This is a genomic window from Legionella beliardensis (assembly GCF_900452395.1).
GTDB lineage: Bacteria > Pseudomonadota > Gammaproteobacteria > Legionellales > Legionellaceae > Legionella_C > Legionella_C beliardensis.
Window position 1 is genome coordinate 2,835,172 of sequence record NZ_UGNV01000001.1, and the last position, 57,671, is coordinate 2,892,842.

Consider the following 57,671-nt stretch of genomic DNA (forward strand, 5'->3'; position numbering starts at 1 on the left):
GAAATATTTAGCGTCGGATTTTCCAATTGGTTAGAGCGGTCTAACTGCGCAATAAACTCATCAAAAGAAAAAAGGAGAGAACTATAATCTGGCTTATTATGAAAATATAAATTGTAAGGTTTATAAAATTTTTTTCTCAGATCCTTTATTGCAGGAGACACTAACGTCTTCCCTGCTTTTACGCTAACTTCTTTTTCTACAGAAGAGATGGTATTTTCCCAGTTTACCTGCAGAAAAGTCGCTAAGTCTGCCATTTTTTTTGCAAACGATAATTTTTTACTAGTTTGACCCTCCAGACGAACCAATCGCGTCAGCAGAGATAGCGCATCTGTCGAAGAGAAACTATTAACTGAGAAAAGGCCATGAGGAGCAATCGTGGCTTTTTTTTGTGTTTGTACAGAGACTAAAAGAGTAGGATGATCTGACCAATCATTTCCAGGCAATTGCGCGATAGTTTTAGAAGGAATTTTTTTGCTGATTAAGGTTGTAGGATTAATAAAAATATAACCAGGTGCATTTTCAAAATAGGCCAATTCAGTTTCCACACCATTTAAGGTACCTGCCCTTAATGTTCTCGCTAGCAGAAAAGAATGGTCCGTATTTTCGTAAGCTTTCAGGGTAATATCTTCCGAAAAAGCCGCAGACATTAGTGTATTTAGAAAACCTCTAGATAAGCTTGAATCAATAGGCTCTTTCATAATGATTAATTTACCTTAACTCTGATCTTGGGGACAAATATGAAAAAATACGCTTGCAGGATATCCTTTCAAAATAATTCTTAGAACAACTTAGATTGCTCCAGCCGGTTTTATTTAAAAGCTGGAATTTTGCCTAATTATATTTTAATCATTTGAATTTTAAAACAAATTAGATAGAAAAAAATGATACTTAGGAAAGAAAATTAATTTAAATAAGTTTCTTTCCATAAAGCAATACTTTAGAAGTTAGGCTCTGGTATATTTTTATATCTTTTCTTAAATAGTGCGGTTAAATTTTCTTTAACTCGAGTCTGCAAATAAACATAAATAATTTTACGTGTAGGTTTTTGTACATATTCCCAAAGCACGTAAGACACTAAAAATAAAGCAATCGAATAAAATAAGAAAAGTATAGGATCAGAGAACAATGCTAAATTAGCCTTATGTTCAACAAGAAATAATATTAAAATATTATGAGTTAAATACAAAGCAAAGCTTAATTCTCCTAGAAAAACAAATAAATCCTTAGATAATATCTTTGTAATAATGCCTTTCTGAAACGCAAATACCATCATCAAAGCCATAAACATAGGTGCAGTCCCTGAGGTAACCGTATACATGACCAAGACTTCACTAATAGTATGTTTTGCAACCCAAGCAGAAAAATTTACAATATTTGCTGCATAATAATAAGCAATTATTACAGTAATTAACTCAATAATACTCCAAAGAATAATCCCCCCTGAAATATGTTTTTTATTTAAATTAATAAATATCTGTGCTGCTATCATACCACCTACAAATTCACCTAAACGGCTAAAAGGAATCACGCTTGTTATTCCCGTTAGATCAATATTACGGTTATGAATGTATACGTAAGTCATAAAGCAAAGGTAAAGTATTAAGAATAGAAGCATTAAACTAGATTTTAAAAGCCATTTTCTTGACCAGTTTGCACCTAAAAAAGGAAATATAATATAGAAAAATAACTCAACTGACATTGCCCAAGATACAGAATTATAAGAAAAAAATACCGTAGAATAAGGAACCCAGGCATGTAAAAGTGATGCATTTAATAGCGTCGTAGCAATATAATGTGGTTGGTGAAAGAGCGTCTTATCAAGCGGCAATAAAAAGAAAGCGAGTAGTAAAGTGGCAATATGTAAAGGCCAAGCTCTAGCAATACGAGCCGCGTAAAAATCAAATTTCTTTCCGCTTTTTTCTATGTCTTGGTAAACATACGTCAAGATAAAGCCTGAAAGTACAAAAAAGAAAGTTACACTAATTGCCATAGGAATGTCAGTCTTTAGTGGATCTGTAAAGGTAAAAAAGTGTCTAGTATGTTCGAAAATAACAGCAAGCGCTGCAAAAAAACGCAATGATGTAAGCACATTAATATTTTTTGGCATAAATACCATCCTAAGTAAATAAGCACCATCTTAAGTAGACGTTTGTAAGTAGATTTGAAAGGTAACCAAATTAACTGAGCTATTCTTCAATTGAATCAAGGGCATGTCAAGAATGTCAGCGTTAATAATTCTTTGCCAATTAGAGGGTACTTAATACCTATTTACCGAGGCTTGGGCTAAGCAACACGCTGCCCAAGGATTGTTTGTTGGACTGCACTTTGTTTAGCCTAACTTATATTTATTAAATATCACCTTGATATTACTAAACTTTAAATGTATTTATCCTAATATAGCAGCCATCGAAGCCCTTATTAATATTCACTCAATAACAATAATATGATAAAATTATATTCAATTTGAATAAACTGATATCACAAATTATATTATGGTATATAATGCATTTGCTGAACTTGGTTTGACTTCTTATGATGTAACGCTTGATGCAGTACAGGATAAATTTAATACTGTAATTGCACAATTAGAAGCAAAAAAAATCAACTGCAATTATCTAGGTTAGGAGAAGGCTTAGCGTTAAAAGACCCGCTGGATATGCTAGCAGAAGGTGCTAAAATTGACGCGCACATTGATATATTAAACAAAGAAATTGAACAATATACCAAAGCCTATAAGTATCTTAGCTCTGACGAGCTCATTCAACAACATAAACAAGCAATAATTAATGAAACCTTTAATTATGAACAAAGAAATGAATACCCGCACTATTTTAAGATACTAGGGCTGGATGTTAATCTTCCTGTAACTGATGAATTGATTCAACAAGCGTATCGAAGATTTGCCCTAAATTATCATCCTGACAAAAAGCATATATCATTAGAAAAAGAATTATATACTGCTGGATTTAATTTAATAAATGAAGCACGTCAAGCTTTACTTAATCCAACTACCCGAGAAAACTGTATAAATCTATTTAAAGAAAGGCGCCTGAGTGTGCCTAATTATACGGCAGAAGATAATGATAATTTAATACCAGAAAGTACATCTCATCCTCACAAAAAGGCAAAAACAACAAACACGTCAGCAGAGTTTAATGACAATCCCTCTGAAAGTGTAAATGAAGAGGCCAGAAGAGCTAGCGCAAATTTTTCTTCTGAAAAAAGACAAAAAAACCAAGGCAAAAGTCATTGTACTTTCTTCCCAGGGCAAAATGTTATAAGAACTCAAGAGCAAAAAGATATACTAGAACGCTACAATAAATTAAGTGATAGTGCTAAAATTTTACTGAAAATTTGTTTTGATTCACCTGGAGTTTCAGAAGCAAATTTTAAAGACATTTGCAAAACCACTTATTTTCTTTCTCGCTATTTTGATGGCTATAAACCTAAAAATATTAATGGTAATGGGCCTCATAATTTTCACAATGCTAGGGTGCAAAAAGATTTAGGATTATTAAAATCATTAGGCTTTATTAAGGTAGCTAGTAAAATTTCTTCTGATAACGATTATTATCAGACAACGGATAAAGCTGCTTTAGTGTATTCCTTACTACCAGCACAAGACACTAAAAAGTTAAAGCAATTAGCAGAAAAATCTCTACAAGAGCCGAGACAAAAAATAAAAGACTTCTTACGATCAAGAAGTGTAGACAGCAAAATTGACGAGCCAAAGCCAAACCTGCAACCGTAAGCGCAGCCCACCTGCCCTACTATTTACATACGAAAAATATGATCGACAGGTAGGGTAACGCGATTGATGCTAGAGTTTGCTCTATAATCGTGAAACTAGTCAACTATCCAAAAACATTTTTATTATCTATACTAATACAGTTCCTTCCTTGGGATTTGGCTTTGTACAATTCTATATCAGCTAAACTTAATAATTCTTCACTAGAAATGGTGGGCGCGGCGGTTGTCCAGTAAGACATGCCGCAACTGCATGTTAATTGTTTTTCAACCCTGCCATGTTTTTTGGCCTGCCGAAGTTCTTTGAGTATACGTTGGGCCATATTTAATGCATCTTGAATACTAATTCGTGAACTTATAGCGATGAATTCTTCACCTCCATAACGAAAGAAATAATCACTAGGGCGTAGAAGAGAACGGACTATACTAGCAAAAGATATTAATACTTCATCACCTGCGTCATGCCCAAATTCGTCGTTAATTTTTTTGAAAAAGTCGATGTCAAACATGAAGCAACAGATATTATAACCATGCCGCGTCGCATTACTTAATTCTGCATCTAAGTATTTATAAAGAAAACGTCTATTATAACAGCCTGTCAGTATGTCCACGAAACTGCTTTGTTCAAATTTTGCAGCGATGGTCATAAGCGTATTTTTTAGGTGAACTCTTTGAGTGACATCTTTAATTATTATTAATGCCAGGTTGTCATCATCATAAATGGGTAAAATATGAATTTCCTGCTGCATTTTATCTAATTCTCCGAAAGGGCCTTTAACTATTGGCACTGGAAAAAGGTATTCATTGAGCGTGGAGGATAAAATTTGTGGGTGACTGTAATTAAGCACTTGCTCTAAAGCCCAATTAAAACGAGAACTAAAATAATTCTCACCAAACATGGCTTTTAAAGTTTTTCCAATAGCTTGCTCCTCAGTAATCTGAGTGTTATTAACTAGCCACTTATTCCAAGATTTGATTGTAGAAGCTTTATCTACAATCATAAGGCCAAAAGGTAGGCTATTATAAATTTTTTCAAAAACAGCTTGGTTAATCATTTTCATTAATCAATTCTTTAATTGCCATTAATATGGTTTGAGTAGAATCATTGGTTAATATTAAAAATAAATTTCCTGAGATCGTATCTTTTTGCATATCTAAAATGGTAGATACAATAAGTACTTTCTCTAATGGATTAGGAAACGAAGCAGATAAATGCTTCAATAACGTGACGATATTATTTTCATCATAATGGGGTAGCGTTACGCCCACTTTTTTTGCCATTAAGTCTACTATCGTGGTAATACATGAACTAATAATAATATTGCCAATTTCTAAAAGCGCTTCTTGCTCACATGCCCGTGCTTCTTCTTGAGTAAGTTGAGGAATTTTGCCTAACACTGACATCGTTAACAGGTTTGTTTGTTCACGTTTTAATGCTAAAGCAACGTAGCCTTGTAAATCCTCTGAAAGCAGCTGGTAAACGAAAGAAAAGGTTTCATCTTTTTGTCCAAAATCACCAATTTCTTGTAATTTTACAAAAGAGATTTGAGGAATTGAAATTTTAATCGGTGATTGCAGTAATAAAGAAAGTTGTTTGGCTGCTTTACTTACGCCAATATTCCCTATCTCTTTAAGCGCATCTTCCTGACTTGCTGTTAGAATCATTTTAACCTTGCTAATAATGAATCAATACTTTCTAAAGAAACAGGCTTTTCAATAACATCTAAAAACCCTAAAGCTTTTGCTTCATCAACAACTGATTGCTGCGTATTAGCTGTTAAGAGAACAAATTGCCCTTTTACACCATTTTTTTTCATTATTTGGGCAGCTTCGCTCCCAGTAAGCTCTGGCATGTTATAATCTAGAACAATTAAATCCGGCTGATTCATTTTGGCCTTTTCCAGCGCTTCATCTATATGCTTTACTTCAATGATTTCATAATCTGGTTTATTGCGAAAACAGGCCTTAAATAAAGCACGCGCTGTAGCACTGTCATCCATGATTAAAATTTTCATTTCTCCTCCATTATTTACAAATTTTAGCTAAAAATTTGGAAATTTGCTCAAGATCAATGATTTTATTAATCGCTTGCATTTCCACAGCGGCACCCGGCATACCGAATACGACAGAAGTAGATTTCGATTGGGCAAAAGTATAGCAGCCAGATTTCTTCATTAAAAGTAAGCCTTCTGCCCCATCCCGACCCATACCGGTCAAAATACCGCCTATGGCTTTATTGGGATAACTTTCTGCAATGGATGTAAATAATACATTGGCAGAAGGCTTGAAATGGTTAATTGGCATACTATCTTCTAGTATAGCAATTGGCTCTACTAAACCTCTTGCAACAGTAAGATGAAAATCATCCGGGGCAAAATAGACATGCCCAGGTTTAAGTAGTTGACGGTGTTTAGCAATTTCTAATTTTAGTGGCGTTTGATGTTGTAACCAGCTGATTAATCCTTCCAAAAACCCTTTAGTAATATGCTGAGTTATAACAATAGGGAGATTAAAATCACTTGATAAACCTTGCAATATACAACTTAGGGCTGCAGGACCTCCTGTTGATGAGCCTAAAGCTAGAATTTTAAAATTTTGTTCAATGTTAGGTTCTGGAGGAGATGAGTCTAAGGGTTTAGTTCGTTTTCGAGTTACTACAGGTACACCGGCCAAAGCACGTATTGAATGGAGAATGAATTTTTTGGCTTCTGCAAAATCGTTTGCAGCAGGACCTTTAGGTTTTTCAATGATGGATAAAGCGCCGGCTTCTAATGCATTAAAGCTATTTTCAGCCATCGTTTTATTATATTGCGAGCTTATTATGATAATAGGGGTAGGACATTCTGCCATAATTGTTCTGGTAGCATCAATCCCATCCATATTTGGCATAAATATATCCATGGTGATTAGATCAGGCTTAAGTTGCTTGGTAAGTTGAATAGCCTCAATTCCATCTCTAGCTGTTGCAATCACTTGTATATCGCTTGCCTCTTCAAGTATGGCGGCAAGAAGTTGGGTAGAGACTTTTGAATCATCGGCAATGAGTACTTTAATAGGTTTATTCATAGTAATAAGCTCATTGTTTCAATCAATGAATGGGTATCAAACTCATTTTTGGCAAAAAATGCATTGGCTCCTGCGTCCAAGCCACGTTCCTTATCTTCCGTAGAATTTAACAATGAAATAATAATAACGGGAATTTGCGCGAGTTTTTTATTTTTTTTGATTAATCTAGTGAGTTCAAACCCATCAAGATTTGGCATAACTAGATCAGTAATCACACAGTCAAAAGAATGTTTTTGTAATAGTTCCCACGCTTTTTTGCCATCGACAGCAGTCATGGTACTAAATCCAGCAGCTTCTAATGAATTTGCACAGAGGCTACGGGTAGTAAAAGAGTCATCTACAATGAGCACTTTTTTGCGAGAGCCTTCTTTGGATTCTTGGATTTGATATAGTTTTTCTTTGTGAAGGCCTTCGGATAAAGCCATCTCGATAATTTTGTGGGGTTCTAAGGCTAAAACCAGGGTACTATCGCCCGTTAATGTTGTCCCAATGTATTGTGGCAATTGGGAGAAAGGCGATGGAAGCGGCTTAATGACACACTCATGCTCACTGACGATAGAATTAACCCATAAAATAAGATCAACTCCAGGGTAATCAATATATAAGCCGCAATAATCTTGTTCACTATCTAACGCTTCTTCTGCACGAGTTAAAAGATAATTTAAGCTCACTACAGGAACAGGTGTATGGTTAACGACATAAGTCAACTGATTATTAACCCACTTTAAGTCTTTAACTTTTATGTCATAAAGTGCTTTTAGAGATAAACTAGGGAGCATAAACGTTTGTTCGCTTAGTTTGAAAAATACACCTCGTGTTGTAGCCAACGTTAGTGGCAGCGTGAGAGTAAAACAAGTACCTTGACGTTCAACCGTCTTAACTTCAATACTTGCTTTTAATTTCTGTAAATCATTTTTAACGGCATCAAGGCCCACACCCCGCCCAGAAATTTCAGTTACCCCTTTATGTAGCGAAAAGCCAGACGCAAAAATACAATCTAAGATTTGCTCATCGCTTGCATGTAATAACTCATTTTCCGAATATAATCCCGTGTCTATCGCATGTTGCTTCACTTGCGAAATATTTATCCCTTTGCCGTCATCAATGATTTTTAAAATGATTTTTCCTGAACTTTGCGATACTTCCATACGCAATTTTGCAGGAATTGGTTTATTTGCTTTTTTACGCTCACGATCGTCTTCAATGCCATGATCAATGGCATTTCTTATTAAATGTTGTAATGAGTCTCTAACGGCATCTAAGATAGCTTTGTCTAATTCAATATTGCCACCATAGACTTCAAATTCAACTGATTTATTTAATTTTGTTGAGATATCACGAACAGTTCTACTTAAGGGGGTTAATAGCATTGAGGCAGGAATCATTCGCATCGTTTTCACTTCTTCTTGTAAACACTGTATCGCTCGTGAAAATTCACCTAGAAATTGTCCACTTTCTGCAGACATATTATTTAACGTTTTAATAGCAGGCAATAACGATAAGGATTTAAATTCCAGTGAATTATTCATCTCTTTAAGGCAAAATTCTAAAGTCTTAAACCAATTCATCAATTTCAGACGATAGATGATAAACTCATTGGCTTTGGCATTGGCCCTTTCAATGCGATGAAGAGGAATTTTTATAAAATCATCGAATTTGGCATTTTCAAAAGATGCACTCTCTTTTTCTCCTTTAAGGGGCGCTAGAAAATGATCTGTATCAATGGTTTCCCCTTTATCAAATTGATTCAAAGCCAATAACAGATTATCAGAGACTTGCAGACAGGCATCAATTTCATCTCGCACAGGGAAATGATTTTTTTCTCGCCATTCTTGAAATAAATCCTCTAACCCATGAGCTATCGTTGCAATAGCAGGAATAGATGCCGAAGCTGCAGCTCCTTTAATATTATGAGAATAGCGAAATAATTCTTTTAACGTGGCTTTTAATGCACCCTCTTTATTGATTTTTTCAATCGAAAGCAAGGCGTTTATAAGGGATTGATGAATCTCTTGTAATTGAACCTTAAAAGTCTCTAATAGAATTTTTTGAAGTTTTTCATCCATACATTATCTTTTACTTATTGCCACTCTTTAAGCCCATATTGACTTGCGGTTGTTTTTAATGAATCAGCAATTTTGCTTAAGTTAATCGTTGAATTTTTAGTTTGCTCTGTAGCAGAACTAAATAGATTGGTTACTTTATTGATCTCTTTAATGCTGACATCTACTTGCTCAATAGCAATCGCTTCTTCACGAACGGCTGAAACAATTTGCATAGATGCTATTGATGTTTCTTCAATGACGTTGCCCAAAGAATTGATTATTTCATCAGTTAGCTTAACCTGTTTAGAATTTTCCTCCACACTTTTGTTTCCTGCTTCAGTTACCATAACCGCATGTTCGGCAGTTTGGCGAATATCTTGTAGAATCTTTTGAACACGCTCCGTAGATTGTTGTGAGCGCTCTGCTAAATCCTTAACTTCGCCAGCAACTACTGCAAAACCTTTACCTGATTCTCCAGCTTTTGCTGCTTCTATAGATGCATTTAAGGCTAACATTTTAGATTGCTTGGCAATGTCTGCTACGGCTTCGGTAATTTCACTGATCTGCTGTGTTTTGTCATTCAAACTTAAAATTGTTGCTGAAATTTGCTGCATTTTATTTTGTAGTGTTTCAATAAACGTGGTCATGACCTTAATGGCTTGCCGACCTTTCTCGCTCACTGTGGTCGTGGTGTTGGCAGATTCGCCTAATTGCTTAGCTTTTTCCTTCGTTTGGCTGGTTGTGGCTTTTATCTGTTCGATAGTTGTACTGATTTGCGTGACGGCTGCCGCTTGCTGTGAAGCACTAGTCACTTGCTCGGAAACGGTAGATTCAAGTTGTTGTACACCTACAGAAATTTCACTGCTTTCTTCCATGATTTTTATACCGATTTCTCTAAGTTTCCTAGACACGTTTTCCAAATCGATACGTTGCTTTTTTTGTTCTGTAATGTCAGTGGCCACTTTAATGACTTTTATTGGTTTGCCTTGACGGTTAAAAATTGGGCTATATGACGATAATAGCCATACTTCTTTATTATTTTTGCCAATTCGTTTAAATTCTGCTTGAATATTTTCGCCTCGGTTTAATTTTGCCCAAAAAACTTGATACTCTTCAGAATTGATATATTTTTCATCAATAAAAATTTTGTGATGTTTGCCTTTAATTTCATCTAAGGTGTACCCTAAGGTTTTTAAGAATTTTTCATTCGCCGTAATAATGGTGCCGTCCATGTTGAGCTCAATGATGGCTTGCGATCTTGAAATAGCATCTAGTTTAGCATTTAATTCATCAAACAAGTCCTCATCAGACCGTCTAAGCCTATATAAGGAATAAATGAGCAATAAAGTCATAAAAATAGATAATGATAAAATGACCAAATTAGTAGACTTTAGTAACAGGTAGTCAAACTGAAAGGTAATACAACGAATAATAAAACTAATCACTAAAAAAATTGCAAGCACGATACTTAGTTTAAATGGGCCACTCTTATATTTTTCTTTCTGACTTTCCAACATGATTGCTTCCATTCATGAGTTTGCTGAAACGTTCTCCAATAAAATACTAAAAAATCATACAGATTCTAGCTAAGCAATTAATTTCCCTGTCTACATCAGATTACACTGAATTTTTTCACTACATTAAATATAGCTTCTATATCAATTATTGCTATGTCAGTTCGGTAAATTCCACGAATATAAGTATTTCCATCCATCACTTGTTCATTGGCAAAATGAGTGAGTTCCTCGGAATTTTGCATAGTCATTTGATCTAAAACTTCATGTACTGATAAGGCAAGCTGCTGCATGCCTTTTTTACATAAGATAAACGATGAAATAGACTCTTCATTTTGTATTTGAAAAAGTCGCGCGCAACTAATTACAGGCCATACTTCAGTATTATAATAAATTATCCCTAGAAAAATTGGAGCAGCCCCAGGCACGTAAGTGACTTGTTGAAAAGGTATGACACGTTCAATTTGTTGATAAGGAAGGGCATATTTTTGCAGACTATCTATTTTAAAAAGTAAAATAGAGCTCTCTTCTTGATAGGTAAAATCCAGTTTTTTCTCAGCAATAATTGCTTTTCGACTTGCTAAAATGGCTTTGGCTTTTTCACTTATTAATAATTGATCCTTCATAGCCTCATCTCTCATAATAGGAGATACTCGAGCAAATAGCATTGATAAAATTTTCTCGCGTATCTAAAGTATATAAAATGGAGCCCTCATTTAATTTTTCGGCAAATTGCAAGGCTTTCCTAAGCCACTTAGTCCCCTCCCCTTTATCCTCCTCTTGTAAATAAATTAAGCCAAGATAATAAGCTGCTTCGGGAAAATTATTTTTTATATATAACGCCTTTTTTAACGAAATCATTGCAGCCCTTGCGTCTTTTGTCTCAAGTTCGATTAAGCCTTTAAAGAAGAAACTAACCGGATTAAGAGGATCAAATTTAAGGGATTCTATTAAACACAAGTGGGCAGCGGATAGTTCATTCCGTTGTAATAAGCATTCTCCTTTATATCTTAATAAAAGACCTGTTTTAGGCCAGTTTATAAGGTACAGATTAATTTCTTCTAAGGCTTGAGTATAGTCCCTCTTTTGCAAATGAGATTCAATCGTTGCTAGCAACGAGTGACTAGTTAATTCCAATTCCTTTTTTTCTTCCTGCTTGATTACTGGCAGGGATAAATTTTTAATTTCTCCCTGTTTTTTAAGAAAACAAACATCATTTTCTAAGCAAATAGCCAATTTTGATGAATATTGGTGCGGGTATTCTGAATGGCCTAAAAACAAAATTCCATCTTCCATTAAGCTGTCATAAAAATACCTAAGTGAGCTATTAATTACTTCAGGCGTTAAATAAATAAAAACATTGCGACAAATAATTAAATCAAATTGACGCGTCATTTTTTGCGGATTGGCTAGATTATGATATTTAAATTGAACTAAGTCGCGAATGGTTGGAATTAAGGAATACATATTGTGATGCGTTGTAAAATAGGTATCTTTAAGCTTCGTTTCAGTTGCGCGTAAGTTTGTTTTTGTATAGGTAGCTTTTGTTGCGTCATTAAGTATATTTTTATTGATATCTGTGCCAAGCAAATTAAGAGTCCAGTGCTTTAAATCAGGCAAAAGCTCTACTAAAAGAATGGCAATGGAGTAAATTTCTTCCCCTCGTGCACAGCCTGCACTCCAAATAGTTATATTTAAATGGTGATTAAGTCTTTTTTTAAGAATTAGATTGGGTAAATAATGATTTTTTAAAAAAGCAAAAAGTACAGAATCTCGAAAAAAATAGCTTTCTGGTACCGTTAAAATATCAATTACAATTTGAGTTAATTCTGATTGGCCTGAGCTTAATTGTTCAAAAAACGTTTTTTCATCTAAATTTCTTATAGTTAATAAATGCTTTAGTTTATGCTGGACGGGCTCTAAGGTATGGTTGTGAATACAAAGGCCATAATGTTCTTTAGCCCATTTTTCAAGCTTAAGAAGAAACGGGTTCATGGCGGCGTTTAAGTTTAAGTTGGTGAAAATGCATTAATTCTTCTACATCAAGAAACCAAGCAGACGCTTTCTTGTCTTTTAATATGCCAGCTACATAAGAGCAAGGCGAGGATAATGTAGATTTTTGAATATTATCTATTGAGATAAAACATACTTCTATTACCTCAGAGACCAACATCCCTATTAGTCCTCCTTTTAAGGAACAAATAATGATTGGCGTATTTAAATCATAAACCGGTTTTGGTTCATCAATAAGGCTTGCCAGATGATAAACGGGAATAAATTGCGTGTGAAAATTGAGTAAACCCGCAATAGCCTCATCTTCATTAGGTAGGTTATCTAATTCTGGAATTGCTAAAACCACTTCAACTTGATTTAAATCAATAAGGATTTGCTCTTCATTTAGTCTTAATTTTAGGCAAGTAATAGACATATCTTCCATGATTATTGACCCTAGTATAAAATTAATTTTATTTTCAATAACTTAATTAAAAAGGGATTAAAATAATTCTTTAATAGATACTATAGCATAGTAAATTGAGCAAAAATGAAACAAGGGGTACGCATCTATTAAAATCTATAACTGAATGTTTAAATTAATAAGGTAAGCAGATTTATCAAGGTAGGCTGAACTAAACATCGCTCAGCCTACAGATTGTTTGTTAGTTGTACTTCATTTAGCCCAAATCTCGTTTACTACTAAAACGCAGGGGCGGGCGGTAACTCTTCATCATTTAGCATTTTATTCGCATCATTAAATTGATCGACTAAACGCTCTTCTGTTTTACATGCCCCTAATGTTGTGCTGAACGCATAGCGATTTGAGGAAACGTGCGCCCCATTATTGGCAGGTGCAGGTGCTTCTACGTTACTTTTAAATACACTAGTTATTGCTCGTATGAGCTTAGCATACCAAGGGCGCTTATTTTCAGAGATATCATGCAATTCATTGCGTTGTAGCGATTGAATTGTATTATTTAATGCTTCTCTATATGTTTGAGTGGCATTTTCTGAATGATTTTCAAAATAACTATCATTTATAGCTGAAAATTCACTATATATCTTTGCTAACTTAGACAGACGGGGATCAATCGCGCTACGCTGTGCTTCATATTGATTATCTCGTAAATGCTCTGAAGACTTTTTGTCTTTATTAGCATCTACAAATAAGGTCATCATGGGCCCTATTGTTGCCGCCTCTTCACCAGAGCTCTTAAGATAACGTTTATTTAAAATTCGACTATATTCTTGTTCAATAACTTTTAAAATTTTAACACAAGCTTTGTGTTCTTTACTTAAAAACTTATCCCTAACTTTCTGTTCATTTTCTAGAGCAGTATTAACTGCAGTTATTTTAAGGTTTATATCACTCAGTGCCTCAGAAAGGTCTTCCACTGAACTTTTCTGTTTGAATGTAGAAATAGCGCGCCCAAGCTCACTTGTAGAGGTATTAATTTCGTCTAATGAGTCTTTTAAATACTTGTTGTCCTGCAGCCTATCTAAATCCGCATATGCCTCCTCTTGAGCTGCCTGGACTTTCAGTATGCTCTGTTGAATTTGCTCTAGCTCAGCCTTTTTAGAGTCTTCTATTGCCCATTTGATCTGCTTAAACAGAAATTTTACATCTTCTAGTGTGGAAGCCATGCCTTTTGTAAAGCTATTTATGTGCATTCTCTTCGATTGTAATTCTTTAACGGCTACTTGAAGTCCATCTAGGGTTGATTGAAAGTTTTCTTTTTTCTCACCCTCATACAATTCTAAAAGGCTTTCAGCTTGACTAACCTCATTATTAAATTGTGCAACTAAAGTTTCTTTTTCTTCTTTCTCCTTGTCGTATAACGCTGTAAGCTCGAGGCTATACTTACTATCTTGCCTTTCATTTATAGCTTTAAATTCAGTCAAAATTTCATCTTGTTTCGATAAAATTTCTTGCTGTTGATTGACTATCTCATCATGTTTAAGAGTAGAGCTGTTTATAGACCATGTAGGTCGAGACTTAAAAATAGCATCGAGGTCTCTTCTTGCTAAGGATAGTAAATTTACATGTGAACGAGCTGCACGCACGCTAGGTTCTTTCGAATAATCCGGAAACCGACCAAGATTAACCTCTAAATCTTGCTTACTTTTATCCAGAGCTTGAGAAATTTCCCTGTATTTATCTGCTATTGCTTTATTATTTTCTTCGAATTGCTGTTTTGATATAGCACTTTGTAATAAAAAAGCCTCAGCAGTAAGGCTGGTTAAAGGTGCGTTTTGCCTACTGGTGCTATCTTTAGGTGTGTGCATATCTGGAGAGTTAGACATTAAAGTATCTTCTAAAGCAACAATTTTCTCTTGTTGCTGCTTAGCTGCTTGACTGTGTAATTCTTTAAGTTTTTCGGTTAAATCACTAAGTTTATTAGATATATTATCAGTTTCTGATAGTTTCTTTAATGCTGGTTTAAACCTATCCAAAACTTTTTTCTGCTCTAAAACTTTATCTTCAGTACTAATTTGTTGTTGCTTATATTTTTGATAAAATCGGTAACCGTCTTGTATTAGAGAATTAATTTTAGACAATTCTTTTACAAGTAGCCTTGCTTCTTTCACTGTTTCATCTTGTAGGCTTTCAGGAAATTGCCTAACTTGTGCGGCTAACTCTTTTAATTGCGATGCATATTGGTTTACCTCTTGATACTGCTTTTGTATTGATTGCTCTTGTAGTTCATATCGTTTATTGTTTACTTTCGCTCTGCGCTTTAATAAATCTTCTCCCAGCTGCGCTTCTAAAGCAGGTAAATTTACGAGTTTATCAGAAGCAAGAAATTCTTTAACTTTCTCATCAACTTCATGCATTATTAAATCTACAAATAGAGAAGTGTCATATAGTTCTTCTTCTACTGCCTCCAAAGTTTTACTTAATAGATCATCAATAGCTAGTTTATATCCTTCAACTAGCTCATTTTTTGCTTCTAAATATGCCTTTTTTATATTTTCAAAAGAAGCAGTTTTAGTTAAATTATTTCTTCTAACCTTCAATGCACTAAGTTTCTCTAATACTTCTTTCTGTAGTTGAACAATTTCTTTCAAAGAGCTTACAGAAGTAACTGAATTTTCCTTTCTAGCTAACTCTAACTCGCTCTTATAAGTCTGGTAAACTTCTTCCAACTCGCTCTTAATTTGAATTAACTGTTCCCTACGTTCAGATACTTGTCTCATAATAGCTACGTAATTGCTATTATTCGCTTGAGGGGCAAATAACTCACTAATTACTTCTAATCGGTGTAAACCAAAATTAAGCCTATCCATAAGACCATTAATTTCTCTTTCTATTCTAGGGTTTTGATCCACTAGGTCTGAATCTTTTGACTTTGAAAGTTCAAAATCTTCAAGGTACTCTGTAAGATCGTAAAGAGATTTGACGTGACGTGACAAAGCCTCAGTATCATCCGTAGGAAAATTGAGGACTAAATTAGATAAATTAAATGAAGTTCTTTGCCCAAAAGATAGTAGTGATGACATGTTAGACAGCATGCTCTCATTCTCTACTATACCAATTTTACTTAAAAGAGAGTGCCGTAAGGCCTTAACCTGTTCTTTATTAAAGGACGGCTCTTTAGATAATTTTTCAGTAAAATCTCTTATAAAATTTTCTGCGATATTTTTGACTACCTTATTATCTGAGTCTAGCTTTTCAATTTTTTCAAAGAAAATTTTTAAATTAGCTTTAAAATTCTCTATTGCATTGTCATGTTCTGCTTTAATTTGTTCAAGAGAACGAGGTGAATTAAGAAGATTTTCAGCGCGAGATATAATTTCAACCTTTGCCAATTTTATTTCATTATGTAATAGGTTGATTTTTTTATTAAAGTCAGCCAAAACTTCTAGTCGTTCATTATTAAGGCTATTAGACGTTTGATTAGAATTAAATTTTTTCCATTCGTTTAGGATTTTATCTGCATCCTTAATCAATTCATTAAATCTCTTAATTTCTTGTCTAATAGTTAAATCTGCTAATATTTTAGGAGACGTAAGTATATCATTATCAAATTCTTTAAGAGAACTGTGTAGCTCAAGAGCTTCTTCAAGCGTAGTAAGCTTGCTAAATTTTTGCTTAAGCTCAGCTTCCATATTTGTAGCTAAATGAGCTAAGTTTTGGTCAATTTCGTTAGTTGCTTCCGCTTTCTCGTTTGCTGTACTAGGTGCAGTAGTAACCTCATTCTTTCTCTTTGGGGGTTTTTTCTTTTCTACAGCTGCTACAAAGCCGTTACCCTTGTCATCGAATTTAATAATTCTTTTAACTCGAGATTCTTTTACTGGCTCATCACTTGTTGTCTTTGTCTTATCATTTATTTTTGGAAATAGGTCTTTTATTGCAGAATTAAAGCAATCAATCTGCTCTTTTAGAGAAGTCTTTCTAGTTGGTGCAACCCATGTGATAGATTGGCTAGCAGCAATTTGTTCAATCTCAAATTCAAGTCTTGCAAATAATGCGTCAAAGTTTGATAACACGATTTCATCGGGTATATCGGTATACTTATCTAATCGCTGTGCCCATGATGTGACCGTGAGAGCCAAATTTGCCAAATTTTCTGGAGAAGAAGGGCGATCAAGAGCACTCTTTTGCTTGGCTCTAACTAATTTAATTAACTCGGCGATATCTTCTTTAATATAATTAATAACTTCATATTGATACATGATTGAGCCACAAATAGTTTTCTTGTATAAAAATATAGCATTTAAAACTTAAGGAAAGATTAACTATTAACAAATATTGTTAAAAAATGCACATCAAATAAAGCCAATAAGCCGCCATAGCCTAGCAAGCGTAGCCTGGGAGAAGGGCACAGCCCGTATCCCAGGTTTACCTTTAACACCAGCTACTCACAAAACTCTTCGCATGGAAGCCTTGCCCAATTCTTATTTAATAACCAAATAGCAGTTTCTGACTTCAAAAAATTTATTGAAAACCTGGGATACGGGCTACGCCTTCCTCCCAGGCACGCTTACTTAAATAAGACTGGTAGTATGTTAAACAAATTATTATGTGATTTAAGAAAAGTGGGGATTTCATTAATTAAATTTAAATAATCATCTTCTCTGTTGAAGATATAAGGATTCTCATAGCCTTCTATTTTTGCAACTGCTTGAGCCCATTGTATCTCTATATCAGTAGGTGGGAATTGTTTATTCCAAGTTAAAAATAATGTACGTTGTTCTTCACTTAACCGAATATTATATTTATACGACATAAATAAATTTGCTCTTGCCACAATCCCTTTAGCATAATCAGCTGGCTCTACGCGCCTAGTAAACGAATCAATTGTAATAGGACACCCATAAAAAGTGGTATGAGTATCTAACATACTATAGCGATAATTTGAGCGAGCTTGGTTAACTAAGCCTACTGCAGGCCATAGGTTATAAAGCTCAGCTTCGGCTTGTCTAAACTTAGGATCAATACGCTCGCAGCAAGCCCGGCCTCTATAGAGTTTACCGTTTCGCTTCTTGCATAGTAGTTCACGCCAGCAATTAAACTGATGGCCGAAATTCTCGGCAGGCATCATATGTTCCCACTCAACTCGGTGCGCTCGCTTAAATTTAGCTGCTGATTGCATATTGCAGCTTTTTAAATCAACTTGCAGGCGCGCATCAAAACGACAATGGCAATAGAGTGTTTCCCGATGAAATGCAAAAAGTATTCGGGCAGCTTTTTTAGCTTGCCCAAAGTTTTTAAGCTGACTGACAACTACAGCTGAAATAAGTAAAAGACATATAATGCTACATATCTTTCGCAGTAATGTCATAGCAATATTTTTCAATCCTTTGAAATTTTAGTGTAGCAAGTCCTTGGTAATTATGCAGCTAAACAGAATAGAATTATGATTAATCTAAAGAATAGGCAGGACTACGGGTTAGTTTTTTAAATTAATGTGTTTTTATTGCACATAACTTCTAGATTAATTAGATTTTTAGTAATTTATTAGCCCGCGTAGCCTGGGAGAAGGGCTGCGCCCGTATCCCAGGTTTACCTTTAACACCAACTACTCACCAAACTCTCTTCCCATGGAGGCACTCCCAATTCTTATCTAATAACCCAAATAGCAATTCTTGACTTCAAAAAATCCATTGAAAACTTAGGATATGGGCTACGCCCTCCTACCAGGCTACTTACTGGTTCACTTAAAGGCCTAAGTCAAATCACATTACTTATCTAGAGAGAAAATAAACCGTTAGCTTATGATTTTTCGAGTGCAGGAAAACGCTCTAGCAAATGATCGACAAGACAGTAAATCTTTACTAAATTATATGTTAAGGGCTTTAAATCAATTTTGCTAAGTAAAGAGCTCAACAAATTTGATATAGAAGGACGCTCTTTCAACTCCTTAAATAAAAATAATATTGAATTCATGTTAATTAAGGAATAGCTATGACGCCAGAGCTAAAAACGATGATACTTTTTCAAAACCTAAAACCAGGTACGCCTGATTCTTCTTTAGTAAAGGACTTTAAAGAGGAGTGCATTGATAAAGAGGAAAAAGAAGATACAGTTGAGCAGCAAAGAGAGCAACTCCTTAATAACTTTCCACCTATTCTTGCTTTCCGTGGTCAAAAACAAGAAAAAGATTTTTATAAACGTAAGGCAGAAGAAATGTGTGACTTTTGTTGCGCCGGTGTTGCTGATGTAGGGGGTGAATTGTCACTTCAAGACAATTATAAACTTTCAATAGGCACAGGTACGCTCTATGAAGGTAGTGCAGACTCTATAAGAGAGCAAGTACAACAAGATATTCGCAAAGAGCCGTTTGGTAGTCTTAAGCAGGAACAAGGTCTTGAGAGTCTTAAAGAATTCAATAATCTTGTCAAACAAGTTGAACAACAAGGTTTAACAAGTGCCTCAACTCAAGAACGTAATACATCCATTCCTAATCCATTTGAGATTATACCTAAGCCGGAGAAAGATTAATCATCATATAGGAAATAACTTTTATAAATCTAGATTTCCACGTTCCTAATTTGTCCCTTTTTTGTTTCCTGCCGAGGAAAAAATTTAAAAGGGGACTCTAGCTTTTTTAATTAATAATTCAATACATTAGTTAATTCTTTTATTGCTTAGCCTGACGGCTATGGGCACTTCGCCCGATATTTCCTTTTTCTTCTTGCTCAAACAAATCAAAAAGGGTATATACCCTTTTCATATTGGGAGTTGTTTGTATGTATTCATTAAATTGGTCTTATGCTTATGGTAAGCCTGAGTCCACGGCTTTATTTAAATTTAAACCAGAAGATTTCCAAGTGACCGAAATTTATGCTGGAGAGTTTAGTGGTGAAGGTGAACATATTTTAATTAAAATTGAAAAGCATGGGTTAACAACTGAGGAAGTCGTTAAATCGTTAAGTCGCTTAATTAATAAACCAGTTAAAGCGATCAGCTACGCAGGCTTAAAAGATCGTCAAGCTGTTGCTATTCAATGGTTAAGTATTCATGCGCCTGGTGAAGTAATTTCTGGTATTGAAACGTTACAAGACTCTGGATGGAAAATATTAGCACTTACTCGCCATAACAAAAAGTTAAAGCCAGGATTTTTAGCAGGCAATCATTTTAAAATCAAACTAAGAAACCTAACTAATGAAACGCTGTTTAGGCAGCGTATTGAACAAATAAAATTAACAGGAGTGCCTAATTATTTTGGCGAGCAACGTTTTGGTCGTGATGGTGGAAATGTGGCTAAAGCGCATGCAATGTTAATTGAAGGACGTAAGGTTAAGGACAGATTCCTAAAGGGAATGTATTACTCAGCCGCACGTTCATGGCTTTATAATTTAATTCTTTCAAGGCGTGTTAGCCAAAACAATTGGAATGTACCTATTAATGGTGATGTGATGCAATTAAGTGGGTCAAACAGTATTTTTACTATCGAGAATGTAGAAGAAAATATTATTAAGCGCGTACAAGAAAAAGATCTCTCACCTGCTAGCCCCTTACCAGGTAAAACTAAAAACAAAGTTAAACATGATGCCCTAATACTAATAAATGACGTGTATAAAGAATGGCAGCCTTGGTTAACAAGCTTAGCAGAACATGGCCTAGAAGAGGCTTGGCGCGCTAATATTCTTAGCTTGCAAAACCTTGAATATAGCTTTCTAAATAATAGTGCTGAATTATCCTTTACTCTACCTGCAGGCTCTTATGCAACTGCCGTGTTGCGTGAATTAGTACAGTATTAATATCGAAATTAAGTCAGTCGGTGTAGCCTGGGAAAAGGGCTGCGCCTTCCTCCCAGGTTTACCTTTAACGCCAACTACTTAACAAACTCGTCTCATGGAAGCACCTCCCCAATTTTTATCTAATAACCTAAATAGCAGTTCTTGACTTCGAAAACTCATTGAAAACCTGGGATACAGGCTACGCCCTCCTCCCAGGCTACTTGCTGCGAAATAAAAATGGCTCGATTTAGAGGACGCACTAAAATAGAAGGATTTATTGATAATCAATGGGAAAGAGGAAATGCTTTTCAACTCATCACCCTTGCCCATCATTTTGCCAACCGCCATTTGCCATAAAGATTATAGTGTTCGCGCAGCAACAACCAGTTTCGCAATTTACGATGATCGTTTAGAACTATGGAATCCAGGCGGATTACTTCCTGAAATCAAAATAGAACAACTTAAAGAACCGCATAATTCATATCCACGCAATGAATTAATTGCAGATGTATTTTATAAAAGAGGCTGGATAGAAAAATGGGGCACAGGCACTACTCGAATGATAGAGTACTGCAGAAAAAATAATACTCCCGAACCTGAGTTTACTGATAGTTATCACGGTTTTTCAGTTATTTTCAGTTTTAAGGAAACAATGAATACAGGAATCTCTCTAGAACCAACGATGAATTTAACTCAACGTCAAATGGAAATTATCTCTCTTTTAAAGAATGCAGAAGAGATGTCTCTAAAAGAAATTAGGAAAAAGTTACCAGTGTTGCTTGCTGAAAGCACCATTCGTGAGAACTTAAATCACTTAAAGACAAAAGGGATAGTTACCACCCGAGGTCAAGCTAGATTAACAAGATGGTTATTAATCAATAAATAGGTTGCGATCGGTATCCAACAGTATCCGCCATGGTATATTGATCCAGTTATTCGATTCAATAATTTTAATATTCGCGTTTATTAGGATATTGCATATTCGGACTCAATGTGAAGCAATAGAAATTTGATATATAATAAAGCGCAATCCACCTCTCCTATTTTATGACATATTCTAGACTTAAGGCGACAATCATTATCCTTGCCCTATTACTCAACTGATAAAGGATCTTACACATGCAGCAGTTAATCCTTCCTAAAAAACTTAATCCTGGAGATAAAGTTGCTGTAATTAGTGCTTCCTGGGGTGGCCCAGGAGCTTATCCTTATCGGTATGAGGTGGGCAAGCAACGACTTGAATCTATTTTTGGGCTTAAAGTGATTGAAATGCCTCATGCCTTAAAGGATCCTGACTGGGTTTACCGTAATCCTAAAGCACGTGCCGAAGATTTAATGCAAGCCTTTTTAGACCCTGCGATTAAAGCAATCTTTTCAAGTATCGGTGGAGATGATGCAATACGATTATTACCTTACATTGATTTTGAAATTATTCGCAAAAATCCAAAAGTTGTTTTAGGTTATTCAGACAGTACTGTCTTGCATTTTATTTGTTTAAAAGCTGGTATTGCTAGTTTTTACGGCACGGCTGTAATGACAGGATTTGCTGAGAATGTAAAAATGCATGATTATACAATTAGCGCCATTAAGCAGAGTTTTTTTTCGACAGCTAAAATAGGCCGAATTCCTGAGCCCTCAGGGTGGACTAAGGAACACTTAAATTGGCAATATCCTTCAAATCAAGCTATTCAGAGAAAACTTGAGCCTGCAATTAAATGGGAATTTATTGGGTGCACTGACAAGATTGTTCAAGGCCGATTATTAGGAGGTTGCGTTGAGGTTCTACAGTTTATTAACGCCACTGATATCTGGCCTTCATTAAATATTTGGGAAGGATGTATTCTCTTTCTGGAAACCTCAGAAGAAGGCGTATCTTCTTTATTTTTGAAACGGTTTTTAAGAAATTTAGCTGCCCAAGGTGTGCTAGCTAAACTTGCAGGTATTTTATTTAGTAAACCAGGCGGTTCAACTATTCTGGCATCACAATTTAACGATTATGCTAACGTCATCTTAGAGGTTTTTAATGAATATGAATTACCACAAATTTCTGTAGTGGTTAATATGGATTTCGGGCATTCAGACCCTATGTGGGTTATGCCATACAGCTGCTTAGCTGAAATCAACCCTCTTGAGAAAACGGTAAGCCTGCTAGAGGGAATGGTTATTTAATGTGTTACTGCTAAATTATTTTTCAAGCCATATTTTGTTTTGAGAAAATATAAAAGCGTACTAAAAAAACTTATTAAAGTTAGTAAGGTTAACGATAAAATAATAACTTTGTTCCCAAAATTATTGAGCAAAGCACCAATCAAATAAAATGCAATGATCGATAGCGATGAAGTAGAACAATGGATTGAGAAAACTATTTTAAATAGTGAGAAAGATGCTTCCTAACATCTCCAATGTATTAAACGGCAGACTTCAAGTCTGCTTGATTTAAAACGAATTTAATAGTAGCCAAAGATAGAGTCGAACCACTGAAGAATGCTTTATTATGAAATTGCTATTAACCCGTCTAATCAGCTAGTACACTAATTATTATTTCTAACTAATAAACTTATGTCCCAATCAAAATCATTTTATAATTTAGAAACATTAGGTGGAATTTTACTTTTTATTGCTGCGGTCATAGCAATTTTAATTGCTAACTCACCACTTCAATCTATATATGAGCATGTATTGCAAGTTAAAGGGACCGTAAGTATAGGAACTTTCTTTATTAAAAAGCCTATGCTGTTATGGATTAATGATGGCTTAATGGCTATTTATTTTATGTTAATCGGCCTTGAGATTAAACGAGAAATTAGGCGAGGCGTGTTAAGTGATAAACGTAATCTCATTGTCCCTGTTATCACAGCATTAAGTGGATTATTACTACCTGCTGCTATCTTTGCTTACTTTAATGCACATAACCCGATCTTTTTAAATGGGTGGGCTATACCTACGGCCACGGATATTGCGTTCACTTTAGGGATCGTTTCTTTATTAGGCTCTCGTGTACCGCTTTCATTAAAAATTCTACTTACAGCCATTGCTATTTTTGATGATATTGCAGCAATTGTTATCATTGCTATTTTTTATACGAAAAAATTATCCTTATTATCACTATCTTTTGCTCTTTTCTTCACTTTAATTTTAGTAAGCCTAAATTATTTTAAAAACCGTCGTATCTCCTTATTTATGGTTGTTGGTGTTGCGCTATGGATTGCTGTTTTAAAATCAGGCGTTCATGCAACATTAGCAGGAATTATCATTGCCATGACAATTCCTGACGATGGAAAAAGATCTATGTTAACTCGTCTTGAGAATAGTCTGCATCCTTGGATTGTTTTCTTAATTTTGCCTTTATTTGCTTTTGCTAATGCAGGAATTAGCTTTATTGGTCTTGATAGGTCGATGTTTATGCATCCTATTGTTCTTGGGATAGCATTAGGCTTGTTTGTTGGTAAGCAAATCGGTATCTTTTTGTCATTAGGCTATTTTGTTAAATTTAAAAAGCTTCTTAAAAAAGATAATATTAACCTTAGGCAAGTCTATGGCATTGCGCTAATTTGTGGGGTAGGTTTCACTATGAGCTTATTTATTGGCTCATTAGCCTACCTAAATACTGATTTAGACCTAATGCCTATGGTAAAAATTGGTGTTGTACTTGGTTCTTTAATGGCAGGAAGCATAGGTTTTATTGTCTTAAAAAGCACAAAGCCTTCTTTATAACCTAGGTTGATTTTCTAAACTGTTCTAAATAATTAATTTAGCTTTATCTTTATAAAGTGCTGTAAGGGATTGATTGGGTCATTTCAGCGACGTGCTTATGGCTTTAGAAATGTTTAAAATTACAAAACCCGTGTTAAGGCCCACTGCGGATGATTAACAATGCCCTACGTAAATGAGGAAGCCCCAAAAAACACTAAAATTAAATAATCCAAATTGTTGAAATAACCCAGATTATTATTTTATTTATAAAAAGTGTACCTATAAGTGTACTTAAAAAGAAATTGTCGAATAAAAAAATTTAGATATTACTGTTTAATTTGCTAATTTTAAAAGGATTTTTTTGGTCGGGACGGAAGGATTTGAACCTTCGACCACTAGCACCCCATTCTAAAATTGGCCTGTTGCAAACAAGATCATTTAGTAGCAAATATTTCAATAACCCTTTGTATTTTAATCATTTTATTTCTTTACTATACGTCAAACAGTAGCAAATGATATCATGTCAGATCATGGCAAAGTACACCCAGAAGTACACCTAATTTTTGAGTAATAAAAATGGAAAGACATTTTACGGATGCTTATATCAAAGCACTAAAACCTCGTTCTGTACGTTACGAAGAATTTAAAGATGGCGGGTTTGGAATTCGAGTTACGCCTAAAGGACTTAAAATATGGATATATCGCTACAAAATAAATGGGCAACGGCATTTCATCACTCTAGGCTATTACCCGGCTATGAGCTTATCAGAGGCTAAGAAGCGCTTTATTGATTTAAGTGATATGCGCCATGGTGCTATTAACCCTAAAGACCATCTTGAAGAAGCAAAACAAAAAGAGCAGCAAACCATAAAAAATTTAATGCTAAACTGGTACAAGAGCTATATTGAAAAACATCGTGCTCAGCCCCAACAAATCTGGCAACTCATCAAAGCAGATATTATCCCTCTTCTTGGTGATAAAAAGCTTGAAACTTTAAAGACTAGAGAAATCACCCAAGCATTAGATAAAATTGTAGACCGTGGTGCACCTATTCATGCCAATAAAGTTTTAAGCACACTTAAGCAAGCCTTTAATTATGCCGTAAGTCGCGGCGAGATGATGAATAATCCTGCCATGAGCATTCGTTCACGAGACATTGGCGGATTAGAGAAAGCAAGAGAGCGGTATTTATCACTCGACGAAATTAAAACCCTATGGCAATTTTTAGAAAGTGAAGAGCACGATACTTCCATCCAAATTAGAAGCGCTCTAAAAATCATCCTGCTTACCGGCGTACGTACGGGTGAAATCAGAGTAGCTAAATGGTCAGAGTTTGATTTTGAAAATTCCTTATGGACTATTCCTGCTGAGCATACTAAAACTAATATCACAATGCGCATTCATTTAAGTGAAATGACCAAAAAGGTCTTATTAGAACTTCAAGAATACAGTGACTCAGATTATGTCATTACAGGTGTTGATGAGCGTAGTCCTTTATCAGATAAAGCCATGCCAAGAGCTGTAATTAGGATTCAATCTAGAGTAGGCATTCCTCACTGGACAGCACATGATCTTCGCCGCACCTTTGCAACTCAACTTGGCGAAGCCCTGCATATTGATCCAGTAGTTATAGAAAAATGCTTGGGTCATAAAATGCCTAAGATCATGGCCACCTACAATAAAAATGAAATGTTACCACAAAGAAAAGAGGCATTGGATCGCTGGGCCACGTTTATTGAAAGCATATTACAAGATAATATTATTCCTATTCATACCGGGAAATCAGGTAACAATTTATTATATGCTAATTAAACCTAAAGATAGATAAACAGCTTCTCCTGTGTTTGTACATTTCTTATAAATCAGACATAATCTCACCAGTTATAAATAAATGGTGAGGATTTGTCTGATTATGGCTAATAAAGATCCGGAGGCCGTTTTTCGGCAATACGGCGGACAACTTAGAATGAGCGACGCACTAAAAAACGGTATAACGCGTTATATGCTCTATTCTCTAAGAGATAAAGGAAAGATAGAGCAAATTAGCAGAGGCGTATACCGACTCACTAACCTTCCACCACTAAGTAACCAAGATCTGGCTACAGTAAGTCTTCGCTTTCCTAACGCAGTTATTTGCCTTACATCAGCTCTGTCTTATCACGATCTAACAACACAAATACCACATTTTATTTCTATAGCTGTACCTAGAGGAGCTTATCTTCCTAACCTCTCTTACCCTCCTATACAAAATCACCGTTTTTCCAAAAGCGCTTACCATGCAGGGATAGAAGAACATAATATTGATGAGGTCGTGGTGAAAATCTATTCTGCTGAAAAAACGATTGCTGACTGTTTTAAATATAGAAATAAAATCGGCATGGATATAGTACTAGAAGCACTAAAATTTTACCGCGCCCGAAAACAATTTAATCTACAGGCGCTCCTTAAATACGCCGAACTTTGTAGAGTTGAAAAGGTTATGGCGCCTTACCTGGAAACGATTATATGAAGCCACCACAAAATGTTGCTGCATCGATTCGACAACGCTTATTAAATTACTCTAAAGCTCATCAAAGACCATTTATTGAAATCCTACAATATTATGCAATGGAGCGATTCCTCTATCGTTTATCGCTATCTCCCTACAAAGATCAATTTATATTAAAAGGTGCCTTGATGCTAAGGATATGGAATGCACCCATATCAAGGCCAACGATGGATATTGATATGCTAGGGAAAACAAGTAATGAAGAAGCCAATATTTTTCAGCAAATGAAGGAAATACTTTCACTTGATGTGATAACCGATGGGCTAGTTTTTGATATAACATCACTTACAACTGAACGCATTAAAGAAGATGCCGACTATCAAGGTATCCGAGTGCTGTTTAAAGGTAATTTAGAAACGGCTAAGATTCATATGCAAATAGATATTGGTTTTGGCGATATCGTTTATCCCATTCCTGAAAAAGCAACAATGCCCACCCTTTTAGATCTCCCTGCGCCTAAACTTTTAACTTATAGCCGTGAAACAGCTATTGCTGAAAAGTTTGAAGCGATGATTAAGTTAGGTATCCTTAATAGTCGGATGAAAGATTTTTATGATATTTGGATGTTATCTCGGCAATTTAATTTTACAGGGACTGAGCTTGCTGAAGCTATTCGCCTAACGTTTAAAAATCGCGGTACTACTTTACCAACTAAAGATGAACTTTTTACAGAGCAATTTATCCAATCCAAGCAAATTCAATGGACAGCTTTTACAAAGCGACTTAACCAAGAACATATACCAACTCAATTTCATGAGATTGTAGCAGATATACAATCTTTTCTATCCCCAATTGCCGCTGCTCTCACTAGTCAAAACCCGACACCTAAGCTATGGAATAATTCGGATAAATGGACATCATAATATTACTAGGGTAATTAGTAGCATTTAATACTTTGCTAAAAGATGAGACCTCCGCAAAGCTCCCATAGAAACTTAACGGCTAGAGTTACGGCCAGAGTCGCGGCTAGAGTCAAATAAGTAGTTTCAGGTTCGACCATGCAATAACAAGAAACTAGATTGACAGTTTCTTATAACCTATTACAATGTTTAATTGAAGAATTTTGTAGATTATTCTGATTTAAGTGAAGAAACTTAGATAAGTTTAACAGTAATTATTCCATTTTTAAGCCTTTTCTATAACAAGGCTAACACCGTCCAAAACTAGGCCGACCCTAACCCGTCATCCAAACCCGACATAAAGCCGTCATACTAAGAAGTAGTCTAAATAACGCGTATAAAATCTCACCTTTCTAAAACTAGTCATAGGCCAAATGGCTTAGGCCGACCCACCTCATAACTCAATAATTATTTATATATATTTATATCAGAAATTAAAAAAATTTAGACAAGGTTATCCACAATACTGAAGCTAAATGCCTTAGTAGGAAGTTATTGCAAAGTTCGAATTATCAAGCACAAAAGCAAATTTAAAAATTATCTAAAATGTAACCTACAGTCCGTTACACTCTATCTTCTGTCATGGGTTTATTAACACGCATCTAATCTTTATTGACATAAACAAATAGAGCATTAAAATAAATTAATTTTAAAACAAATTGAATTATTAAATATCACTATTTGCTATTGTTTGATATCGTTTGCAACTGATTAATGCGTTAAGCGAGGAATAGAAAGTGGATTTTTTATTTATTAATAGAAGAGAATTGGACGCCTTAATAGAGTTACCTCTCATCCAACGCGTCGTTTATATAATGGGAATTCGGCCTTATATGGATAGGGCAACTTTTATTGTAGGCATTAAGCGTAGGATAAGTTACCAATCGCTAAGAGAAACCTGTTATGTCGCGCCTATTCCCGGTGTTAAAGCAGAATATCCTAGCTATCAACAGATGAAACGAGTAGTGAAATCATTAGCGAGAGTTGGGCTTTTAGAAATTCGATCGACGCCGAGGAATTTGATTGTGAGGTGTTTGCTTGCGGATACGAAAGCTTAGAAAAATAAGAAAATAATAGGTTCTATAGATCAGCCATCAACTATTAAACACCTAAATTACTAAGCTAGATTAAAACTCTAACCAAATTACTATTCTTTGAAGCTCTTAAGCTATCAAATAAATAGAGAAATTATTGCCCCTTTTTTAAAAAACTTTAATTTATAATTAAATAGGAATCTAAATAATTTATTATTTGTTGACTTAAGGAAAAGCGATGAATGATTCAACTACTAATTCTACAGAAATAAATGATGATAACTTACCAAAATATGATCTATCTAAATTAGAACACTTATTTAAATTAATACGCAATGAAGACAGCAATGTAATCAAGCATTATATTATTGAACATCTAAATAAGTTTCTAGGAAATAAAAAATATTTTTACCTTTTTTTATATAAGCCAGAGGAGTCAATAACTAACTTTGATTCTGATAGGATTTATTGGGCTACAGATAATAAAAAAACTCAAGATATTTTATTAATAATGCATAGCTTAGGTGGTCTAATTGAACCGGCATACTTTATATCTAAAATTTGTAAGGAGCAATCAAAGAAGAAATTTATAGTTGTAATTCCAAGTAGAGCTAAATCTGCTGCTACTTTAATAGCATTAGGAGCAGACGAAATTCATATGGGCTTATTAAGTGAACTCGGGCCGATAGATCCTCAAATTAATAAGAACCCTGCTTTAAGCCTGAGTAGTGCGTTAGAATGTATTTGTAATCTCACAGAAAAATTTCCCAATACTTCAAGTATGTTTGCAGAATATTTGGCTAAAACATTGCCCTTACAACAATTAGGTTACTTTGAGAGAATTTCAGATTCAGCTCAACATTACGCTGTACGGTTATTAGAAAGTAAAAAAGAAATTTTAAAAAATAGTCCACATGCTATTGCCCAAAGGCTAGTCTATGAATATAAAGATCACTCTTTTGTAATAGATAAAGATGAGGCCACCGAAATATTTGGCGAAAAAGTTATTAAATTGAATACTGATGAATATAAGGCTGGCTCAGAAGTTTATCATTTTCTTGAAAAAGTAAGCCTCATCTTAAAATATGAAAAGAAGCTAGATATAAATATTGTTGGTTCAGTTGATCAGATAAATTTTACAAATTGTTAATTTACCGCCAAAGCCAACAAAGTTACTAAAGAATTTCAATCCTTATAAAATTCTGGTTATTTTCGAATTCTTCTACTTTAATTTAAAAGCAAAGCTCCATTAAATTGCTATATTTTTCTTCTAACAAGTTATTTAAACTTAACTAAAGCAATAAGTATAACCCTGAATGAAGGATATTTCCTATAGCCAGTGTAGACTAAGTAAAGCGAAAATATATTAAGCTGAAAACTTGAATAGCAAAAAGCATCTACTAATAAAGATATTGCTCTAGCGGATGCTAAGCTGCTCGCTTAATTGAGCAGCTTAATCAATTTTAAATTTTGTATAAACGTCTACCATAAAATGTTAAATATTTAGAGCAGCCATAAATAGGTTGCTAACTTAATTCACCCTTTTTTTACCCTTAATGGATTACTACTACTATCATCAAGCTTTACCGAGTCTTTATGAAAATAACCTTTAGATTTATTATTTCCGTCAAACCAGATACATTCTATTTGCTCCTCTTTTCCTAAATATGAAATTGTCATTCTAGGGCCCCCAGATTTTAATTTAACCACATCTCCAACTTTAAGTTGTGTCTCCATTAGAACTCCTGTCAATTTTAATAATATAACTATAGACAATAATTTTAGTTATATGCGTCACTGCTTAAAGCAGTGACGCACATAACCAACTTTATTCCAACCCAATAAAATCAACGCTTTCAGCCATTTTGTCCTGTCGGACAAAATCCGATAGGACAAAATTTCTCTCTTAAACTGATTGTCTATAGAGCAACATTTTGCTAATTTCTAATTAAGCATAACTGATGAGCCTGGGCAGTTCAGGCGAAACCTTTTAGGTCTTATGCTAAGCCACCTTGTCCCTTAACCTAGTGGCTGGACGTTTAAGTTGGGAAACCCTTCATGGATACCTGCCGTTCGGCAGCGTAATTTTAGAAACTTACTGTCATTACAATTTTATGACCTAGTCAGGCGCTTAGAATAATTCTTTGCCTATCTATTAATCTATCTGAAAGTAAAAAGGAGAAAGTCACTAAAACCCGCTGTAGACCGGCCCATCGTTTGCCTTATAGCGTTTGATTTGCCCCTAACTTGAGCCTTGCGGATAAAACCGGGTATCGCCTTTGAGTGAGCCGCTCGACCAACACTAAACCAAAGCCAGGGCAAATAATTTATGATTCAAGAAAAATTTAATTTTAGCGATTTTAAACTATTTGAAAGTACACCCAGAAGTACACCTAGAGAAATTATTGACTTAAATGAGATTTAAATTTTATGATTCAACTTATTGATTTTAAATGGAATTAACTGGTCGGGACGGAAGGATTTGAACCTTCGACCACTAGCACCCCATGCTAGTGCGCTACCAGGCTGCGCTACGCCCCGACTTGGGTTTGAATAATAGCTTTTCTTGGCTGGAATAACAAGCTACTGTTTTGCTAGTGAGCGAATTAAAGTAGAAAATTTAACTTAAAGTCATTTTTTAAAAGGACTTTGCTGCATTTCAATATTATTGGCCACTTCATCGATGGCATGGTCTTCGCCGGTTACTTGGTAGCCAGGTATGCCGTTGTCTAAGGAATTGACCATGTCGGTGCCAAGGCTTTGCTTCTGAGTCATTTCATTGGTTGTACCAGAAAGTGCGAGTTCATTTCTTACCTTTTCTGCTAATTCAGCAGCACCTTCTACAGGTTTCAGTGAATCTTCAAGCATTTTTTTAAGCTCAAGACCTATCGACTTAAGTTTGCCTTCTTCTTGTTCTGGCGTATCTTTTCCGGGATTCTTACCCTTTACTTTCGTTTTAACTTTATCTTTATCTTTGTCTTTATCTTTAAATATTGCCATAGTACTTACCAATATAGGTTTCTCTTTTACATTATACCTGCTTTTGCGAGAAAATTGATCAATTTATGCTTAATTTATATTAAGCACTGCCTTTGTATAAACGTAGTATGTAGATGAAGTGAATGCAAGTGAGCCTATCGATACTTATGTTGGTTAATCTGATAGCTTAACTAACCGGATTAATTGCTTAATCCGGCTAAAGAAACCCTCAACCAAAAGCATTAATACCGGTAATATGGCGGCCTAAAACCAGAGTATGCACATTATCTGTGCCTTCGTAGGTGAAGACTGATTCTAAATTTAGCATGTGGCGAATCACCGGATACTCTAAACTGATGCCATTGCCACCTAACAGGTTGCGGCATTTGCGAGCAATGTTTAATGCTTCTCGGCAACCATTTCTTTTTGCTAAAGAAATCATGACTGGCGTTTCACGGCCTTCATCTTTTAAGCGCCCTATTTGTAAATTTAGACATTGGGCCTTAATAATTTCGCTATACATTTGTGCTAAATCGGCTTGCACTAGCTGAAAAGATGCCAATGGTTTATCAAATTGTTTACGTTCTAACAAATAATCACGCGTAATATCAAAGCACGCCATAGCAGCACCCATAGCGCCCCAAGCGATACCATAACGAGCCTGGCTTAAACAGCTCAACGCTGCCCCTAATCCCTTTACCGTACCGGCTAACAGATTTTCTTCAGGCACAAACACATCTTCAAAGACTAATTCACCCGTTATCGATGCGCGTAAAGACATTTTATGTTTGATTTCAGGGCGACTAAATCCTGCAAACTCTTTTTCAACAATAAAACCACGAATACCTTCTTCTGTTTTAGCCCATACGATAGCAATATCAGCAATAGGCGCATTTGTAATCCACATTTTAGCGCCATTTAATTTCCACCCACCAGGCACTTTTCTAGCTTGCGTGCGCATGCTGCCAGGATCGGAACCCGAATCAGGTTCAGTTAACCCAAAACACCCAATGATTTCTCCAGCAGCCATGCCCGGTAAAAAACGCTTTTTTTGTTCTTCATTACCGTAGCGAAAGATAGGGTACATGCATAATGAGCTTTGCACCGATACAAAACTACGCAAGCCACTGTCACCGCGCTCCAACTCCTGGCAAACTAAACCATAAGCAACATAAGACGCCTCCGCCCCACCATACTCTGCTGGCAAGGTTAGACCTAATAAACCTAAATCGGCTGACTTTTGAATTAATTCTCTTGGAAACTCTCCCTTTTCAAATGCATCTGCCATTAACGGCACTACATCGTTACTAACAAAGCGAGTAACACTTTCTCGAATTAATCGCTCATCATCTTGTAATTGCTCATCAAGAAACAACAAATCGTCCACGCTTTTTCTCCCCTTTAACAGAGTGTAATGCTAATGTCGCCGCAACAATAGAATCGCGACTTGGTAATAAATACTGCCAAGCATTGCCTAATGGAATAAAGCAATCCTCACCAGTTAGCCTTTTTATTTTTAAATCAGTTGCTGCTTGCTCAACTAACAGTGTCATTAATCCCTCGCTGACAGAAGCACTGCGCCGTCCTTCGTCAACGATTAAAACGCGACTTGCATTGGTTAATTCCCGTAAAATCGCTTCTGTCGGTAGCGGGCTTAACCACCGCAGATCCACAACTTTGACATCAATCTGATGCTTTTCTTTTAAAATTTTAGCGGCCTGCAGTGATAAATAAAAACCATTGGCATAAGTTAAAATCACCGTTTCGCCTTCACCAACAACGCCCACTTCTCCTAAGGCAATCGTTTGGTCTATAGATGGGTATTCAAACAGCCATTCATTATCACCGGGCGTGTGTAAATCTTTAGTCATATACAAAGCGATTGGCTCTAGAAACACAACAATTCGGCCCTGATCATGGGCTAATTTTAAACAAGTACGCAATAGCTTCGCAGCATCAGGGCCATTGGAAGGGCAAGCCACAATAACGCCTGGCAAGTCACGCAGTATGGCAATGGAATTATCATTATGGAAATGGCCGCCAAACCCTTTTTGATAAGCTAAGGAAGCAATACGAATGACCATAGGATTTTTATACTGGCCTGAAGAAAAGAAAGACAACGTTGCCGCCTCACCCCGCAATTGATCTTCGGCATTGTGTAAATAAGCTAAAAATTGAATTTCAGGAACAGGTAAAAAACCATTATGCGCAAAGCCAATGGCAGTTCCTAAAATAGTTGTTTCATCTAATAAGGTATCAAATACTCGACGCTGCCCAAAGCGCTTTTGTAAATCGGCAGTTACCCGATAAACACCGCCTTTTCTGCCAACATCCTCACCAAAAATTAGCATATGTGGGTATTGCAGCATTAAATCGGTTAAAGCGAAGTTAATGTGCTGTGATAAATTACGCTTTATAGTTAATTGATTATAAACACTACCAAATACGACTTCGCGCTTGCTTTCTGCGGGCAGTAGACAAACACTATTATTTTGTGCTTTTGGTATGATGGATGCCATAATTTCAGTGGCGCTACTTAATTTAGGCAACTGAATTACTTCCATCGCTTTGGCTTCAATTAAAGAGCGATTGGTTTGATAAAGTTCAATGATTGCTTCTAAGCTCATCCACCCTTCTTCATAAAGCATTCGTGCCGTATGTAGTAATGGGTCATTGGCCTCGGTGGCTTCGATTTCAACTTGTTTAAGATATTGTGATTCAATATCAGAACCCGCATGCCCAAGTAATCGTACGCATTTTACATGTAAAAAAACGGGTTGTTTTTTAAGGCGTGCTAGCTGTTGTGCTTGCATTGATTTTAAATAAACATCCGCAATATTTAAGCCATCACATGTTAAATAATGTAAGCCTGGGCGTGCCTTAACCGATGCCTCAATCCACGCGGCTGGTGTAGGAACAGAAATACCAATGCCATTGTCTTCACAAATAAAAACCAGGGGTAGCGGGTAATTTTGAGTAGCTAACCAAGAACAAGCATTAAAGGTCGTTTGTGCGGACGCATGATTGGTTGAAGCATCGCCAAAGGAACATAAAATGACCGAGTCGGTAGCTAATTTACTAGGAATATGCAACTCTTTTGCCCGCGTAATGGATACAGCAGTGCCCAGGGCTTTTGGCAAATGAGATGCTATGGTTGAAGTTTGTGGCGGAATAGTTAATGGCACACTCCCAAACACTTTATGGCGGCCACCTGAAATAGGATCATCTGCTGAGGCAACAAGAGATAATAAAATATCCCGCACGCCATCACAGCTAGGAACTTGCTTAGCTCGCTGCAAATAAAAAGCCCCGCTGCGGTAATGTAAGAAAGCCATGTCGGTGTGGCGAAAAACATAAGCAATAACCGCATTACCTTCATGGCCACTACTGCCAATGGTATAAAATGATAAGCCTTTTTCTTTTAACTCACGTGCAATTAAATCCAGCAAGCGCGATTTAATTTGCGAATCAAATAATTCAATGGCAGTTTTTTTATCTAAACCTGAAGCAGACAACGTTAGGGTATTTCTGGGATTAGGAAAGTGACCTTCCTTGACGCGTTTAATAAATTGCTCATTAACTACACTTGCTCTATCTAACATATTCACATCCTGAAATAGATCTCTTTCAAAACAATCATCACTTAAGCCTAGGTTATCTTGTGACACTTAGATTAAGTATTGTTTAAAATTAAAGCTTCAATTTTGAAAAAAATCTAGATTGACATCCTTAAGCTAATAGCACTAGCCATCTACTATTTTCTAACCACTTAGCAAGCTAATTTATTAGTCCTTAAAATTGCTTAGGCGTCAGTATAGTGAATGGGCTTAAGCCCTGACAAGCAAATTTATACTTTGCTGTAAAAACATCATTAAACTGGCTTAAAGTGACTACATAATCTACAATTTATACAAAAGATTGCCGGAGATCGACGATGAAATGGATAGCCTTATTTCCGATGATTTTCTTAACTGCTTGTGGCTATTACAACTCAGAAGTGGTTGATTACAGAGAAGTTGTTGTCACACCTCCACCCTATCACTCAGTGACTGTAGTCGATGAGGAGCCTGTTAATGTGACGACCACCGAGATTGACTATTATTAATAAGCTCTTTCGCAAGGTAAAACAATTAACTTAACAAATTTTAATTAATTTGTCACACATCTTTTATCAATTTTGCGCTCTAATTATCACTCAATTTGTGGCAATCATTTTTTGCCATTTCAATTTAAAAAATTTAATTTAAAGTATTGACATAATTGTCATGTGTGTTAAGTTGTTAATTACCAGATGTTATTGACTTAAGTGTCAAATAAATTTTGACATCCGGTGTTTGTTAATTAAATTTAAGGAGAATTATTATGACTGGAACAACACAAGGTGGTAAAAAAGCAGCTGCAACACGGGGACATGAGGCGTTAAGTGCAGCTGGTCGCAAAGGTGGGCAACATTCTGATCATCGCCAAACAGCTAAGAGCCGCAGTCATGAAAGCTCAACCTCAAGCAGTAAGAAAAGTAGCAGTAACAGTCGAAGTAGTAGGAACCATGATGAATAAAGGTGTTTTTTGTTTAGCTTTAGTAAAAAGCCTTTCCAATTTACGGGGAGGCTTTTTAGATATTGACTAATTAAGAGCCGGGCTATCTGTAGATTTTTCTACTACTGGATTATTTTTTAACTTATTAAGTAATTCTGTAAATAGCTCTTTGAAGATTTGTGCCAATCCAGCTTTATGCGCCTGCATACCACCCGCATTTTTTTGTTTTAACGAAGTCAAATGCCCTGTTTCAGCAACGTTAGTATTAAAGGGTGAAAAAATATAACCGCGGCTAAAAAATCGATTGACAGCAGCTGTTACTTTGAAACTACCCCCTTGATCTTGTGGTGAGACATTGGCGCTATATAATTTATGTTTATTGTAGGCCCTATCCACGGCTTTTTGGACTTTATTAATTGAGACATCATTTAAAACATAGCCTTTTAAGCTTTGTATTACCTGTTTTTGTTCAGGAGAAAGTTTATCATTAGTCTTTTCACTCATACTCTTTAATAAATTAACCCGGCCCGCAACCGATTGATAACGCTCGTTAGCACTCTTACAACCAGCTTCCGAGACAGGTTCAACAAAAACTGATAACGCTTGTACTAACAGGCCGAATTGCGAGTCATGATAATCATCACTAACCATCATTTTAAATAGAGCCTGCATAACTAAGGTTTCTAACGTCATATTATCCAATTTGGCTTCAGCAGCATCGCGAGCGATAGATTTCTTATCTGACTTTTTATCCTTAGATTTCTCATCTGATTTTTTATCAGCAGTAAACGGTCGGCAGATAGACTGTGCCCAGAATGCTTTCTTCTCTTCCAACTCTTTAATTAATCGCTCCCCTTGCCGGCTGTCTTTAAAATAGCCTAATTTGCCATCCTTTGATGTTGATAAGAAGTGTACATAACGTGCCTGCGCTCTTTCATAAAAACTTGCAATTTCCATGCTGATGGCTGGCGGAAAGAACGCACTGTGTTGATTAAACGTGGCTAGCAAGGCTAAATCTGTCATCAGTGCTGCTTCTGCCGTGGCGTCATCAAAACTATGGTAATCCAGCTCTTTAGTGTGTTGATTAACAGGCACATTCTGCACAAACACTAATTGCGAGGGCTTGCCTGCTTTGACTTGCGTCTGATTAAATTGGTGCGTACCTAAGAGTATATATTCCGCACTCGTACGCTGCTTATTTTTGCTTTCAAAAATTTCATAAAATTCGGTATGCAACGACGTTAATAGGTTATAAATGATGGGCGCATCTTGCGAGTGTTTAGACGCAAGTAATTGGTAACTATGTTGTAACTTATCCGCAACATCTTCTATTGCTGTTGTAGAGTCTTTTGCTGCAAATACCGCGATTGATGGTACACGAGCTTCTTGTGTTACGTTATGGTAAGGCGCTACTTGTTGTAAGGGGCCATTGGTCGTAAGGTGATTACGATTAATTAAACGCAGAGCCTGTTTATCGCGACCAATGCCTTTATCATGTGCCGTAAAGTCAGTTGCCGTGATTCTAACTACCGTTTCATTTTGCGTATCTGTGTGTAAATAATCAAGATTAGTTGCGGTGGTGCTAGTAAAATCATGTTTATTAAGAACATTGACCACCTTATCACAAAGTTCCTCTACTTCATTCTCGTTTAGCCCCTTACCTAATTGAGCAACCAAAATCTCTCTAGCTTCTTCTGCTAATGTTAGGCGCGCTTTATCTAAGGCAGTATTAAGGCTGCTAAAAAAATCCTCATTATTTGCATTGGGACTATCTTGATAAGCGGGCTTAGCTTCCTCAAAAGCTTTTTTGAATTTTTCTAAGACCTTAGCGTTTATAGTTACTATTGTGTCCTTTAAAGCTTCTTTATAATCAAGACTAAATGACAGCCCCTTTCCCTGTGCAGCCTTTTCTTGTTCAGCCTTTTCCAATGCACGACAACAAAGACTAACATGCATACTCATTTCTTCTTGTAAGGGGATAATGCAGCTGCGGCTATGGTTATTTGATGTCAAAAATTGGCATAGTGAATCTGTATTATTAACACCTAACTTGGCAAAAAATTGATCTCTTAATCTTTGATCATGCATGATATCTAAACTACAGAGCGTTTGGCTGGTAATTTTTGAGCCGCCTAGTAATTCGGAAAGCACTACGCTTAAATTTAAATCGGTAACTGAACTGAAATCTGTACGAGGAGCAATCCTGCGTAAAATTTTATGTAAGTCATGAAGTCCTAGATCAACGGTAATTAACACATGGCCTTGAGGATCAAAAATATTGTCATTCTTTCCCTTGGCTAACTCTAATCCTTTTTCAACTATATATTGTTGGTAAATGGCTTCCGCGCGATTATGCTGGTAATTTTTTTCATGCTGCTCTAAGTGGTACACGGCTTGTAAAGAGGATAGTTCCCGCTCAAACACATGCCCAAACTCTGAATACTTGGCTTGTTCTGGGTGCTTAAGAAATTCAGTTACTCGTTCATTAATCCAGTCAGTTTCACTGTTAATTTTTTCAGCTGGTAATGTACCCGTATCTAATAAAGCTTGCCGTCCATTTTCTGGAAATTTTTCATTATCGAGTGCATTGCTTGCTAGTTGATAAAGCTCCTTGATAAGCTCTTCGCTACGCGATTGATCGCTAAGCCACACGGAAAATAATTTCTTTCTATCGGTTAGTTGTAATTTTTCTTGTAAAAGCCTAACTGTTAAGCCTTGTTTAGCAATGCTCTCTTTAAGATCTCTAAAAAAATCTGCTTTATAATCGTCGGGAATTTTTCTTAAGTAATTATCAATTAAAATAAATGCTTTTCTTTTCTTATCATTTGCTAAAGCATCCCCCTGTAGAGAATCAATTTGCTCCAAAATAAAGTCTGTAAGCAATTGCTTATCGCTATTAGCTATTGGCTTCGTGCTATCACAATCATTATAAGCCTCTAAAGCATTTAGTAGATCTTCTTTTGGCCCCCCTAAATCTAAGCTTCCGCCTCCCCTTATAAGAACAGGCAAGCCTCTTAACTCTAAAATTGTTTCTCTATTAGGTTCCACCTGCTCTAAATTCGCTAATACAGCCTGCTGCATAGAATGAGACATGTGGAAAAAAATATAAGGTCTTTTTTGAACTAGCGCTGTTGAACATTCTACATTAGCACTTGTTAAGGGCTTTATAAATTGAGGATTAAAAATAGCAAATTGGGCAAGCTCTATACTCAAACTAGCTTTTTCTGCCTCGGGTACTATGGCGTATAAATTATCTATAAAGATGGGAAGATAACTGGGCGCCCGCTCATAAATTTTAGTTAAGCTCCTAATTAGATTGCGGGGATCATCATATATTGCCTGCGCTAATGAAATAGTAGGGTCAGTTGGCTTTGTAAAGCCAATAAAGTCTTTTAACTCCCGCTCAAGGCGTTCAATATTTTCAGGTAAAAACTTATTCGCTTTCCATTCATGATAAGCAAAATTTTTTAAAGCGTTTTGTAAATCCTCTGGTATATCTTGATGAACAATTCTTGTTAATAAATTATCGTCTAAAGGGACACCTAACTCAATATATAATTTTTTAACTAATTGCGCGGCTCTACTGTCTATCGAAGGGCCACGTGAGCGCCCCCGATAAAATAAATCAGCGAATTGGGAATGTTTAGCCGCTAATTGTTCGGTCAGCTTGGCTATTGTAAGATTTTCTTGGCTGCTTAAGTTCTGAATATCTTCAAAAAATGATTTTTTTCTTACATCAATTTCAGACGCACTTTTACTAGCAATATAGCCTTGAATTTCGCTTCCTAAAACTGCATTGGAATTTGCCATGATGAGTCACTTTTTAAAAGTCTATACTTATTATAGTAAAATAACTAAATTAGCTTAAGGAATTGTTAAATTTAGCTTAAAAAATTAATTTTTACTCTTTCTTTACACATTTAAGATTTTTTTAAGAAATGCTCTAATTTCTTTTAAAATAAGTTGCTTATCTTGTCTAATAGGCGAATGTCCTGCGTGAGGTAATTTAATGTCTTTAAGCTTAGGCAATAATGTTTTAACTTGCTCAACTTCAGCATCATTAACTAGGCTCCCACGTATGGTATTACCCCGAATTAAAAGGATAGGACACTTAATTTTGGGAAAGAGTTCTTCAATGCTGTATTGATGAAATGTCGCCTCAAAATCATTAATGATTGCATGCAACATATCAGGGTCACATTGACTTAAGCTTTCAGGTATAGCGCCATTATTAAACGAGGTGACATTTAAAAACTTACTAATTTTCAACCACTGGATTAACTGATTAGCAAAGGCTCCTTGCTCTTGGGCAAGTTTGCGCAAAGAAGCAGTTGTCAGAGGCGCATCAATAATAATTAGTGATGACACCAACTGCGGATATTTCGCTGCTGCCATAAGCCCAATCATGCCGCCTAAGGAATGGCCTAAAATAATTGTCGGCTGCTTTATGTACTCCATTATAAAGCATTGCGTATCCATTAAATAATCTTGTAATTTATAAGCGCCTGCCATGTGTTTAGATTTACCATGGCCGCGAAAATCAATGGCTAACACATGTAAATAGGCCATTAAATCATTGATTAACGGTGAAAATGACTGCCAATTTTTTGTAGCGCCATGGAGTAAAAGAATAGGCAAACCATTAGGTGGGCCTTCAATAAAATTAAGCTCAGCAGACTCGCAGTGAAACCTATTTTCTTTCATAGATATACCTATTAAATACCCTTTTAAAAAAGGAAAAATTACTGCCAACTTGGATCACTTTTTTATTTAAAAATATGAAATTTATAAATAAATATGGATAAATAAAAATGATGAATTATTAAACGAATATAAGTATAGTTTATATAAAAAATTTTTTATAAAAATTAGCTTTACTAAGCATTAGAATTCTGAAAATTTGAGCCTATTCTTAAGCACGCCACCTAGCTATTTAGCCATTTCCATTAGGATTGAGGCCATTGATTAATGGCTTTTATCAGTAACTATTGACACAGTAGGGGCAATTTACATACCATGCGTAAGCTTAAACTAAATGCTTACAGCTTCATGAATGGAAGTAAAATTAAGGAGTTATCAATGAAGTTTCAAAAATTAGCCTTTGCCCTGCCCTTTTTAATTTCTCAATCTGTTTTTGCCGTCTCCCCTGACCAACCTGATGCTTGCCCGCAACCAGAAGCTTTTGCTGCTGTAGGTGTAAACGAAGTTGAGTTCGATGAACTAAGCAGTATGTGGGCAGCTTACCGTACAAGCAGCAGCTTTGAAACAGCGCACCAATGGACATTAATTGTTGCACCAATAGATGCTGAAAATGCTAGTGATGCGCTAAACCAAGCCAATAAAGCGTTACCAGGCTTAACATTAAATTATGGCCCTGAAGGAGAAGACGGCATGTGGGCTTGTTTATACAGTAATGCTAACGAATCTTTAATGGCTATTGCCGTGACACCACCTGTTTTAGGTGACGTGAAGCGCTTAATTAATAAATTTAACTTAAAAGCTATTCATTAAACGTTCTATAAATGCTTTTCTGACAGGAAAGCTATCCTCTTTTAAATTCTATATCTCTACGTACCGCGCTTTATGCGCGGGTATCCAGTAGTAAGGTAGGTTGGGCTAAGCAGAGCGCAGCCCAACGATTAGTTAGTTGTTGGGCTGCACTTCGTTTAGCCCACCTACCTTACTAAAACTCGGGTTTCACTTAGGCTAACCTACGGCTTGATGACATCAAATAAATAGCCTAGAGATTATGGATACCGTGGTCAAGCCACGGTATTTCGGGCTTAGGTAGGTAATATAAATAAAGAAAAAAACCCGAATTACCGCGGCTTGACCGCGGTAACCAAAGGTGGAGCGCAAGGGCTATGGATATCTTGATTAAGTCGTAATATTTCGATCGTTACAATAGTTTATTTATGTATTAGCTTGCTGCTTCGCGGATTGTCCATACGCGCTTAGTTTGTGGTGGCAGTAGCGCTGCCTCTATCCATAAGAAAAAGGTTCTTCCATTTATGGCCGGCATAGACTTAGAGGCTAATGCCACTGAAAAGGGATATTTTTTGCGTATTGCTTGTAAAACAGCCAAGACATGGCCAATATCAGCCTGATTGTCATGCAGTACTAATTCATTATTGCGATAAATTACTGTGACCGGCTGCCCCTTTAACGTTTGCTTTATTGCAGTTTCTAGTCTTCGCCACTTAGCTTGATTACCTCGTTGTTGCTCTGCTTGTGTTGGATTTTGTTGGAATTTAATGCGAGCTTGCGGCATAAATACTTTCGCCCACGTGTTATTACTTGGTTTTTGCTGTAAAAAATAAGTACATAAGGCATCGACTAAATAGCGGTATCGGCCAGAAACGTTGGGACTTGTGCCACGACGCGTATTTACATAAATAGCGAAGGCAAGCGTATGCGCGTTAACTGTGTATAGATAGCCAGATAGGCTAATGATCCCACGCATGGTTCCCGTTTTAGCGCGAACTAAATCTTGTTGATTTGGTTTTTTAAACCGCCGTTGTAGAGTACCATCCCGGCCAGAAACAGGTAATGCTGCAATGTATTCATAAGCAAGGGGGAAACGGTCAAAGAGAAAGCGCAGTAAACTAACTGTCTGATTTGGTGTTAATAAGTCATAACGTGATAAACCAGAGCCATCGGTTAAAATGGCTTGTTTGAGCGGAATACCCGTTTGCTGTTGTAAAAATTGCTTGATGATTGTTTGTGCTTCAGTCCAGTTAACTGGCGCACCATTTAGCTTATCTGCGGCATGTAAAAATAAGCTGTCGGCATATAAATTATCAGAAGGTTTTAAGGTATCTGCCATGAGTTGAGCAATTGGCTTTGAGGCATCTGTTGCAATTAACATGGTGCCTGCAGGCGCTTTGTCTAATAATACATTGCCTTCCAACACAATATTAGCTTTGTATAATTGCTGTCTAACTAACCCCTGCGCATAGAGTAAGGGATTACGAATAGCCATTTTCTGTTGAATTGCCCATTGGCCAACGCCAATACAGCCATGAACTGCCAGATGATTCTCTTTATCCATAATAAAGCTAACACCACAATGAGCAGCGGTATCGTTGGTTTTTACTTGGTTATTGACAATAATACTGCCACTATCATCATCTACCTCAACAATAGCAGGCAGACCCGGTTTATCAGCGGGATTGACCGTAACCGTCATTCTATTAGCATCAATCATAACAGGCGCTAGTGGAGCGCCATAACTATAAGCTAAATCTTCATTTAGCCAACCAGGCGCATACGGGTCAACAGCCGCATGGCTACTATCTATAATCACATTGCCTTGAATACGGCTAATATGCCATGCTTTTAACTCGCCAATGAGCTCGCCTAAACGATTACGACTAAAAGATGGATCGCCAGACAGGTGCAGGTACAGATTTCCCTTTAGGATACCCTGCTGTATTTGCGAAGAATTGATGCTTAGCTTGTTTTTAAAACGATAATCAGGCCCTAATACCATTAAAGCTGCAGCATCTGAGAACAATTTCATATTACTTGCAGGAATAAATAGCTGGGATTTATTACGCTCGTAAAGTGTCACGCCTGTTGTTAAATCAACCACTTCAATGCCCATATTAATTTTAGGATCAACTTGATTAATTAATTTATCAGCGCCACCTTGAATACTTGCATATAAAATAGTCGGACTTAACAGCAAAGCTGCTTGGGTTAAAATCCTTTTCATTAAAATAATTTCCTTATTAAAGATTTTCTAATCATACCGCAAGCCCATTCGCTCCAGAAGACCCGCAAGTGTGTCATTGTCAAAAAATTTTATTTGTAACCACCCACCTCTACCTTGGGCAACAATCTGCACAGGCGCGCCTACTTGTTCAGCTAATTGCACTTCTAAATGCTTAATATTTAAATCCGTTTTTTCTGGCTCTTCCCTAGCTGTTTTTTTTAGCTGTTTAACTTTCTCTTCCAACGTGCGCACCGACCAGTCATTATTTATAATCTGCGCTGTCAATTCAATTTGTACTGTAGGCGCCATGCCTACCAGTAAACGCGCATGACCTAAGGCAAGCTTACCGTTAATAATTTGCTCTTGTACCTGTGAACACAGGTTAAGTAAACGCAAAATGTTAGCAATATGACTACGAGATTTACTCACTAAACTCGCTATCTCATCTTGATGAAAATTAAATTCATCACGTAAACGACGATAACCACAGGCTTCTTCGATTAAATTTAGCTCCTCGCGCTGAATATTTTCAACGAGGGTCAGTGCAGCAGCCTGCTTATCAGTATAAGTACCAACTATACAAGGTACCTCAGTTAATTTAACAATCTTTGCTGCTCGCCAGCGTCTTTCACCAGCAATAATTTCATAGCGGCCCGTGATAATTTCCCGAACGATTAAGGGCTCAATTAAACCTTGCGTTAAGATAGAGTCAGCAAGCTCTTGTAATGAGGCATCATTGAAATGAAGACGAGGTTGATAACGGCCACGTTGCAATGCGTCAATGGGTAAAAGCTGATAGGCAGTAGCCATTTGTCTTCCTAGGATGATTTAATGGGTATATACCTTTGACTAGAATTTTTGCAGCCTAAGGTAATAGCTTACGTTTTATCATAAGCATACCAACCTAAATAAAAAAGCATATGCGAAAAGATGGCAGATAATAATCCGTAATGCCAAAAAACCCAACCAAAAAGAATGGTTTGAGTGATATGCAAGAGCAGCATAGTGTAAATGAAACGTTTCGTTATTAAACAGCCAGCGGCTATAAAAGCTGGTAAATGTCCAAAGGTTACTATTAAACCATTGAGTAAAATAGCAGCCCAAATTAATATAGGCTGTTTTTCATCGGCGTATAAAAAAACAAAAAACGTAATAACATTCAGTAGCCCCCAACGGGCTAAAATTTCTTCAACCACACTACCATATAACAAACAGCCATCAATACCAAAGGTCGTACGTAGTTTCTTCATAATAGCTAAAGTCTTGTCATCAAGCACTTTGGTAGCAATCCCATAATAAAGGACAAGAAATAAGATAAGCCCTAAGCCGGTGGCAATTAAAACAGGCAATAATTCAATAGAATCTAAGACTGACTTTCCCTGTAAAAGGGCATCGAGAATTGGATCCCCAAGCCCTGTTACTAGTGATAAAACACTTCCTGCCGAACTCATTAATAAAACCATGAGCAACGTTTGTACCGTAACAATTCGAGTAAAGCGGCTTTTTAATTCCTTACTATTATGTGGAATCATTAAATTGATTAAACGGGGAATGACAATATAAACACCAGGCAATGCTAGGAAAAAAAGAAAAGCAGTGATAGCCCAATTAAATGTCATGTTTTACCTTGGTTAAAACACTATAAAAAAACCCATCGCAATTATTTAAGCCTGGCAAAAGCTGATAGCCATAATCAGTTGCTATCCCCCAAGGCTGCTTTTCCATACTATATAATGCATCTTTCTGCTGCGCTATAAATTGAGCGATTTGTCTTGTGTTTTCTTGTTGTAGTACTGAACAAGTAGCATATACTAAAAGGCCACCTGGTTTTAATACTGTCCAAAGCTTTTGCAACAAGGCTGCTTGCAACGTAACAACAGTTTGAATCTCAGCGTCAGTCCGTAGCAACTTAATATCAGGATGCCTTCTAATAACACCCGTAGCTGAGCAAGGCGCATCCAATAGAATTCGATCAAATAATATGCCATCCCACCACGATTCAAGATCAAGCACATCACCCTGACAAATAGTCGCTTTTAACTGCATGCGCTCTAGGTTTTCCCGTACACGCTGTAAGCGTTTAGCGTCAATATCTAAAGCAATGCATTCTTTTAAGCCTGGTTCTGATTCTAAAATATGACATGTTTTTCCACCAGGTGCGGCACAAGCGTCTAAAATACGCAATCCTGGCTTTAAAGCAAGTAGAGGCGCCGCTAATTGTGCAGCCTCATCCTGCACGGCTATATCTCCATTCGCAAAACCAGGGAGCTCTTGCACCTCACACGGTGCCTCTAAAGCAATTCCTACGCTTGAATAAGTCAGAGATTTTCCTGGTAAACCTACCTGCTGCAGGCGCTCTAAATAAATACTGCGAGTCACATGACGCTGATTCACTCTTAAGCTCATTGGCGGGTGAGTATCATTATTTAATAAAATACTCTGCCAATCATTGGGCCAGTCTTGTTTTATTTTTTTAATGAGCCAGTCGGGATGGCCAAAAATAAATTTAGTTTGTTTTTCTAAATTCTCTAATAGTGCTACTTTTTCACGACAAAACCGTCTCAAAACGGCATTTACTAATCCTTTTGCCCAGGCTTTTTGCTTTTTATCAAGCATGGCAACTGTTTCTTGTACCACAGCATACTCAGGCTTATTTAAAAACTGTAATTGATAAAGACCAATCAACAACGTTAACCAAATGTCTAATTGTTTAGGGCGTTTGTTAAGTAAATAATCAGCAATCGCTTCTAAGCGATAGTAATGACGACAAACGCCAAAGCAAATTGCTTTAGTCAAGGGCGCTTGCTCTTTTTGTAATAATTGCGTGAGAGAGGCTTTGTTTTGCAGTAATTTTAATAAAATTTGCAGCGCATCTAAACGAGGGTTACTCATTGAAGAACCTGACCGACTTCAAGCTGTAAGCGCCCTGAATTGAACCAATCCGCAACTGATAATACTTTCCCACCCGCAAATTGCAAACGTAAAACACGCACTAATGCGTCGCTTGTCGCAACTAAAACACCTTGTTTATCGATAGCGACAATGGTACCAGGTTTTGCTGTGGCGTGAGCTTGCTCGATATTGGCTTGATGAATACGAATAGGGTCTGAGCCCGCATAAGTATAAGCGATTGGCCAAGGATTATAAGCGCATATTTGCCTAACAATATCACTCGCCTTTTGCTGCCAATTAATTAAGGCATCTTGTTTATTAATTTTTCCCGCATACGTGGCTAAATCATTATCTTGCGGGACAGGATGACTATGGCCCGCGGCCAATGCATCTACTGTTTCTAATAAGGGCTTTACCGCTAGCTCAGCTAATTTGTCATGCAATGAGCCAGCTGTTTCATTTGGACTGATACGATATTGCGCTTTAGCCAGCATATCCCCAGTATCCATGCCTACATCCATTTGCATAATGGTAACGCCGGAATACTCATCACCATGTAAAATGGCTTGCTGGATTGGCGAGGCACCCCGCCAGCGCGGTAGCAAGGAAGCATGGACATTAACGCAACCTAAACGAGGAATAGATAGAACCTGTCTTGGCAAGATAAGGCCATAGGCAATCACAATTAATAGATCAGGTTTAAGATCAGCTAATGCGGTAACCTCAGAAGCATTGCGAAAATTAACGGGTTGAAAAACGGGAAGCTGGTGCGTTATAGCCCAAGTCTTTACCGCGGAAGGTTGTAGCTTACGGCCGCGACCTGCAGGTCTATCAGGTTGAGTATAAATAGCTAACACTTGATGTGTTGAATGGAAAAGCGCATCTAAGCAAGGTAAACCAAACTCTGGCGTACCCGCAAACACAATTTTTAAATCAGCCATTATTTACTACGCACCTGTTGCCGTTTGAATTTATCTAATTTTCTTCTTGCCATAGCGCGCTTTAATGGAGAGAGCAGATCAATAAATAACTTGCCATTTAGGTGGTCAATTTCATGCTGAAAACATTCACCTAATACACCCTCACCATCCATTTCATAAAATTCACCAAAGCGGTCTTGCGCCCTAATTGTTACTTTTTGGGCTCGCTTAACTATATCGTAAGCGCCTGGCACAGATAGGCAACCTTCTTGGTAGTCTGCTGTGCCTTCTGAAGCAATAATCTCTGGATTTGCTAATACGAGTTGTTGTTTTCTGTCACCCACAATATCAATCACTGATAAACGTAAGCTAACGCCAATCTGCGGTGCTGCAAGTCCTACACCTTCGGCAGCATACATCGTCTCGAACATATCTTCGATAAGACTATGTAATTGCTCATCAAATTGCTCTACCGGTTTTGCAACTTGCCTTAAACAAGCATCAGGTAAATAAAGAATTTTTCGAATAGCCATAACGTTCTACATAATAATAAAATGCCTGCTATTATCACCAATACGCCTAGCCTCTGCAAGATACTCCTGCTGTGAGCTAGTAATTCCTGCCAAACTTTCACAGATAATGATAACAAAGGCTTAAAGCTTAGGGTCTCGTAAACCGGCAAAGCAAAGAAATGTGCTTTGAGAGCGTCAGGATAGCTTTATGTGTGTTTGCAACAAAGCTTAAGCTTTAAGCCTTTGTTATTTTAATTATTTTTAAACAACCCTTGCTACTGTAAACTTCCAATCGTTTAAACCTGTAAAGAGGAAATTCATGCATAGACAAAATAGCCTCTTATTTATATAGTGGTGGATTATTATAAAATAACTTTAAAAAGATTTTAATTTTGTTTGTTATAAAAGTAGTAAAGTAGCAAATCATTTAATAAAATTGATTGTCTCCTTAAACGCAGCTAAGAATCACAACGCTTGGTGGTTTTTCTTCAAGGATTGATTAATGCGATACATGCTGATTGTGGTTTGTTTATTATTACCTTTCTATACTGAAGCGATTACATTACGCGCTGACTACCCTAAACGCTATGTGGTTCAACCTGGCGATACCTTATGGAGTATTGCAAACCGTTACCTGCATCAACCCTGGGAATGGAAAGCGTTATGGCATGCTAACCCTCAAATCAAACATCCCGACCGTCTCTATGCAGGTGCGGTATTAGAACTGCGTTTTTTTAAAAAAAATCCTTATATTCGCGTACTTTCTAATGGAACAATAAAACTATCCCCTTACGTACGACCTTATCTTTTAGGGGACCCAATTCCCCCTATCCCCTTAACCGAAATTAAGCCTTTTTTAAATGAATCACTCATCATGGATGATAATCGCTTAGCAAGAGCACCTTATGTTGTCGCTTATGTCGGCGAACATATGCTAGGTGGACAAGGCGATGAAGTCTATGTGCGAAGATTACATCGGGCGCCTGAAGCCTGTGATGATACGACCGTTGCTTATGCTATTTACCGCCCTAATTGCCCCTATAAAGACCCTAAAACAAAAAAAATCCTAGGTTATAAAGCAAGCTTAATTGGCTATGGGCAATTATCAAAAGGCGGAGAACCCGCCACCGTGTTATTAACCGAAATCACCAAAGGCGTACGTATAGGTGATCGGGTGCTATTAAATGACTTTCCATCCTTTAATCTAAATTTTGAACCTAAAACACCACTTTATCCTTTAAGGGGAGTCATTATTGATGTCTTACCTGAATTCACGCAAGGGGCAGTTGGTTTGGTAGCTGTGATTAATCGGGGTCAAGATGCTGGGTTAGAGTCTGGCGATGTATTAGGTATTTATTCACCAGCCCACCTCATTCGTGATCCTAAAGATTGCTTTAATCCATTAAAATGCTCTAAATCGGTTCTTCTACCCAGAGAGCGCTTAGGTGAAGCAATGGTATTTCGAGTCTTTACGCAAACAAGCTTTGCCTTGGTAGTTCGCTCTATTCGTGCTATTCATTTAGGAGATATAGTTACAAATCCATGAATAAAATTTATTTGCTTGCCCTCAACCGTATCCCACAGATTGGGCCTCGAAGTATAAAAAAACTATTAGGCCATTGGCCTTCGCTGGCCGATATGTTTGCGCTATCACAACTTCAATTAGAAGCTGCTGGCGTACCCTCTAAGTTAGCTGCTGCTATTAAAGAATTTGATTTCAAACAAGTTGATGCTGATTTAAATTGGGAAAAAATACCAAATCATCATTTAATTACTTGGGATGACCCGAATTACCCGAGCCTGCTTAAACAAATTTATGATGCGCCACCGATATTGTATGCTATTGGCGATTTAACCTGTTTCAAGCAATTAACTGTTGCCATGGTTGGCACACACAAACCCTCAGTAACAGGTGCTCAAACAGCATGGCAATTCGCCTTTGATTTAGCAGCAAACCAAATTACAGTGGTTAGTGGGCTTGCACTAGGAATCGATGCGCAAGCGCACCAAGGCTGTATAGCAGCAAAAGGTAAAACCATCGCGGTGTTAGGGACAGGCATTGATTGTATTTATCCTAAAAGCCATCTTCAATTAGCCAATCAAGTCACTGATGAGGGCTTATTAATTTCTGAATTTCCGTTAAAAAGCCCACCAATTGCTGGACATTTCCCTCGAAGAAACCGTATAATAAGCGGTTTGTCTTTAGCCACACTGGTCGTAGAAGCTGCAGTTCGTAGCGGCTCATTGATTACAGCGCGTTTGGCTTTAGAACAAAACCGAGAGGTTATGGCAATACCAGGTTCTATTAATAATCCACAAGCCAAAGGTTGTCATTATTTATTACAACAAGGGGCAAAACTAGTTACCTCTATTCATGATATTCTTGCTGAATTAGACATTGAGCATACTTTGTCTAGTAAAGAAGAATCCGCAATCAACCTTGCAACCCATGATGAAAACCTAGTAAAGTGCCTAGGTTTTGAAATAGCGACTATTGATCAAATCATTCAGCGCAGTGGATTAAGTATTGAAACGGTCACCTGCAATTTAACTGAATTAGAATTGCAGGGAATTATCAAAGCAGTGCCTGGCGGCTATATAAGGTGTTGATATGAAAGATAACCTATTAGAACTATTGATGAATTTCTTTGAGAAAAGCTTATCTAAGCTAACCCGAGGACAAACAGAAAACAATACAACAACCGATATCACAGCAAATAATGAATCAGATGACAATGAATTAGAAAGTAACGAAAATTCAGCCCTCATTATACGAGCAGCTCGTAATACATCAATTCGTATTTTTACAGCGCATGAACAAATTAAATTTACCAAAGCCAGTTATCAGTTTCTAACTCGCATGTTACTGTGGGGTATCATTGCGTCTGAAACATTAGAATTAGTCATTAATCAACTGAGTAACTCTGAGTCACGTTTTGTGACCTTACAGGAAACTAAATGGACTATTCGCAATCTTTTAGCAGAAAATTTGGATGAATCTCAACTCGCTTTTCTTGATCTTGTGCTATACCAAAAGGAAGATAAGTTACCCCTGCACTAGATTTCTTAGGATTTATCTTCAAATGAGATGAGTAAATATAATTTTTAGTCTATAAAATAATCATTGAATGGCATTGTATTTATTTACCACTATTAGCAATTTAAGAGCCGTTAAGGAAAGGTTAACTTTATGAGTAAACATTTGGTAATCGTAGAATCGCCTGCAAAGGCTAAAACGATTCAAAAATATTTAGGCAAGGACTATGAAGTTTTAGCATCATACGGCCACGTTCGTGATTTAGCACCACGTAAAGGCTCAGTAGATCCTGCTAAAGATTTTACAATGTCTTATACTCCCGTTGAGAAAAATATACGGCACATCGATTCTATTGCTAAAACATTAAAAAATTCGCAATCTTTACTGCTGGCTACTGACCCTGATCGGGAAGGGGAAGCCATTTCATGGCATATCTTTGAGTTGATGCGCGAGCGCAATTTATTAAAAAATAAAGAAGTTCATCGAATTTTTTTCAATGAGATTACTAAATCAGCTATTCAAGAGGCCGTTAATAATCCTCGTGATATTTCTATGGATTTAGTTAATGCCCAACAAGCGAGACGAGCACTTGATTATTTAGTAGGCTTTAATCTTTCTCCTTTATTATGGAAAAAAATAAGACGCGGATTATCTGCGGGACGCGTGCAAAGTCCAGCACTGCGTTTAATTGTCGAACGTGAAGAAGAAATTGAACGCTTTGTGCCTCAAGAATATTGGCGAATACTGGCTAAGTGTCAACATAAAAATGCCCCCTTTACAGCTAAACTTACTCACTATGAAGAAGAAAAATTACAGCAATTTACTATTCAAGGTTCAGAGCAAGCTCATCAGATTCGCGATAACCTGTTAAAGCTTGCACAAGGTCAATTATTAGTTACTAAGGTTGAGAAAAAACAACGTAAAAGAAAGCCTGCTTCGCCATTTATTACTTCTACCCTACAGCAGGAAGCCGCCCGTAAATTAGGTTTTACTGCACGTAAAACCATGATGGTTGCTCAACAGCTTTATGAAGGAATTGATATTGGTACAGGAACGGTTGGTCTAATTACTTATATGCGTACAGATTCCGTTAACCTATCGCTAGAGGCTGTTCATGAAATCCGTGACTTCATTGAAAAACGTTATGGTAAGAATAATTGCCCACCAAACCCACGTATTTATAAAACTAAATCTAAAAATGCACAAGAAGCACATGAAGCCATTCGCCCGACCTCTGTTTTACGTACCCCTGAAACCGTAGAAAAGGCGCTATCGCCTGATCAATATAAGCTCTATAATTTAATTTGGAAACGCAGTATTGCTTGTCAAATGGAAGATGCCCTAATCGATATGGTTGCCGTTGATTTAGCTTGCGGGGAAAAAAATATTTTTCGCGCTAATGGTTCCTCTATTGCTTTCCCAGGTTTTCTTGCCGTTTATGAAGAAAGTCTAGATGATATGGGTGACGATGAGCAACAAGGCGTGATGTTACCTAATTTGCAAGTAGGCGAGCAAGTTACGCTACATGATATTACGGCTAACCAACACTTTACTGAGCCGCCACCACGCTATTCTGAAGCATCCTTAGTTAAGGATTTAGAAGAATATGATATTGGTAGGCCTTCAACTTATGCAACCATTATTCATACGTTACAACAACGTGAATACGTGACCGTTGAGAAAAAGCGCTTTGTTCCAACTGATGTTGGCCGTATTGTTAATCGTTTTCTGACGGGTCATTTTACTCGTTACGTTGATTATCAATTTACCGCCCAGCTTGAAGATACGTTAGATGCTATTTCACGTGGCGAAAAAGAATGGATTCCCGTATTAAAAGAATTTTGGCAGCCTTTTAACCAGCAAATTCATGATATCGATGAAAGTATTCAAAGAAAGGACGTAACGACCGAAGTACTCGAAGAAAAATGCCCTCAATGCGACAGACCCTTGTCTATTCGCCTCGGTAAACGCGGACGCTTCATTGGCTGCACGGGTTATCCAGAATGCGATTACACCCAGGCTCTTAACAGCCAGGACAATGAAAAAAATGAGCCGACCGTTGTTGAAGGTCGAGTTTGCCCTGAGTGCTCTAGCCCTTTGCATATTAAATCAGGTCGTTACGGACGCTTTATTGGTTGCAGCAATTATCCTGAATGCAAGCACATGGAGCCGTTAGAAAAGCCTGCCGATACTGGTGTTGAATGCCCTCAATGTCATTCAGCCAAAATTTTGCAGCGTAAATCTCGTAAAGGTAAAATCTTTTTTTCATGCGGCAGTTACCCTAAATGTAATTATGCGCTCTGGAATGAACCCATTGATAGGCCTTGTCCGCAATGCCATTGGCCTTTATTAACGGTTAAAGAAACAAAGCGCAATGGCCGCAAGATTTTATGTCCCAAAGAGGGATGTAACTATTCGGCAGACGAATAGACTAGCTAAAGATAAGATTTGGAACCAAATTCATATAATCCAGCGCCATACAATTATTATTTACTTTTTGTCATTCCCGTGTAGACGGGCATCCATGGCTCGCATTGACATGATGCTAACTTTAAGAATGGATCTCCGCCTGCGCGGAGATGACAAACGATTTTTGACTAGCAGGATTTTTAACTAACATGGATTCCTGCCTGTAGAGATGACAGTTTTGGTAAAAACCGAAATTGTAGCTCTAAGTGGCGCTCGGCTGGCGAAGAAAGTGGAGAAGCCAAGCTATTTGTTGAATTATTTTTTATCAAAATGAATCAAATACGCTTGTTCAATCGCTTGAAACTTAAGTTGCTACATTGTTTAAATTTACTACTAAATACCCCGACTAGTATTAATCATTACTACGCGCCCGCTTTGAAATAAGACTTCATAGATAAATTCATTTGATGAAAATTGATAAGTCCAAACTTCATAAATATCCGTAGCAATACCGTAAGGTACATTAAATTGATTGATTAAAAGGTTGGGATCTTGATAGACATCTTTTGCTAAAGGCTCGCCACATTTTCTTAAAACTAAAAACTTACTATCTCCTTCATAAACTAATGCATTGCCACAACGCATAGCAAACACATTAACACAGCCCAATAGCATTAGGGCTGTTAGGAAAATTTTAAGATTAGGCATAACCGTCCAAATAAAAGGATACCTTCGCTTGATTATAGCTTAATTTACCCGAATATTAAGGAATTGCCATGGATCACTGTGATCTATTGCCTCAGCAAATAATTCACTGCGTTTCTGTAAGGGCGTCCAATCAGTATAATACCCCCCTAAATTACCTAAATAAGGCTCGGCAATATCTAAAACATAACGATAATCTAAATCTTCAGGCTCAACTATACCACAATCTGGATGCTCTAAAGCCCAAAGCACCCCTGCCAACGTGCCCGAAGCAACTTGTAAACTAGTGGCATTATTATAGGGCACAAAATCTCTGGCTGTTTGAATTGAGAGTTGCGAGCCATACCAATAAGCGCCTTTGCTGTTACCCATTAATAATACGCCTAATTCATCTATACCCTCCATGACTTCATCAACAATTAAGCGTTTTTTCTCTTGGGCCTCAAAATAATTGCCAGATAATTCATATAAAGACAAGACAGCATCTGGACAAGGATTATACGCATAATGCACGGTTGGACGATAATAAACGCCTTGGTCATCTTGCAACGTTAAATAATTTGCTAAACTAATCGCTTCAGCATGGGTAATTAAAAAACCATGGCATGCACCGCCTAATGGTGTCCAAGTACGAACAAGGGTAGCAGCACCTGGTCGCTTCAAATAAATAGCGCATTTAGGCCCAAATTTATGCTGCTCTGCGTCTCGTGGCCAATGACGTTCATGTGTGCCCCAGCCTAACTCGGCAGGTTGTAAACCTTCAGAAATAAGACCATCTACAGACCAAGTATTAACAAATTCTTCAGATTTTTTAGGCTGGCGTGTGGTTTGAGTGTCATGTTCTGCAATATGAATACTTTTAATCTCTAAACGATGCGCAAGCTCTGCCCAGTCAGTAGCTGTTTCTAAACGAGACATAGCTATACCCGTATCATTTGCCATATTCAAAAGCGCTTGTTTAACAAAATGAGATACTAAACCCGGATTAGCACCATGGGTAATCACCGCTGTCTTTTTTGCTTTATCTTTAAGCTTAAGAACCTCTTCACGAAGCGCATAATTGGTTCGCAAAGCAGGTGCAATAGAGCCATCTAGATAAATTCCATCCCAGGGCTCAGAACAGGTATCAAGATATAAGGCACCCTTCTCTTGACAAAGTTTAATCAAATCAACACTTGAAACACCTAAAGAAAGATTTAATAAAAAATCACCTTCTTGTAAGAATCCTCCGAGGATTTCATAATAATTTTCTTCAGTGATGGTTTGATGGTGAAAGTTAACTTGAAATTGTTGTGCGATTTTAAGCCCTTCATTGTCTTTACTAATGATTGTTATTTGTTCAGGCTGAAAGATTAAATGTCGAAAAAGTAACGGTAAGATCGCTTGTCCAATACTGCCAAAACCCAAAATTAAGATTCTTTTTTGTAATTGAACTTTTCTTATTACCATTTCGATCCTTGGTTAATTAAAATGAATAGATTAATTGTTTGATATTTTTACAATAAGTATAAGTACTTAATTTAGCGAGTATTTTTTCTAAATTAATCACCTTATACTTTGCTAAAGAATAATAAAAAAAAATAATAAAAGTAAACTTTTTAAAAATAAAAAATATAAATCATTTAAATTTGGCTCACTATAGCTTCATTTAACTTAGCTTTTATAAAGGTGTCTTAAGCAATTTTGCTTATTTTTAAGTAGGTGTAATGTAGTTTCAGTAGCCAATATTTCCTCACTTAACTGTTGTTTAACAACAAAGCGATACCATAAAAGCCAGCTCTGCCAAATTAAATGCCAATCATCATTTGCTATCGCTGGAATAGCTCTAAACTGCCTATACCCTTGTAGCGTTGCTAAAAATAACTGCTCTGAGAAATAACCACGAGTGATACCGGCACAATTACAGGCAAGCCCTACTAACTCAATGCCTGGATGAATAAGGCCTGCACTTTCCCAATCTATTAGGTGTAATCTATTGTGAGCTTGCCAAACAATGTTGGTAGCATGAATGTCTCGATGACTAACTAACCAGGACTCGGCGGCTAAGCTGGCATTGCATTGATTAATAATGTCTCGCAGCCAATTTGGGCAAGGAGTAGTCTTTGGCCAATTTATAGCCGGAAATGGCAAGGCATTTTCTGTCGTTAAATTTAATAAGTGAATACGAGCTAATACCCCGCCAAGGATATGCGCTTGCCTAATTGAGATAATAGAGCTTATATTTCCTTCATAAAAAGGGCGAATTATTCCATACCCTTTTTTTAGGGTTAAAATAGGTGAGCTATTTACAGGACATAAAGCGCGATAAGTTAGGTTCAATTCGTCAGCTATAAGGCTGGTTATTTTTTCTGTTGCTAATAATTGCTGGTAAGTTACCTGACCTAACCAAGTTCGACTAGAAAATGCTTTACAAACCCATTGACTACCATCTGCTAACTTAATTAAGTCAAGATGATGTTGTAAACCACCTTGTAATGCAGCAATGGTAATTATTTCTTGATTAAAAAAATTACAAGCCCAATGCTCAGTCCGCATTCATAAGTTGCTCAATATAACGCCGGCAGGTTAAAGGCTTGTTTAAAAAATTAATATCTTGTTTCGTACCGCCTGTCCCAATAATAGTAATTGAGCCATAATTAAAGATACTGCCTAACAATGATTGGCTAATATTAATGCTTTCAATTTTATTTAAAGGAATATCGACTGTTTGCCTTACTAAGACCCCTTTGCGCAGCAGCACTTGCTTTTTTTTAATGACTAATGAGGAAAAGTGATAATGCACCCAGGTAATTAATAACCAGATTACACCGATAATGACAATGACTAAAGCAACTTCTTTGAGTTGTTCTACTTGTATACCTAAAAACAAGCCAATTGCTGTTAAAAGGCCAGGCCAGAGAAAAAGAAGCCAATGAAGTTTTGCAATATATACGACGTTATCACCCGCCATGTTCGCCATCAGTAACCTCACTCATGAATAAGTCAATCATTATCGTTTAGATAGTTAAATGTATTAAAACCATCAATATCTTAAAAGAATTAAAAAAAATCTTAAACTTTCCTTCGAGTGACATTATGCTAAAATTTGAAAATTAAATACACTAATCATTTTATCCTTTTCTAAATTAAGGTAATTATGCGTCCTATTAATCGTTGCTTAAATAAGCAATTAGTTACTCTTTGCCAACAAGTTATGCAGTTAGATAGCCTTAATTCTAAATTAGCTCAGTTTATTC

Annotated in this window: 47 protein-coding genes, 1 tRNA gene and 1 pseudogene (2 of these 49 only partly in view); 19 read left to right on the top strand and 30 right to left on the bottom strand. The window is 36.7% G+C overall.

Going from position 1 to position 57,671, the window contains the following annotated elements; genetic code table 11:
- On the bottom strand, positions 1–698 hold the start of the coding sequence (locus DYE47_RS12520) for a SidE phosphodiesterase domain-containing protein (RefSeq protein WP_115303632.1). It extends 1,897 nt beyond the left edge of the window; the window shows 698 of its 2,595 coding nt (coding positions 1–698); it begins with the start codon at positions 696–698; its stop codon lies off the left edge, out of view.
- A gap of 239 nt (positions 699–937) precedes the next feature.
- Positions 938–2,107 carry an acyltransferase family protein gene (locus tag DYE47_RS12525; protein ID WP_160149899.1) on the bottom strand — a complete coding sequence of 390 codons (1,170 nt, stop codon included), beginning with the start codon at positions 2,105–2,107 and terminating at the stop codon, positions 938–940.
- A gap of 549 nt (positions 2,108–2,656) precedes the next feature.
- On the opposite strand from DYE47_RS12525, the gene DYE47_RS12530 reads away from it, so the two are divergent.
- The gene (locus tag DYE47_RS12530) at positions 2,657–3,751 is read left to right on the top strand and encodes a J domain-containing protein (protein WP_115303636.1); all 1,095 of its coding nucleotides are present in this window, start codon (positions 2,657–2,659) and stop codon (positions 3,749–3,751) included.
- Positions 3,752–3,854: 103 nt separating this feature from the next.
- On the opposite strand, the gene DYE47_RS12535 is transcribed toward DYE47_RS12530, so the two are convergent.
- The 11 genes from DYE47_RS12535 to DYE47_RS12585 form a co-directional block, all read right to left on the bottom strand.
- Complete coding sequence (locus DYE47_RS12535) at positions 3,855–4,808, bottom strand: sensor domain-containing diguanylate cyclase (protein ID WP_115303638.1); 954 nt, start codon at positions 4,806–4,808, stop codon at positions 3,855–3,857.
- Positions 4,795–5,412, bottom strand: a complete 618-nt coding sequence (locus DYE47_RS12540) for a chemotaxis protein CheC (RefSeq protein WP_115303640.1) — start codon at positions 5,410–5,412, stop codon at positions 4,795–4,797. The genes DYE47_RS12535 and DYE47_RS12540 overlap by 14 nt, the downstream gene beginning before the upstream one ends.
- Entirely contained in the window at positions 5,409–5,762 is a 354-nt protein-coding gene (locus DYE47_RS12545) for a response regulator (RefSeq protein WP_115303642.1), read from the bottom strand. Before DYE47_RS12545 ends, DYE47_RS12540 begins: the two co-directional genes overlap by 4 nt.
- A gap of 10 nt (positions 5,763–5,772) precedes the next feature.
- Positions 5,773–6,813: a chemotaxis-specific protein-glutamate methyltransferase CheB gene (gene cheB / locus DYE47_RS12550; protein WP_115303644.1), complete on the bottom strand. Its 1,041-nt coding sequence runs from the start codon at positions 6,811–6,813 to the stop codon at positions 5,773–5,775.
- Positions 6,810–8,879: a hybrid sensor histidine kinase/response regulator gene (locus DYE47_RS12555; protein WP_115303646.1), complete on the bottom strand. Its 2,070-nt coding sequence runs from the start codon at positions 8,877–8,879 to the stop codon at positions 6,810–6,812. The genes cheB and DYE47_RS12555 overlap by 4 nt, the downstream gene beginning before the upstream one ends.
- Positions 8,880–8,893: 14 nt before the next feature.
- Positions 8,894–10,375, bottom strand: a complete 1,482-nt coding sequence (locus DYE47_RS12560) for a methyl-accepting chemotaxis protein (RefSeq protein WP_160149900.1) — start codon at positions 10,373–10,375, stop codon at positions 8,894–8,896.
- Between the two features lie 95 nt (positions 10,376–10,470).
- Positions 10,471–10,998: a chemotaxis protein CheW gene (locus DYE47_RS12565; protein WP_160149901.1), complete on the bottom strand. Its 528-nt coding sequence runs from the start codon at positions 10,996–10,998 to the stop codon at positions 10,471–10,473.
- Positions 10,999–11,002: 4 nt separating this feature from the next.
- Positions 11,003–12,367, bottom strand: coding sequence for a CheR family methyltransferase (locus DYE47_RS12570; RefSeq protein WP_115303651.1), 1,365 nt, complete (start codon positions 12,365–12,367; stop codon positions 11,003–11,005).
- On the bottom strand, positions 12,348–12,809 hold the full coding sequence (locus tag DYE47_RS12575) for a chemotaxis protein CheW (protein ID WP_115303653.1): 462 nt from the start codon (positions 12,807–12,809) through the stop codon (positions 12,348–12,350). Before DYE47_RS12575 ends, DYE47_RS12570 begins: the two co-directional genes overlap by 20 nt.
- A gap of 257 nt (positions 12,810–13,066) precedes the next feature.
- Entirely contained in the window at positions 13,067–17,044 is a 3,978-nt protein-coding gene (locus tag DYE47_RS12580; RefSeq protein ID WP_115303654.1) for a coiled-coil domain-containing protein, read from the bottom strand.
- A gap of 308 nt (positions 17,045–17,352) precedes the next feature.
- Complete coding sequence (locus tag DYE47_RS12585) at positions 17,353–18,153, bottom strand: endonuclease (protein ID WP_115303655.1); 801 nt, start codon at positions 18,151–18,153, stop codon at positions 17,353–17,355.
- 623 nt (positions 18,154–18,776) lie between these two features.
- On the opposite strand from DYE47_RS12585, the gene DYE47_RS12590 reads away from it, so the two are divergent.
- The 10 genes and pseudogenes from DYE47_RS12590 (at position 18,777) to DYE47_RS12635 (ending at position 29,878) form a co-directional block, all read left to right on the top strand.
- Positions 18,777–19,313 carry a hypothetical protein gene (locus tag DYE47_RS12590; RefSeq protein ID WP_115303656.1) on the top strand — a complete coding sequence of 179 codons (537 nt, stop codon included), beginning with the start codon at positions 18,777–18,779 and terminating at the stop codon, positions 19,311–19,313.
- A gap of 248 nt (positions 19,314–19,561) precedes the next feature.
- Entirely contained in the window at positions 19,562–20,575 is a 1,014-nt protein-coding gene (truD, locus tag DYE47_RS12595) for a tRNA pseudouridine(13) synthase TruD (RefSeq protein WP_115303657.1), read from the top strand.
- Between the two features lie 256 nt (positions 20,576–20,831).
- Positions 20,832–21,440 carry an ATP-binding protein gene (locus DYE47_RS12600; protein ID WP_147285933.1) on the top strand — a complete coding sequence of 203 codons (609 nt, stop codon included), beginning with the start codon at positions 20,832–20,834 and terminating at the stop codon, positions 21,438–21,440.
- Positions 21,441–21,673: 233 nt separating this feature from the next.
- The gene (locus DYE47_RS12605) at positions 21,674–22,723 is read left to right on the top strand and encodes a S66 family peptidase (protein WP_115303661.1); all 1,050 of its coding nucleotides are present in this window, start codon (positions 21,674–21,676) and stop codon (positions 22,721–22,723) included.
- Between the two features lie 390 nt (positions 22,724–23,113).
- The gene (nhaA, locus tag DYE47_RS12610) at positions 23,114–24,268 is read left to right on the top strand and encodes a Na+/H+ antiporter NhaA (RefSeq protein ID WP_115303663.1); all 1,155 of its coding nucleotides are present in this window, start codon (positions 23,114–23,116) and stop codon (positions 24,266–24,268) included.
- A gap of 555 nt (positions 24,269–24,823) precedes the next feature.
- Positions 24,824–26,059 carry a tyrosine-type recombinase/integrase gene (locus DYE47_RS12615; RefSeq protein ID WP_115303665.1) on the top strand — a complete coding sequence of 412 codons (1,236 nt, stop codon included), beginning with the start codon at positions 24,824–24,826 and terminating at the stop codon, positions 26,057–26,059.
- Between the two features lie 100 nt (positions 26,060–26,159).
- Positions 26,160–26,756 (top strand): type IV toxin-antitoxin system AbiEi family antitoxin domain-containing protein, encoded by a 597-nt coding sequence (locus DYE47_RS12620; RefSeq protein ID WP_115303667.1) that lies wholly within the window; start codon positions 26,160–26,162, stop codon positions 26,754–26,756.
- Positions 26,753–27,658 (top strand): nucleotidyl transferase AbiEii/AbiGii toxin family protein, encoded by a 906-nt coding sequence (locus DYE47_RS12625; RefSeq protein ID WP_115303669.1) that lies wholly within the window; start codon positions 26,753–26,755, stop codon positions 27,656–27,658. The genes DYE47_RS12620 and DYE47_RS12625 overlap by 4 nt, the downstream gene beginning before the upstream one ends.
- A gap of 773 nt (positions 27,659–28,431) precedes the next feature.
- A pseudogene (locus DYE47_RS16425) lies at positions 28,432–28,740 on the top strand (Vir protein); the annotation flags it as partial.
- A gap of 226 nt (positions 28,741–28,966) precedes the next feature.
- Positions 28,967–29,878 (top strand): SDH family Clp fold serine proteinase, encoded by a 912-nt coding sequence (locus DYE47_RS12635; protein WP_115303671.1) that lies wholly within the window; start codon positions 28,967–28,969, stop codon positions 29,876–29,878.
- A gap of 386 nt (positions 29,879–30,264) precedes the next feature.
- Here DYE47_RS12635 and DYE47_RS12640 read toward each other — a convergent pair whose 3' ends face one another.
- From DYE47_RS12640 to DYE47_RS12660, 5 genes are all read right to left on the bottom strand, one after another.
- The gene (locus DYE47_RS12640; protein ID WP_115303673.1) at positions 30,265–30,465 is read right to left on the bottom strand and encodes a YodC family protein; all 201 of its coding nucleotides are present in this window, start codon (positions 30,463–30,465) and stop codon (positions 30,265–30,267) included.
- 727 nt (positions 30,466–31,192) lie between these two features.
- Positions 31,193–31,269, bottom strand: a tRNA-Pro gene (locus DYE47_RS12645).
- 90 nt (positions 31,270–31,359) lie between these two features.
- Positions 31,360–31,728: a hypothetical protein gene (locus DYE47_RS12650; protein WP_115303675.1), complete on the bottom strand. Its 369-nt coding sequence runs from the start codon at positions 31,726–31,728 to the stop codon at positions 31,360–31,362.
- Between the two features lie 208 nt (positions 31,729–31,936).
- The gene (locus tag DYE47_RS12655; protein WP_115303677.1) at positions 31,937–33,094 is read right to left on the bottom strand and encodes an acyl-CoA dehydrogenase family protein; all 1,158 of its coding nucleotides are present in this window, start codon (positions 33,092–33,094) and stop codon (positions 31,937–31,939) included.
- Entirely contained in the window at positions 33,072–35,309 is a 2,238-nt protein-coding gene (locus DYE47_RS12660; protein WP_115303679.1) for a thiamine pyrophosphate-dependent enzyme, read from the bottom strand. Before DYE47_RS12660 ends, DYE47_RS12655 begins: the two co-directional genes overlap by 23 nt.
- A gap of 332 nt (positions 35,310–35,641) precedes the next feature.
- Between DYE47_RS12660 and DYE47_RS16075 the strand changes: the two genes are divergently transcribed.
- Both DYE47_RS16075 and DYE47_RS12665 read left to right on the top strand, forming a co-directional pair.
- Complete coding sequence (locus tag DYE47_RS16075) at positions 35,642–35,812, top strand: hypothetical protein (protein ID WP_160149902.1); 171 nt, start codon at positions 35,642–35,644, stop codon at positions 35,810–35,812.
- 257 nt (positions 35,813–36,069) lie between these two features.
- A complete protein-coding gene (locus DYE47_RS12665; protein ID WP_115303681.1) occupies positions 36,070–36,264 on the top strand; it encodes a hypothetical protein in 195 nt (64 codons plus the stop codon).
- Between the two features lie 66 nt (positions 36,265–36,330).
- Here DYE47_RS12665 and DYE47_RS12670 read toward each other — a convergent pair whose 3' ends face one another.
- Positions 36,331–40,053, bottom strand: coding sequence for a hypothetical protein (locus DYE47_RS12670; protein WP_115303683.1), 3,723 nt, complete (start codon positions 40,051–40,053; stop codon positions 36,331–36,333).
- 102 nt (positions 40,054–40,155) lie between these two features.
- A complete protein-coding gene (locus DYE47_RS12675; RefSeq protein WP_115303685.1) occupies positions 40,156–40,947 on the bottom strand; it encodes an alpha/beta fold hydrolase in 792 nt (263 codons plus the stop codon).
- A gap of 375 nt (positions 40,948–41,322) precedes the next feature.
- Here DYE47_RS12675 and DYE47_RS12680 point away from each other — a divergent pair, with 375 nt between their 5' ends.
- Positions 41,323–41,754 (top strand): DUF4949 domain-containing protein, encoded by a 432-nt coding sequence (locus tag DYE47_RS12680; RefSeq protein ID WP_160149903.1) that lies wholly within the window; start codon positions 41,323–41,325, stop codon positions 41,752–41,754.
- A 409-nt stretch (positions 41,755–42,163) separates the two neighbouring features.
- Here the strand turns inward: DYE47_RS12680 and dacB are convergent, their stop codons facing one another.
- The 6 genes from dacB to def form a co-directional block, all read right to left on the bottom strand.
- Positions 42,164–43,960: a D-alanyl-D-alanine carboxypeptidase/D-alanyl-D-alanine endopeptidase gene (dacB, locus tag DYE47_RS12685; RefSeq protein ID WP_115303689.1), complete on the bottom strand. Its 1,797-nt coding sequence runs from the start codon at positions 43,958–43,960 to the stop codon at positions 42,164–42,166.
- Positions 43,961–43,987: 27 nt separating this feature from the next.
- Positions 43,988–44,770 carry a ParB/RepB/Spo0J family partition protein gene (locus DYE47_RS12690; protein ID WP_115303691.1) on the bottom strand — a complete coding sequence of 261 codons (783 nt, stop codon included), beginning with the start codon at positions 44,768–44,770 and terminating at the stop codon, positions 43,988–43,990.
- 68 nt (positions 44,771–44,838) lie between these two features.
- Positions 44,839–45,579, bottom strand: coding sequence for a CPBP family intramembrane metalloprotease (locus DYE47_RS12695; protein ID WP_115303693.1), 741 nt, complete (start codon positions 45,577–45,579; stop codon positions 44,839–44,841).
- On the bottom strand, positions 45,569–46,852 hold the full coding sequence (rsmB, locus tag DYE47_RS12700) for a 16S rRNA (cytosine(967)-C(5))-methyltransferase RsmB (RefSeq protein WP_115303695.1): 1,284 nt from the start codon (positions 46,850–46,852) through the stop codon (positions 45,569–45,571). Before rsmB ends, DYE47_RS12695 begins: the two co-directional genes overlap by 11 nt.
- Positions 46,849–47,793 carry a methionyl-tRNA formyltransferase gene (gene fmt / locus DYE47_RS12705; RefSeq protein ID WP_115303697.1) on the bottom strand — a complete coding sequence of 315 codons (945 nt, stop codon included), beginning with the start codon at positions 47,791–47,793 and terminating at the stop codon, positions 46,849–46,851. The genes rsmB and fmt overlap by 4 nt, the downstream gene beginning before the upstream one ends.
- A complete protein-coding gene (gene def, locus DYE47_RS12710; protein WP_115303699.1) occupies positions 47,793–48,305 on the bottom strand; it encodes a peptide deformylase in 513 nt (170 codons plus the stop codon). The genes fmt and def overlap by 1 nt, the downstream gene beginning before the upstream one ends.
- 481 nt (positions 48,306–48,786) lie before the next feature.
- Between def and DYE47_RS12715 the strand changes: the two genes are divergently transcribed.
- The 4 genes from DYE47_RS12715 (at position 48,787) to topA (ending at position 53,751) form a co-directional block, all read left to right on the top strand.
- Positions 48,787–49,830 (top strand): LysM peptidoglycan-binding domain-containing protein, encoded by a 1,044-nt coding sequence (locus tag DYE47_RS12715; RefSeq protein ID WP_115303701.1) that lies wholly within the window; start codon positions 48,787–48,789, stop codon positions 49,828–49,830.
- Positions 49,827–50,894 (top strand): DNA-processing protein DprA, encoded by a 1,068-nt coding sequence (dprA, locus tag DYE47_RS12720; RefSeq protein WP_115303703.1) that lies wholly within the window; start codon positions 49,827–49,829, stop codon positions 50,892–50,894. Before DYE47_RS12715 ends, dprA begins: the two co-directional genes overlap by 4 nt.
- A gap of 1 nt (position 50,895) precedes the next feature.
- Positions 50,896–51,345 carry a DUF494 family protein gene (locus tag DYE47_RS12725; RefSeq protein ID WP_115303705.1) on the top strand — a complete coding sequence of 150 codons (450 nt, stop codon included), beginning with the start codon at positions 50,896–50,898 and terminating at the stop codon, positions 51,343–51,345.
- A gap of 129 nt (positions 51,346–51,474) precedes the next feature.
- Entirely contained in the window at positions 51,475–53,751 is a 2,277-nt protein-coding gene (gene topA, locus DYE47_RS12730) for a type I DNA topoisomerase (RefSeq protein WP_115303707.1), read from the top strand.
- 372 nt (positions 53,752–54,123) lie between these two features.
- Here topA and DYE47_RS12735 read toward each other — a convergent pair whose 3' ends face one another.
- The 4 genes from DYE47_RS12735 to DYE47_RS12750 all read right to left on the bottom strand — a co-directional run bounded on the left by DYE47_RS12735 (position 54,124) and on the right by DYE47_RS12750 (position 57,397).
- Positions 54,124–54,438, bottom strand: coding sequence for a DUF2845 domain-containing protein (locus tag DYE47_RS12735; RefSeq protein ID WP_115303708.1), 315 nt, complete (start codon positions 54,436–54,438; stop codon positions 54,124–54,126).
- 39 nt (positions 54,439–54,477) lie between these two features.
- Positions 54,478–55,884: a homospermidine synthase gene (locus DYE47_RS12740; protein ID WP_115303710.1), complete on the bottom strand. Its 1,407-nt coding sequence runs from the start codon at positions 55,882–55,884 to the stop codon at positions 54,478–54,480.
- Positions 55,885–56,088: 204 nt separating this feature from the next.
- Positions 56,089–56,970: a phosphotransferase gene (locus DYE47_RS12745; RefSeq protein WP_115303712.1), complete on the bottom strand. Its 882-nt coding sequence runs from the start codon at positions 56,968–56,970 to the stop codon at positions 56,089–56,091.
- Complete coding sequence (locus DYE47_RS12750) at positions 56,960–57,397, bottom strand: PH domain-containing protein (protein WP_423202374.1); 438 nt, start codon at positions 57,395–57,397, stop codon at positions 56,960–56,962. The genes DYE47_RS12745 and DYE47_RS12750 overlap by 11 nt, the downstream gene beginning before the upstream one ends.
- Before the next feature lie 174 nt (positions 57,398–57,571).
- On the opposite strand from DYE47_RS12750, the gene DYE47_RS12755 reads away from it, so the two are divergent.
- Positions 57,572–57,671, top strand: the start of a protein-coding gene (locus DYE47_RS12755) for a DciA family protein (protein ID WP_115303714.1). The gene runs 323 nt beyond the window's last position; only the first 100 of its 423 coding nucleotides appear in the window; its start codon is at positions 57,572–57,574; its stop codon lies off the right edge, out of view.

Bases quoted from the DNA above. Each gene is read 5' to 3' on its own strand.
- DYE47_RS12605 (WP_115303661.1), top strand. From the start codon at position 21,674: ATGCAGCAGTTAATCCTTCCTAAAAAACTTAATCCTGGAGATAAAGTT.
- DYE47_RS12555 (WP_115303646.1), bottom strand. From the start codon at position 8,879: ATGGATGAAAAACTTCAAAAAATTCTATTAGAGACTTTTAAGGTTCAA.
- DYE47_RS12690 (WP_115303691.1), bottom strand. From the start codon at position 44,770: ATGGCTACTGCCTATCAGCTTTTACCCATTGACGCATTGCAACGTGGC.
- DYE47_RS12665 (WP_115303681.1), top strand. From the start codon at position 36,070: ATGACTGGAACAACACAAGGTGGTAAAAAAGCAGCTGCAACACGGGGA.
- def (WP_115303699.1), bottom strand. From the start codon at position 48,305: ATGGCTATTCGAAAAATTCTTTATTTACCTGATGCTTGTTTAAGGCAA.
- DYE47_RS12725 (WP_115303705.1), top strand. From the start codon at position 50,896: ATGAAAGATAACCTATTAGAACTATTGATGAATTTCTTTGAGAAAAGC.
- truD (WP_115303657.1), top strand. From the start codon at position 19,562: ATGTATTCATTAAATTGGTCTTATGCTTATGGTAAGCCTGAGTCCACG.
- DYE47_RS12565 (WP_160149901.1), bottom strand. From the start codon at position 10,998: ATGAAGGATCAATTATTAATAAGTGAAAAAGCCAAAGCCATTTTAGCA.
- DYE47_RS12525 (WP_160149899.1), bottom strand. From the start codon at position 2,107: ATGCCAAAAAATATTAATGTGCTTACATCATTGCGTTTTTTTGCAGCG.
- DYE47_RS12745 (WP_115303712.1), bottom strand. From the start codon at position 56,970: ATGCGGACTGAGCATTGGGCTTGTAATTTTTTTAATCAAGAAATAATT.
- cheB (WP_115303644.1), bottom strand. From the start codon at position 6,813: ATGAATAAACCTATTAAAGTACTCATTGCCGATGATTCAAAAGTCTCT.
- DYE47_RS16075 (WP_160149902.1), top strand. From the start codon at position 35,642: ATGAAATGGATAGCCTTATTTCCGATGATTTTCTTAACTGCTTGTGGC.
- DYE47_RS12560 (WP_160149900.1), bottom strand. From the start codon at position 10,375: ATGTTGGAAAGTCAGAAAGAAAAATATAAGAGTGGCCCATTTAAACTA.
- DYE47_RS12575 (WP_115303653.1), bottom strand. From the start codon at position 12,809: ATGGAAGATATGTCTATTACTTGCCTAAAATTAAGACTAAATGAAGAG.
- DYE47_RS12545 (WP_115303642.1), bottom strand. From the start codon at position 5,762: ATGAAAATTTTAATCATGGATGACAGTGCTACAGCGCGTGCTTTATTT.
- dprA (WP_115303703.1), top strand. From the start codon at position 49,827: ATGAATAAAATTTATTTGCTTGCCCTCAACCGTATCCCACAGATTGGG.
- DYE47_RS12735 (WP_115303708.1), bottom strand. From the start codon at position 54,438: ATGCCTAATCTTAAAATTTTCCTAACAGCCCTAATGCTATTGGGCTGT.
- DYE47_RS12715 (WP_115303701.1), top strand. From the start codon at position 48,787: ATGCGATACATGCTGATTGTGGTTTGTTTATTATTACCTTTCTATACT.
- topA (WP_115303707.1), top strand. From the start codon at position 51,475: ATGAGTAAACATTTGGTAATCGTAGAATCGCCTGCAAAGGCTAAAACG.
- DYE47_RS12670 (WP_115303683.1), bottom strand. From the start codon at position 40,053: ATGGCAAATTCCAATGCAGTTTTAGGAAGCGAAATTCAAGGCTATATT.
- DYE47_RS12675 (WP_115303685.1), bottom strand. From the start codon at position 40,947: ATGAAAGAAAATAGGTTTCACTGCGAGTCTGCTGAGCTTAATTTTATT.
- DYE47_RS12740 (WP_115303710.1), bottom strand. From the start codon at position 55,884: ATGGTAATAAGAAAAGTTCAATTACAAAAAAGAATCTTAATTTTGGGT.
- DYE47_RS12615 (WP_115303665.1), top strand. From the start codon at position 24,824: ATGGAAAGACATTTTACGGATGCTTATATCAAAGCACTAAAACCTCGT.
- DYE47_RS12570 (WP_115303651.1), bottom strand. From the start codon at position 12,367: ATGAACCCGTTTCTTCTTAAGCTTGAAAAATGGGCTAAAGAACATTAT.
- DYE47_RS12535 (WP_115303638.1), bottom strand. From the start codon at position 4,808: ATGAAAATGATTAACCAAGCTGTTTTTGAAAAAATTTATAATAGCCTA.
- nhaA (WP_115303663.1), top strand. From the start codon at position 23,114: ATGTCCCAATCAAAATCATTTTATAATTTAGAAACATTAGGTGGAATT.
- DYE47_RS12590 (WP_115303656.1), top strand. From the start codon at position 18,777: ATGACGCCAGAGCTAAAAACGATGATACTTTTTCAAAACCTAAAACCA.
- DYE47_RS12580 (WP_115303654.1), bottom strand. From the start codon at position 17,044: ATGTATCAATATGAAGTTATTAATTATATTAAAGAAGATATCGCCGAG.
- DYE47_RS12695 (WP_115303693.1), bottom strand. From the start codon at position 45,579: ATGACATTTAATTGGGCTATCACTGCTTTTCTTTTTTTCCTAGCATTG.
- DYE47_RS12660 (WP_115303679.1), bottom strand. From the start codon at position 35,309: ATGTTAGATAGAGCAAGTGTAGTTAATGAGCAATTTATTAAACGCGTC.
- DYE47_RS12620 (WP_115303667.1), top strand. From the start codon at position 26,160: ATGGCTAATAAAGATCCGGAGGCCGTTTTTCGGCAATACGGCGGACAA.
- rsmB (WP_115303695.1), bottom strand. From the start codon at position 46,852: ATGAGTAACCCTCGTTTAGATGCGCTGCAAATTTTATTAAAATTACTG.
- DYE47_RS12635 (WP_115303671.1), top strand. From the start codon at position 28,967: ATGAATGATTCAACTACTAATTCTACAGAAATAAATGATGATAACTTA.
- DYE47_RS12640 (WP_115303673.1), bottom strand. From the start codon at position 30,465: ATGGAGACACAACTTAAAGTTGGAGATGTGGTTAAATTAAAATCTGGG.
- DYE47_RS12650 (WP_115303675.1), bottom strand. From the start codon at position 31,728: ATGGCAATATTTAAAGATAAAGACAAAGATAAAGATAAAGTTAAAACG.
- DYE47_RS12530 (WP_115303636.1), top strand. From the start codon at position 2,657: ATGCTAGCAGAAGGTGCTAAAATTGACGCGCACATTGATATATTAAAC.
- DYE47_RS12540 (WP_115303640.1), bottom strand. From the start codon at position 5,412: ATGATTCTAACAGCAAGTCAGGAAGATGCGCTTAAAGAGATAGGGAAT.
- DYE47_RS12585 (WP_115303655.1), bottom strand. From the start codon at position 18,153: ATGACATTACTGCGAAAGATATGTAGCATTATATGTCTTTTACTTATT.
- fmt (WP_115303697.1), bottom strand. From the start codon at position 47,793: ATGGCTGATTTAAAAATTGTGTTTGCGGGTACGCCAGAGTTTGGTTTA.
- dacB (WP_115303689.1), bottom strand. From the start codon at position 43,960: ATGAAAAGGATTTTAACCCAAGCAGCTTTGCTGTTAAGTCCGACTATT.
- DYE47_RS12625 (WP_115303669.1), top strand. From the start codon at position 26,753: ATGAAGCCACCACAAAATGTTGCTGCATCGATTCGACAACGCTTATTA.
- DYE47_RS12680 (WP_160149903.1), top strand. From the start codon at position 41,323: ATGAAGTTTCAAAAATTAGCCTTTGCCCTGCCCTTTTTAATTTCTCAA.